This is a genomic window from Corynebacterium sp. NML130628 (assembly GCF_001875665.1).
Classification (GTDB): domain Bacteria; phylum Actinomycetota; class Actinomycetes; order Mycobacteriales; family Mycobacteriaceae; genus Corynebacterium.
In genome coordinates this window covers 1-54,626 of sequence record NZ_MLAL01000002.1, presented here as the reverse complement: position 1 = coordinate 54,626, position 54,626 = coordinate 1, and the positions used below count along the sequence as shown (strand labels likewise).

The following is a 54,626-nucleotide window of genomic DNA, read 5'->3' as shown; positions in this document are numbered from 1 at the left end:
AGACCTCAGGTGTGGTCATGCCTTCGAAGTATTTGTCGACTGCGGCCTCGCGGACGGTGTCGGGGAACTTTGCGGGCATCGGAATACCTTCCAGCCCTCAGCACTCCAACGAAATGTCCGCGCTCCCGGTAGCACTATTACAAAATAGAACGCTAAATATCGCACAACGTAGGGGATGAGACCGTCAGACGACACCTCGGACAACGGAACGCCTTCTACGCTTGGTGACGCAACTCCTCGCCAGCCCGTCAACTGGCTGGTGTAAAAACTGGCGATTACCAGAAGCGGGAGGACAACAAAAGAAAACCACCATGGGGGCATCCACGGTTTTCCATGCTTGTTAGTTCTATGAAGCGCTCCGCCGAAGCCCATTTCTTCGAACCTCCTTAGAATTGTTCACTCAGGGCGCACGACCCCGCGTAAAGGGCAAGCTTTGCTACCCAAACGACTCTGCGGTACTGGTCAAACTCAGCACGTAGCTTCTTCACCCCGCTAGGCCGGGGATCGAGTGCTAAGGCATCGATTGCGGTCAGGATACGCTTCTGGGTCTGCTTATCGAGTTTGCGTAGTTCCTTCGCCGCAGAAGATTTGAAGGTGATGCGATAAGTGGCGTTTGACATAACCGCGCTTTACACCAAGCCGAGTTCTTTTTTGAGGTCCTCAAACGAGATTTCCTCGCCCTCTTGCCGAGCAATTTCCGCGGCGCGGATGTCTTCCAGGTCCTCGAGAGCTTCGACAGCGCGGGCAAAGAATGTAGGAGAGACGACAACTGCGCGAGCGCGGCTGCCCCGACTGGTGATAACGACAGGCGTGCGCTGCGCTTCCTCTAGTAGCTCGCTCTGCGAATTGCGGAACTCGCTGGATGTCACTGATTTGGTTTCCATATCGTAAATGTACATTTTGTACATATCGGTTGGCAGCGGTATTTCACTGGTCGTTCCGATGCAGGCTTGTGGTGAAAAGGTGCTGTAGCGCGATTGATCTGCAACGCTTTGCTCGTGTCGAGGTGTTTAAGGAGTGCGATGCAGGTCGCGCGTTTTCGGCCAGCCCGGCTGATTTTCGACGACCAGCGTCGCACGCTTTAGACACCTCGACCGGAATGGGCAGCAGTTTGCTCGAGTTTCCCAGTCGCCGAGTCGAAAGAGAAGACACGCAAAAAGATATTGCCAGCCGCGCGTGGACTGCACCCAGCGCGTTCGTTGGGCGTAAGGGACATGTTGTGTGTAAACAGCCGCAGCCGAACCACCCATTTCTCACGCTTAAGCTGGGGCTTCACTGCCTGTTGATGTCGGTATCGAATTCTTTCGGCCACCGTGCTGAGGACGCGTATTCGGTAAGGCGCGTGTTAGCATCTGGTGACGCGCGGGCGCAGACCCTACAGAAGTTCTCACTTTGGATGTATAGAAATGGCAATAGCCCCAGAGGATCAATTTGATTTAAAGGCCGCTGCAAACTATTTGGCGGAAATCCTCAATAAGGATGCTTTGAGTGAAAGCAATTCTAGGGTTGAAGGTGCCGTATCCTCGCCGAAGTTTCATGGGGCTGCCGCTTGGATTGATACATTTTTATATCTCATTTTGGAAGTAGAAACGTCGACCGGGACCACCTTCGTGGGGTTTGAAACCCTCTTTCAACCCGAGGGAACGTTTCACAAAAACTCGGTTGAGTATGAGAATGTCCATGATTTGTGGGCGTACGAAATTGCTGGCGATTCGTTTCTTCAAACACTCAGTTTTGAGGATCCGGAACGTATCACTTGGATGAGAGTTGATACGAAACATTTCGTTCCTGCTACGTGGAGTGATTTGCTGGGTTTTGCGTACGGGTCGAATCGAATATGGGTGCGTGATTAAAGTGGTAGCAACACCGGCATGAAACCTACAGGAGCAGCTTCATGAGCACCGACGTACACTCCAGCCATTTCCTCGCTGATTCCTACGGACCGCGTCTGAAGAAGATTGACGAAGGGTCGCGCGCTTTGCTTGCCGAATACCAGACTTCGCAGCCGCCTCTCGTCTCACCGGATATGGATGTCACGAATCTCCGTGGGGCCGCTTTCCCGCGGAGCTCAGTGGAGAGGATCCGCGATTCGAGCCTCGGCGAAGAGGAGCGTCAGAAAGCATTGACCTACCTGCTGGGTTGTTGGTATATCGACCAGGTTGATGGTGTTTGGGATTTCGTTCCCATGATTGTGGACAAGCCAGCCCTCTACCTTTCGTTTGGCCTTGGGGTTCGGACGAAGAACGGCTCGATGCTCATTGTCGCCGAGTCTGCTCGAGAGGTTTTGGAAGGCGGGGACCTCGCTTTTACGGACGCCCTTTATATGTCCAACGTGAAAGTCGAACGACGACTTGCGGAAGAGAGGTCGCGTTCGGAGGAGGCTAGGGCCTAGATTCTCGCACCAAAACGTCCACGTCATCAAACGTGCAATAAGGGCTTTAGGGGCGATGAGACGACTCTCCGCTTTGGTCAAACGTCAACGCCTTGTGGGGCGGAAATCACTGCGTAAGGGTGCTATTCGTTACCAGAAGGTGCTGCGTTTTTGCCAGAAGAAAAAGCAAGGAGATTGTTAGAGCCACGACGTTACTAAAGCCGTGGCTCTAACAAAAAACTGGATTTAATGGTTCGCTCGGGCCAGGGGGTTGACTCGAGTTGAGGATTGCAAAGCGCAGAGTTGAAGTATTGAAGCACGTAACAGTAACGATAACGCCATCTGCAGTGCTTTTACTGGGGTAGCGCAGGGGGCACAGCTGCATGTGCGATAGCGAGTTCACCGCTTGTTAGGACACGCTCTCAAATATCGGAGCTACGAAAGTCCTGCGCGGGATAGGCAGATCCGCTACTCTAACGAGAAAGTTGATTTCCTCTCCCTAAGTAGGTTGCAAAATGAAATTCAGTAACCGTATTCTCCCTTCCGCCACTGCGTTTCTTGCCGCGTGCATTTTAGACATCAGTGCAGCTAGCGCCGATGTCTTTCATGGGCATTGGATCGGAGGCCGAATTGAAGAAACATATCAACGCCTCGGTGGATGGCCCACATTTGGGGATGCCTTGACTCCCGAAAGCGTGTCGGCGTGGAATGGTCGTTTTCAAGTCTTCGCTCGTGATTCCTCTATTTATTGGCATCCCAATGTTGATGGCGGAACCGCCCACCAAGTTGGAGGGGCAATCAGGGACAAATGGGCGGAATTGGGGTGGGAACGGGAGTATCTGGGTTATCCCGCCACAGATGAACTTCCCACTCGGAAGCCAGGAGGGCGATTCAACCATTTTCAAGGAGGTTCGATTTATTGGAGCCCGTCCACCGGCGCGCATAATGTTCAAGGCGAGATTAAAAAGCGATGGGGTTTGAGCGACTGGGAAATGGGCCCACTTGGCTTTCCTACGACCGACGAGATCGACACTCCTGGCGGAGAAGGAAAGTTCAATCACTTTCAAGGAGGTTCGGTCTATTGGAGCCCGTCCACCGGCGCGCATAAAGTGCTAGGCGAAATTAGAAACTACTGGGGTAAACACGGGTGGGAGAAGAGTAGGTTCGGTTTTCCTGTATCCGAGGAACGGCGTTTGAATGACGGCGCAGTTCAACAAGAATTTCAAGGCCATGCCCTTCAATGGGTTCCTTTTAGGCCCGCATCCCTACCAGCCTACGACTCTGCATATGGTAGCTACAACCAGATTTACGATATTTTCAATATCAGTGATCAATGGACCCCGCAGGCCCTCAATAGAGAGTTGACCACTCGGTTTAATCAATATTTCACTTTCACGGGCTGTCCTGACATCCTCCGCGTGGGAGATACTTGCGACCTTGACACAGCATTACCTGTGGTTGCCCCAGTACGAGTAGAGGCCATTTCTCCAGACGGTTTCACCCTTAAATCCCTGGAGGGACACCCCGAGGGTGCCGGCCGGTTGATCAACTTCAGATTCGTCCCGACGACCGTCACAGGGGTCACGACTATCAGACTGCAAGTACAAGCATGGGGGCCCGTTTCAGGTGCATCTCGCTTTGGGCCTTTGAACTCCGAAACTATCGCTCGGTATTCATGGTCCCGCCTGGCAGACAATTTGCGGAAGCGAACTTCGACTGCATCTGCTACATACATCACCGCAGATAAGAACACTACCTCTGTTAGAACGTTGAATGTTCCCAAGTTGGACTCCGCATTTGCCCTTCCAGATGCTGAAGTGGTTGACTCGGAAGACTACCAGTTGAGCGAAGGTATGGATCGCGTTCCGCTCTTCCCAGCAGGAACATCCTCGGAGGAAATTGAAGCGGCACTGCAAAGTGGTAGCATGCCCACTTCATTTCCAACAACCCTTGAAAATGCGACCCCTACCTCAAGCGACACCACGACCAATAGGCAGCCAGATCCCGTTCAGGTGACACAGGGAACCGAAGATCGGACACAATGAAAGTCGTAGCGTTACCCCCAAAAAGAATTAGGAGAGAAACATGATCTTTGCAGTTCTGAGTCTCGGTGCTTTGGCCGCGCTGTTCAGCGCTTTATGCATCGTGATAATTGGGTTCCTAATTCAATTCTTCCTAGACCCCTTTTCGGTGAAGCGAAAGGTGCTTTCTGCATACCGATTCTTAGTGGTGATGGTTGTAATAGCACTCGTTTATCTAATATACGACGCGCAAAACGATGGGATGTGTGACGGTATGGTTCACTATGTGGTCACCGGGTATTTTATTACCGCAGTCATCATCAGCGTCCTTTGGCGCATCATTGGGTACTACTTCAGCGAAGAGCGGGAATAGGGTGGCAAAAACAGTCTGGACAGACCAGTTTCAGTAGTAATTTTGATGAACGGAGGACGCTGCGGCCTCTACTGGCATGGCGCCGGTAGAGGCTTTTGTGGTTAGCCAAAGGTCAGCGAATAGAGCTTCACACCCGCTGAAGGTCGAATCTGCAGCACCCCTTCCATTGGTGTGTCGCCTTTCACGAGGTCCAGGGTGCCGTCGGAAACATTAAAGGTCCGGTGGGAGCCGTCCGGGTACTCCACTTCTACTTCGCCCTTGCCCGACACGACTAGCTGTACCCACGCGGCATAGACGTTGATGTCCATGTGCCCGCCGTCTGTCTCGACTGATTCTGGCCCCAACGTCCACTTTCCGGACAGCGTGTACATGTATCGTTCCGGCGCGGGCTGTTCGCCGAAGTCATGCGAGCCATCGGTGTAGCCCTGCTGCGTCGTGTACTTGGCACGCGTCGTGCCCAGGTAGGTCTCCGGGTTGCGGTCCTTCGTACCAGACTCATTGCTTTGCTTTTCGACGACCTCCGGCAGCACCACATCAGGATTCGCCTCTCGCAGCAATTCCCGGATAAGCTGTTCTGTCTCTGCGTAAGAACCTTCACCTTCCACGATCTGACGAACATTGCCGTGTTGATCAATAAGGTATCGCGCTGGCCAGTAGCGGTTGTTGAAATTCTTCCAGGTAGCAAACGAATTATCTTGGGCCACTGGGTAGTGGATGCCTTCCTTTTCTACGGCGGCTTTCACGTTGTCCAGATCATGTTCGAAGCCGTACTCGGGGGAGTGGATCCCGACGACGGTGAGGCCGACGTCGCGGTAGGCGTCGTAAAGCTTGGTGATGTGCTCACCAGCCCGCTGGCAATTGATGCAGGCGTAGGCCCAGAAGTCGACGAGCATCACTCCGCCATCATGTGGGCTTGGTGGCCGGTCGGTGTTGATCCAGTTTTCGAGCCCTGCAAATTCGGGGGCCGGGCCGCAGTCGAGGAGGGAAGTGGGGTCGGATCGTCGGCAAGTATTGAGCTCGCCTGTGCCCAACGCATTGGTAGCGAAGTCTGAGTTTTCGAAACGCTGCGACAAACCCGCCGTCCAATTCGGAAGTGAGCGCTGAATCGCTGCCGGTGCATTGAGCGCGAGAGCAAGCGTGAATACGAGTACCACCACGCCAATTGAGCGGCGGTGACGCTGCACCACATCGACTTTCTCCCCGATCTTGTTGCCAGCAAGCGCGAAGATGAACAAGGGTAGTGCGGAGCCCAGCGCGAACGCTACGGTGAGCAGCACCGTATTCCAACCAATTTCACCTGTACTGCCCGCCACCGTCACAGCGGCCAGCACCGGCCCAGCACATGGCACGTACACTGCTCCGAGCGCCAACCCGATTACAAAACTACCTTTATCCTTCGCGTTCTGCTGGAGTTGGTACGGGCGTGGGATGGCGTCGAAAGGCTTCTGTACGACCTCCCCGATTTTAGGGAAAATCATGCCCAACCCCACCAAGCACAGCAGTGTGATGCCCGTCCACCTCAGCACGGACGGCGGTAAATGTAGCGCACTGAGCAACAGGGACCCCAGCAACGCGATCACTGCAAAGCTTATGGTGAGACCCGCCACCACATGCGATGGCCTGCGCCCCACACTGACCCCGAGCACTACCGGTAACACCGGCAAAATGCACGGTGACAGCGCTGTGATCACCCCTCCGATAAATCCAACAAGAACAACACTGAACATCTCAAACGTCCTTACTTCATTACGTTTTCCTGACATCCAGAACTACGGAGCACCCCACAATTTCGGATTGCTCCAATCCGTCGCTATGGGCCGCTCCGTAGTACTTGATAACGGGCCAGAAAACTGCGCCCACGATACCGACACAACGAAGGAGACATCATGTCTATTAACCGCACCATCGCTACCGTCAGCGCTATTGTCATCGCCGCGACCGGGCTCGCTGCTTGCAACGACACCGACAACAAAATGGACAGCTCCATGACCCCGACATCCTCCGCGATGATGAGTGAGGACAAGATGATGGAAGAGTCCAAGTAACTCGTGCTGCAAGTGCTAGATTTGAAGCCTGTGGAACTAGACAGTCTGTTAGATGGCGTGCGCGCGGGTGATAAGTCCGCTTTCGCCGATCTTTACGACGCTCTGGCGCCCCAGGTTCTTGGTCTAGCCACACATATTTTGCGTGACCAAGCCCAGGCGGAAGAGGTCACGCAAGAGGTGTTTGTAGAGGTGTGGCAGAAAGCCCACACGTTCGACCCGGCTCGTGGCAACGCGAAGTCGTGGATTCTTCGAATGACAAAATCGCGGTCCATTGACCGGCTGAGGAGCTGGCGCAGCGCCCAGGCGCGCGACGTGGAAGAATTCAAGAGGCAACTCACCACTTGGGTTGCGTCAGCAGAAAATGAAGCGCAACTCAGGCTAGACTCGCAGGAGCTTCAACAACTCATTGATTCGATTGGGGAACCCCATCGCAGTGCGCTCATGTTGGCGTACTTTGGGGAGTACACCCACCAAGAAATTGCTGATGCGACAGGTGTTGCGCTCGGCACTGCTAAGACGCGCGTGCGCGATGGCCTGAAAAAGTTGCGTAAGGCTGTGACATTGAAAGGAGGCCTGTGATGGATAAGGATTTCGAGGATCTTTTCAATTCTGCAGCCTCGCCAGTTGCGCCGCCGCCGGAGCTCAAAAGCGCGATCATGGCGCGTATTGACGAAACGGAGCAGGTCACCGATCTCTCCGCTGCTCGAAGCAAGCAGCCGAGTCGTCGTCTCTTCGCGGTAGCAGCCGCAGTGCTCCTTGTTGCCGGTTCTGGGGTCGTGGTTACTCAGTTCAGCAACGACGATGTGTCAGAGTCCATAACCGCGCAGGGTATTGACGAGATGCATGCAGTGATGGGTGCTGAAGATGCCCGCCAGGGCCAGGTCGAGGCTATGGGGGCAACCCTCGACATTGTGCTCAGTTCTGACATGGGCAAGGGCGGCGCCATGGTCAATGGTCAACCTGCGTTGGCTCATGGCATGGGCGCTCAAGTCTGGGCCGTTATGGACGATGGTGCGATGAAATCCGCCGGAGTCATCGGTCAAGAACCTCATGATGACGTGTGGATGCCATTGCCCGGCGACACTACCTCTGTTCTTGTGACTGAAGAAGTCGCCGCCGGCGCCGCACAGCCTTCTGGTGCGGTGCTGGCGAAAGTGAAGCTTTAGCCGCAAAAGGGGAGTGTGGTGGGGGCGCGCACGGCCTGCAGGTTGGTCATGGGTATGAGGCATGCTTGCTTATCGACGATCGCCCGCTCGCATGTCGCGCGCCTCCGTTAAGCTACCTGTATGAGTTCTGTGACAACTGCTCCGCGTCTTGATCGTGCCACCATGCGCCGCAACCTCGACGGCTTCAAACACCGCTGGCACGAACGTCTCGATGGGTGGCGCTCACTCGACGAAGGCGCACTCGAACGCAAATACGCACAGTCGTATTGGGCGGAGCTCCTCGCATGCTTCGGCATCACAGCCTCACGCATGGACTTGTTTGAGCAAGACGCCAAACGCGCCTCGAGCGGACAACGCGGCTACATCGACCTCTTCTGGCCAGGCGTGGTTATCGGCGAAGCCAAAAAACCAGGCGTCGACCTACAGGTAGCAATCGATCAAGCCCGCGACTACCTGCTTGGTGGCACGGTCAACGACGCCGAACAACCCCGCTACATCGTCGCCACCGACTTCTACCGCATCCGTCTCATGCGCCTCGGCGACCCAGAAACCAGGTTCAACATCGAGTTCCTACTCGAAGAAATTACGGACCACGTCGACGAACTTAAGTTCCTCGCAGGCTATGAGGACAAGCTCACGCATGTTGAGCAGACCCGGGCTTCGATCGCAGCATCGAAGATCATGGCGAACCTGTTTACCGCCATGGTCGGCGACGAGGTGGACGAAGCGGTAGGCGACGCAGCCCCCACCTACATGCAGGACGAGGAGCTCGCGGTGCAGGAAACGTCCATGTTCCTCACACGCCTACTCTTCCTCCTGTTCGGCGACGATGCTGGACTCTGGGAGCAGGACCTGTTTTATCGTTTCATTCTTGAGCACACCAACAGCGAGAACCTTGGCACGCAGCTTGCCGGTTTGTTCGAGGTGCTCAACACACCGGAGGAGCGTCGCCGACGCGTCCCCGATTCGATGGCTGCGTTCCCATACGTGAACGGCACGCTGTTTGAAACCATCATGCCCACCCAGTTCTTCACCCCGGAGATGCGCGACGCGATCTTGGTTGCTTGTCGATTCCAGTGGACCAACATCTCTCCGGCAATCTTCGGCTCGCTCTTCCAACTGGTGAAATCGAAGGAAGCCCGGCGCGATGATGGCGAGCACTACACCTCCGAGAAAAACATTTTGAAAACCCTCGGCCCGCTATTTCTCGACGAGCTCCGCGAAGAAGCCGACCGCCTCATCAACTCGAAGTCGACCAGCGTGAAGAAGCTCCGTGAGTTCCGCGACAGCCTCGCCACGCACGTATTCATGGACCCAGCCTGTGGCTCAGGAAACTTCCTGATCGTCGCGTACCGCGAGCTGCGCAAGATTGAGACCGACGTGATCGTCGCGATCCGCGAACGCGAAGGCAACACCGCCATGTCGTTGGATATTACGTGGGAGCAGAAACTCTCCATCGGTCAGTTCTACGGTATCGAGCTGAACTGGTGGCCAGCCCGCATCGCCGAGACCGCGATGTTCCTGGTCGACCATCAGGCCAACCGCGAACTCGCCGACCGCGTAGGCCTTGCGCCTGAGCGCCTACCGATCTCGATTACCGCGCACATCACGCATGCCAACGCCTTGGCGGTGGATTGGCGCAACGTCCTACCAGAAACCACTGGGCAAACATACGTGTTTGGTAACCCACCGTTTATTGGGCACCAGACTAAGTCCAAACAGCAGCGTGACGAGCTGAAGACTGTGTGGGGCAAAGACTCGAATGGGTTGCTTGACTATGTAACTGGCTGGCACGCCCAAGTTAAGACATTGCTCGCAAAACGCCAAGGTGAATTTGCGTACGTCACAACCAACTCCATCACTCAAGGGCAGGCGGTACCAGCCTTGTTTAAGCCGTTGATTCGGGATGGGTGGCGGATCAAGTTCGCACACCGCACGTTTGCATGGGACTCCGAAGCGCCAGGCAAGGCAGCCGTGCACTGTGTCATTGTTGGTTTTACTCGCGACCGAAGCGTGAAACAGCGCCTGTGGGACTACCCTGACGTTAAAGGGGAGGCAGTAGAACAGCAGATTGAGCAGGGGATTAATGCTTACCTGATTGATGGACCTCATTTGCTCGTAGAGCGAATAAACAATCCAATTTCCGTAGAGCTTCCAACTGCGCACTTTGGCACGATGCCGTTAGGAAAATTTTTGCTCGTCGAGGTGGATGAGTACGACGAGGTCGCAGCTGATCCGATAGCGGCCAAGTATTTGCGTCCTTTCCGAGGTTCCCGAGAGCTGGTGCGTGGTCTCGACAGGTGGTGCCTGTGGATGGCGGACGAAGACTTTGATCCATCGGATATTGCTCAGTCGCCCGTATTAAAAGAACGAGTTACAGCTTGTAAAGAGTTTCGCGAGAATTCGTCAACTGGCGGTGACGCGTACAAGTACCGAGGCACACCTCATTTGATGAGGCCGAATAAGGACCGCCCCGTAGTGGATTACTTGCTGATCCCGTCTGTCGTGAGCGAAACGCGCCCGTATTTCACCGCGCAGCAGGTCCCTGGTGACGTAATCGCGAGCAACCTAGCATTTACCGTCGAAGATCCCACCGGATTTGCTTTCTCGCTCATTTCATCGTCAATGTTCATCACGTGGCAACGCACCGTCGGCGGACGAATGAAGTCTGATCTTCGCTTCGCGAACACACTGACGTGGAACACGTTCCCCGTCCCAGAACTCGATGATAAGACTCGCCAGCGGATCATTGATGCGGGCAAGAAAGTACTTGCCGCGCGTGAACTGCACCCAGAGCGTTCGCTGGCGGAACACTACAATCCGCTCGCGATGGACCCGGCGCTGCTCAAGGCACACGCCGCGCTGGATAAGGAAGTCGACAAAGCGTTTGGAGCGCCCAGAAAACGTACCAGCGAAAAACAGCGCCAGGAAATACTACTTGCGGCTTACGCTACATTGATAGCAGATCAAAAATGATTCGGAAGAATCCGAAATAGCAAAGAAGGAAAATGCCAAAAATTAGCAGTCGCCATATCAAAGGAGCTAACGCAGAGAGTTATTTGACTACTGCGTTGGGCACTCAAGGCTTTCCCGTTGCAAGTTCGCAAGGTCGCGATTATGGAATAGATTTGTATGCTCAAGTTCCCAAAACGATTTTGACAGCAGAGGAGGTGAAGGGACTAGACACTAACGCTGATAACTATGAATTTGAAGTTACCGCTGAGCTCGTCAACGTCCAAGTCAAAGCAACAGTGGATAACAGGATTAAAGCTGAGCACTTGAAGCAGTGGGCGGAAGCTGCCCAAGGCGGTAATACTATCGTACTGGCTTTCGTACGTAACGGCACTGTTGAGTTGTTTCCTCCTTGGTCGTTTGCAGAGGTGCTATTTGACATGGAAGACGGACAGAAGACGTATGACATGGCTCAATGGAAGACGTCAGTGGTGCTTCCTCTTACGCCGAAGTCTGACAATGAGTACAACCGCCTTGGAATAACCATGCACGGATTTAGATTATCGCCGGAAATCGAACTGGATATGAATACGTTGTTGGAATTGAAACCAAATGACTGGCCGAGGTTCGAGGCTTTTGTCAGTGACAATTTTCCGATGATCCACAATCTCATTCTCTACAAGTACCCTCTGGGAAGAGCTTACAATGATGCTCTGGACAACGGAGACGTCTCAGATTTGTGTTGCCAGTTGATAACCGAGATGTGGGCCGCTTATAACGGCCGGGTCTCCCGCGATTTAGATATTGAGATAAATCGATTGGTAGACGAAGTGTTCTCGTTTAGATTCTTTGACGTACGTCAGAGCGAGAATAGTATCAATGAAGCGCGGACTGCGGATTACTATGGTGATCGGGTGGCTCCGTCTATAAAAGTGAAGTTCAGAAGGCTTTTGAAAATACTCGAAGCACTAGCTTAAATGTCGGACTAATATCCAAGGGTGTAACTTTAGGTTATGCCTCAGGGCCCAGTCATGAGCACAAGCTTGTGACTGTAAAGTAAAGCCTAATTAACCCTTTTACACAGGGGAATCAACATCAAGGTCCTACAGTTGTGCTTTGGAGGTTTCTTAGGGGGCACAATCAAGCTGACGGGGTCAGCTGGTGGGATAATTTCGAGTATCCAACCTGGAACAAACCAACCTATGGCAGAAAGAACTGATAAATGGGTCAGGTGGCGCGGTGTTCAGAAGACTGAAACGATAGCGGTGTGGTGAGTATCCAGCAAGAGATTTCTCTTGCGATACTGGATGGCCTCTACCACTGTGTTACTAGATGCAGCACCCGCGCAACTGCTGCTCTTCGCCAATTACGCGAAGATGACCAGCGAGCAAGCAGGGGACAAGGCCTAGCTGTCCCAGTCCACCGCCCACGGATCTTCCTCTTCTTGCTGGTCTATGAGTGCGTTGATTGGCTCCGTGAGATGCTGGTCAATCACGGTCCAGGCGGCTTCGCGCTGGTCCTGTAACAAGATCTGTTTCATCGCCTTGCTGCTGCGCGGGATGTCGGCGACGTCCTTCGCCCAACCGGCGAGGCGCAGCACCTGCTTCGTCTGTGCGAACAGGTCCGCCTCCTCGTTGAGCTCCAACCACAACTGCTCGACGGCCTGCAGGCTGTGGTCCCTCCCGAGCGTTTTCAGTGCTTCCTCCACGGTGGTTTTCATGACGGCGTCGACAACCCAGGCGCATTCTATAGATGGGTGGTGGTAGCGCATCATCCCGACCACCTTGTACGGGTTTCCGTCGGTGGTCTCCAGGGCTTTGGCCACGAGCTGCCCGGCTTGGTACTGGCGGAACTGGAATATCACCCGGTAAAACGCCTGGTCCTTCTCCTCCAGGATGCCTGGTGTCTCGCAAAGTCGGTCAAATACTCCCTTTTCCATTGTGCGGTGTTCGTCGCTGAGCTCGCGAAGTAATTTGTAGGCCGTCGGCTCGTTCGCGTTCTCGGGGTCGGTGATTTTCAGGTACTCCACGAGGAAAAAGATAGAGTCGCTATCGCGGTCGGTCATGGGCACGTCCCAGTCGGAGCCGCCGAAAATATCGGGGACGGGGCGTTTCGGGTAGCCGTAGAACCGCGCTGTGGGCGTTGTCATGATTGGACTCCTTCGGTGTTGTTGGTGTTGCTGCAATGTACCGAACGAGTCCGACATTCCGGTGAGCAAGATCGCTCGCAGTCGCAGATATGTTCGGGTTCAGAATCGCCCTCGGATCTCACAGAGAGTGCATATCCTGGCACCTACTGAAATCATTGGCCCGAAACATAGGAGGTACGTCCGTGCTCGTAGACGTGCTCACGTGGGCAACCGTGATGGCGATACGGGGACCGGACATTGTGGCTATCGGCACTTAGACTTCACGCTACGGACAGCGGGCAGGGTTCTGGACGGCACTCGGGGCGATGCTTGGGGTGGCAACGTGGTCGGTACTCGCGCTGCTCGGGATTGAGGCGCTCCTGCACGTCGTGCCGGCGCTATCGGTGGTGCTGCCGCTGGCGGGGTCGGTGGCGCTGATGCTGCTCGGCGCGTTTGGCTTGTAGGGGAGCGTGAGGCGGGCGAAGGGGACGTCGAAAAGTAATGAAGAGCAAGAAGTATCGAGCGTGGCCGCGCGCACGCCGAGCGCCTCGGTGCGGCTGGGGTACGTCACCAACATTTCGAACCCGAAGGCGCTGGTGTTCTTCACCTCCTTCTTCACGCCGATGATGAGCCACTACGATGGGCTGGCGAGATAGTGCAGAAAATGTGACTTATGTCGCAAAAATTGGCGTTGTTTTCTGCTGCGCTGCTCGCGCAATAAGGGAAAACTAGCAGGGGTCCAGACAATAACGTGCTCGCCACGGAAGGGGCGCTACGAAGAAAGGATTCGCATGTCTATCGATCAACAGATCTCTGACTACTACGGCAAATTGCAGATGAGGAACGCGGGGGAGCCGGAGTTTCACCAGGCGCTCGCGGAAGTGCTTGACTCCCTCAAGATCGTCCTCAACAAGGATCCTCACTACGCTGACTACGGCCTCATCGAGCGGCTCTGCGAGCCAGAGCGCCAACTTGTGTTCCGCGTCCCGTGGGTCGATGACAATGGGCAAATCCAGGTCAACCGCGGCTTCCGCGTACAGTTCAACTCCGCGCTCGGCCCATACAAGGGCGGGCTGCGGTTTCACCCGAGCGTGAACCTGGGCATCATCAAGTTCCTGGGCTTCGAGCAGATCTTCAAGAACTCCCTGACCGGCCTGCCAATCGGCGGCGCGAAAGGTGGGTCCGACTTCGACCCGAAGGGCAAGTCCGACGCCGAGATCATGCGGTTCTGCCAGTCCTTCATGACGGAGCTGCACACCCACATCGGTGAGTACCGCGACGTGCCAGCCGGTGACATCGGCGTTGGCGCCCGCGAGATCGGCTACCTCTTTGGCCAGTACCGCCGCCTGGAAAACAGCCACGAGTCCGGCGTCATCACCGGCAAGGGTTTGAAGTGGGGCGGCTCGCTCGTGCGCACCGAGGCCACCGGCTATGGCCTGGTCTACCTCACCTCCGAAATGATGCAGACGCACGGCGAGTCCTTCGAGGGCTCCAAGGTCATCGTCTCCGGTTCCGGCAACGTGGCTATCTACGCGGCGGAGAAGGTGCAGCAGCTCGGCGGCGTGGTGGTTGCGATGTCGGACTCCTCCGGCTACGTCACCACCCCGAACGGCGTGGACATCGAGCTGCTCAAGGACGTCAAGGAAGTGCGCCGCGGGCGCATCTCCACCTACGCGGCCGAGGCCGGCGAGGGCGTCGAGTACCACCGGGACGGCAACGTGTGGGAAGTCCAGGCGGACGTCGCCCTGCCGTGCGCCACCCAGAACGAGCTTAACGGTGACGACGCCAAACTCCTCGTGGACAATGGTGTCCGCTACGTCGCCGAGGGCGCCAACATGCCGTGCACCCCAGCGGCTGCCCACTACTTCCAGCAGAAGGGAATCGCGTTCGCGCCGGGCAAGGCCGCCAACGCTGGTGGCGTGGCCACTTCCGCGCTGGAGATGCAGCAGAACGCCTCGCGCGACTCCTGGTCCTTCGAGTACACCGACCAGCGTTTGCACGAGATCATGTCGAACATCTTCAAGACGGTCAACGCGACCGCGGAGGAGTACGACATGAAGGGGGACTACGTCGCTGGTGCGAACATTGCGGGCTTCAAGAAGGTTGCTGACGCGATGCTGGCGCAGGGTGTCATCTAGGAATGTATGAATATGCGGTAATGGCATAAAATACGCACGGTTGCCCACTGTCGATGCTGGTTTGATACCGGTTCGGCGGTGGGTAATCGCGTTTTCGGGGGTGGTGGGTAAAAAATATTTCTGAATAACATACACCGGGCCGTATATCTGTTACGCTGCCGTGTATGTCAGAGCAAAAAGTGTTGAAAGTAGCAGTCGCGGGCGCTACCGGGTACGCCGGCGGTGAGATCCTCCGCCTGCTGCTCGGCCACCCGGCATACCTCGCGGGCAAGCTTGAAATCGGTGCGCTCACCGGGGCCTCCAACGCGGGAGCTTCGGTGGGGGAGCTCATGCCGCACCTGCCTGAGCTTGCCAGCCGTGTCATCGAACCCACCACCGTGGAGGTCCTCGCGGGCCAAGACGTTGTCTTCCTTGGCCTGCCGCACGGGCACTCCGCGAAGATCGGCGGAGCGCTGCCGCCAGAGGTCACCGTTATCGACTGCGCTGCGGACTTCCGCTTGCGCAGCGCCGACGCATGGCAGCAGTACTACGGCTCCGAGCACGCCGGGTCCTGGCCGTACGGCCTGCCGGAACTTCCCGGCCACCGCGAGCAGATCGCAGCTGCTACGCGGATCGCGGTGCCCGGCTGCTTCCCGACGGGCGCTACGCTCGCGGCGTGGCCAGCGGTCGCATCCGGCCTGGTCGAGCCGGACCTGACTATCGTCTCCGTCACCGGTGTATCCGGTGCCGGCAAGAAGGCCAGCGTTGCCATGTTGGGTGCGGAAACGATGGGCTCGCTGAAGGCCTACAGCGCGGGCGGCACGCACCGGCATACCCCGGAGATCCAGCAGAACTTGCAGGAAGTGGCGCAGACTCCGGTCGGGATCAGCTTCACGCCGGTGCTCGCGCCGCTGCCGCGTGGCATCCTCACCACCGTGGTGGCGCCGCTTGCCCAGGGCGTGGACGCTGCCGCTGCCCGCGCGGCCTACGAATCCGCCTACGCGGGCGAGCCGTTCGTAACGCTCCTGCCGGCGGGGCAGCAGCCGCAGACGCAGCACGTCGTCGGTTCGAACATGTGCCACGTGCAAGTAGAAGTCGACGAATCAGCCAAGAAACTGGTGGTCACCAGCGCCATCGACAACCTCACCAAAGGCACCGGCGGCGGTGCCATACAGTGCATGAACCTCGCACTCGGGTTTGAGGAGACCGCGGGGCTCTCCCGAGCCGGGGTGGCCCCGTAACCGCCAACCACACCCCATCTCAACACTTCTTTTCGAACAGGACCGTAAAGGACATTTCATCATGAGCACCACTGGTGTTACCGCCCCCAAAGGATTCAGCGCCGCCGCAACCTCGGCCGGCATCAAAGCATCCGGCAAGCCAGACATGGCCGTCGTAGTCAACGAAGGGCCCAAGCAAGCGGCCGCAGCCGTATTCACCCGCAACAAAGTCTTCGCGGCCCCGGTCAAGGTCAGCCGCGAGGCAATCAAAGGCGGCGCGCTCCAAGCCGTCGTGTTTAACTCCGGCAACGCCAACGCCTGCACCGGCACGCAGGGCTTCGAGGACGCCAAGGCGATGCAGCAGCTGACCGCCGCAGGCATCGGGGCGGACGCCTCGCAGGTCGCCGTGTGCTCTACCGGCATTATCGGTGACGTGCTGCCGATGGACAAGGTAGAAAGCGGTATCGGGGTCGTCGTGAAGCAACTCGGCGACCATGGCGCGGACGCCGCCGTCGCAATCAAAACCACGGATACGGTGGCGAAAGAGGTCGTCGTCAAGGGCGACGGTTGGACGCTCGGCGGAATGGGCAAAGGCGCCGGCATGATGGCGCCCTCGCTTGCCACGATGCTCGTGTGCATCACCACCGACGCCGACGTGACAAGCCAGGCGCTGCAGACCGCGCTCGAGAGCGCCGTCGCCACCACCTTCAACACCCTCGATATCGACGGCTCCACCTCCACCAACGACACCGTCATCGTCATGGCCAGTGGCGCAAGCGGTACCACGCCGACACAAGAGGAACTCGACGCCGCGATGCAGGATGCCTGCTCACAGCTTGCCGCCATGATGCAATCCGACGCCGAAGGCGTGACCAAGCGCGTGGCCATCACCGTCGAAGGCGCAACCGACGACGCTCAAGCACTCAACGCAGCACGGGTCATCGGGCGCGACAACCTGGTCAAGACCGCAATGTTCGGCTCCGACCCGAACTGGGGCCGCGTACTCGCCGCCGTCGGCATGGCAGACGCCGAAATGGACGCCGAGAACATCTCCGTCACCTTCAACGGGCAGACCGTCTGCGAACAGTCCGCGGGCGCGCCGGGCGCGCGCGACGTGGACCTAAGCGGTGCGGACATCGAAGTCGTCGTCAACCTCGGCACCAGCGGGCAGGGCAGCGCCACCGTGCGCACCACCGACCTGTCGCACGCCTACGTCGAAATCAACTCCGCATACAGCAGCTAGGAGGCAGTCGTGTTAGCGAATCTCAGCAGCGAGCAGCGGGCAACCGTCCTGGCAGAGGCACTGCCGTGGCTGCAGCACTACCGCGACAAAATCGTGGTGGTCAAATACGGCGGCAACGCCATGATCGACGAAGACCTCAAGGCCGCATTCGCCGCCGACATGGTCTTCCTGCGCATCGTCGGCGCAAAACCTGTGGTTGTGCACGGCGGAGGCCCACAGATCAGCGCGATGCTCAAACGGCTCGGCCTCGACGGCGGCGAGTTCGTCGGCGGGTTCCGCGTCACCACCCCCGAAATCCTCGACGTGGTGCGCATGGTGCTCTTCGGCCAAGTCGGGCGCGACCTGCTGGGCAAGATCAACTCCCACGGGCCGTACGCGGTGGGCACCTCCGGCGAGGACGCCGGCCTGTTCACCGCCACACGGCGCACCGTCGACGTCGACGGCGAAACCCGCGACATCGGGCTTGTCGGCACGATCACCGACGTGAACCCCGCCGCCGTCATGGACATCATCGAAGCAGGACGCATCCCAGTGGTCTCCGGCATCGCGCCGGGCAAAAACGGCGAGGTGTACAACATCAACGCCGACGAAGCCGCCGGTGCGCTTGCCGCTGCGATCGGCGCGGAGCGCCTCGTGGTGCTCACCAACGTGGAGGGCCTCTACACGGACTGGCCGAACAGGGACTCGCTGCTGTCCAAGATCGAGGCCGGCGACCTTGAGCAGATGCTGCCAGCACTGGACACGGGCATGATCCCCAAAATGGAGGCATGCCTGACCGCAGTGCAGGGCGGGGTGAAAGCCGCCCACGTCATCGACGGGCGCGTCGCGCACTCCGTGCTCCTCGAACTGCTCACGATGGGTGGGGTGGGCACCATGGTTCTGCCAGATGATTACGACCGTTCCCAGTACCCGGACGGCACCATTTTTAGAAAGGATGACGCATGAAGGACTTCACACAGCGCTGGGCGGGCGCGCTTCTCGATAACTACCCGGTTCCACCAGTCGAGCTGACGAAAGGCTCCGGCGCGATTGTGACGGACGCCGACGGTGCGCGTTACATCGACATGCTGGCCGGCATCGCGGTCAACTCGCTCGGACATGCACACCCGGCAATCATTGAGGCGGTCACCAACCAGCTATCGACGCTCGGCCACGTCTCCAACCTGTTCGGTTCCGCACCCGTGGTCGAGGTTGCCGAAGCACTCCGGGAGCGCGTCGGTGACGACACCGCCCGCGTCTACTTCTGCAACTCCGGTACCGAGGCCAACGAGGCCGCCTTCAAACTCGCGCGACTGACCGGCCGCCACCGCATCCTCGCAGCGCAGCACGGGTTCCACGGGCGCACCATGGGTGCGCTCGCGATGACCGGCCAGCCCGACAAGCAAAAGCCGTTCGAACCCATGCCCGCAGGCGTTGAGTTCTACCCCTACGGTGACATCGACGCGCTCACCGCACTGGTAGAGCAGGACCCGTCGGACACCGCGGCGATCATCCTGGAACCAATCCAGGGCGAGACCGGCGTCATTCCCGCCCCGGAAGGCTTCCTCACTCAGGTGCGCCAGCTGTGCGACACGTACGGCATCCTCTTCATCGTCGACGAGGTGCAAACCGGCGTCGGCCGCACCGGTGACTTCTTCGCCTTCCAACACGAGGGCGTGCTCGCGGACGTCATCACCATGGCGAAGGGTCTCGGCGCGGGCCTGCCGATTGGCGCGACGATTGCCCGCGGCGAGGCGGCGAAGCTCTTCACCCCGGGCAGCCACGGCACCACGTTCGGCGGCAACCCCGTCTCGTGCGCGGCGGCCAGGGCAGTGCTGGCCACCATCGACGAAGGGTTCCTCGCGGAGGTGCGTCGCAAAGGGAAAGTGCTTTACGACGCCACCTCGGCCATCCCGGGCGTCAAAGAGGTCCGCGGGCGTGGGCTCATGCTCGGCGTGGTGCTGGAGCAGCCGGTGGCGAAGCGCGTCGTCACGCTGGGCCTCGAGCACGGCGTGATCCTGAATGCGCCGGCAGACGACGTGATCCGCCTGACGCCGCCGCTGGTGATCAGTGACGAGGAGATTGCGCAGGCGGTTGAGGGCCTCGCGGCCGCGATTGCGGAGGCTTCACAGTAAGCCGACAGGCTTGACGGATCGTCTTCACATGTGTTGTAATTTGGTTGTTCAATTCATTAATTGAACGTTTGTGATTGGGGTGGGCGTTCCACCCTTGTGCCTTCTACATTCCTTGCTCGGAATAGGTACAACCAACCCAACGTGAAAGTCGAGAGCATGGCCTTCTCTGCCAAGAAAACCTTCCCAGCTGTCATTCTCAGCGCCGCGATGATGTGGTCGGTGACCGGATGTAGCTCACCAGCAAACGACGAGGCCGCCCCAGAGGCGAGCCAAACCGTCGCGGATGCTGCACACACCCTCACCATCACGGATATCACGGGAAACACGATTGAGCTGGAGAAACCACTCGAACACGCCGCCATCCAGCTGTCTGGGTCAGGCGGGCCGCTTTTGACGATGGCGGCCCTCGACCGGGACAACTACACGTCCAAGATTGCTGCGATGGACAAAGGCCTCGAGGCGAACCGACAAGATCTATGGGACCTTTTGCTTGAGGCGAACCCGGAGCTTGCTGATATCCCGAAGATTGGTGATGCGACGAAGGATCAGATCTCCGCCGAACAACTTCTGACGATGGGTGTCGACGGAGTTATTGCTCCGGTTCGCCAAAAGGCAAAAATGGATGTCATCGCTGAAAAAACGGGCATCCCGGTAATCTACATCGATTACCACAGTCAGAAACTGGAAAACCACCTCGCTTCCACAAAGATCATTGCGGAGGCTACCGGTTTGACCAAGAACGTCGACGAGATCACGAAGTTCTACGAAGACGTGGTCGGCGACATTGAGGAGCGCGCCGCGAAGCTCGACCGCTCTACCTCGGTGTACTTTGAAACCAGCTCGAGCGGTCCGACCGAGTTCGGCAACACCTACGGTGCTGACATCATGTGGGGCGCCATCTTGAACGCCGTAGGCGCTGACAACATTGCCACGCACTTCATGGCCCCCAACGACGCGGAAGCGCTGTCAGCAGAGCAGGTGTTAGTCAGCAACCCGGACAAGATTATTTTTGCGGGCTCCCTCTGGGCCAACCAGCCGGACTCCGTCAAGATGGGCTTTTCGGTGTCGAAGGACGAAGCGCTTGCTTCACTCAAGCCTTACCGTGAGCGCGAAGGTTGGGACAAGCTGACCGCTATCCAGAACAACGAGCTCTACGCCATCGGGCACCCGATGACCCGCGAAATGCTCGACTTCTACTCCTACGCCCAGCTTGCCAAGCTCTTCCACCCAGACGAGTTCGCAGACTTGGATCCGGAAGCCCTGATCAAGGAGTACTTCGACAATTACATGCCAATCCCATACGAGGGAACCTGGTTCATCAAGTATGAGTAAGGCAACAGAAAAAGGCCTCCCGAAAGGGCTACTGGTCGCATTTGCCATTTTGGCGGTCGTAGTCCTTTTCGTGGCGGATCTATGCGTCGGCCCCGCCAACATCAAGCTCTCAAACTTCTCCGCTGTGCTAGATCCTGACTCGGTCGAGCACGTTGCGTTCTTCCGTATGCGCATGCCCGCTGCCCTCATGGCAGTTGGAGTGGGGATGAGCCTGGGGTTGGCGGGTGCCGTCATGCAGACGATCCTCAACAACCCGCTTGCCAGCCCGTTCACGCTCGGAGTGTCGTCTGCGGCCAGCTTGGGTGCCGCGATCGTGTTCGTGATGGCAGTGCCGATGGTGTTCGTCACCGGAGGGGCGCTGCTCCTCGCGCTGCTTTCCGTCCTGATCATTTTCGCAGTGGGCAAGTACATCGAGATGAGTAACTCCTCGCTCGTGCTGGCCGGCATTGCGCTGAACTTCCTCTTCGACGCGTTCCTGTCACTCATCCAGTACCGGGCCTCCGAAGAAAGCCTGTCATACATTGTCTTTTGGACGATGGGCGGGCTCACCCGGGCGTCATACCCGCAGGCGTGGGTCTTGCTTTCAACCTTTGTCGTTGTTTTCGCGGTGCTGCTGCGCAACGCCTGGAACCTGACCGCCCTGAAATTCGGCGAAGCACGTGCGGAAGCACTCGGTGTCAACGTCGGGCGAGTGAAGATCCTTTCCCTGGTCCTCGCCTCAATCCTTACTGCGCTTGCGGTAAGCTTCTGCGGAAAGATCGGGTTCATCGGGCTGGCGGCGCCGCACTTGGCACGCCGCCTGGTTTCCGAAGACCAACGCTTCTACCTGACAAGCTCCGCGATCCTCGGCGCGATGATCCTGCTTGTCTCCTCAATCCTTTCCAAGCTGATCGTTCCGGGCGTGGTGGTGCCCATCGGCATCATCAGCTCGATCATCGGCATCCCATTCCTGGTCTACGCGCTGACCAGCCAGCGCCGTCAAAGGGCGGTGTAGCGCATGATCACGGTCAACAACTTCTCCTTTGATTATGGCGACCGCCAGATCATCGACAACATCAGCTTCCAGGCAAAGCCTGGTGAGGTCACCGTGTTGATGGGGCGCAACGGCGCAGGTAAAACCACGCTGATGACGTCGATAGCCCGCTCAGGCAAGCCTGGCCGCGGCAAGAAAGTCACTGGCGAGATTACGACCACCGGCAACATTTCGTACCTGAACCAGCACACGGAAGGCGACCTACCGTTTACAGTGTTTGAAACGGTGATGATCGGAAAAGTAGCCAAGCTCGGGATCCGCACCACGCAAGAGGACGTCGACGACGTCAACGAAGTACTCGACATGCTTGAGCTGCAGCCCCTGCGCGACGTCGCCATCCGCAATCTGTCCGGCGGCCAACGCCAAAAAGTCTTCATCGGGCAGGCCATGGTCAAGCGGCCAGACATTTTGCTTTTCGACGAGCCCACGTCCGCACTCGACATCGAAAACCAATACAGAATCCTGCACCAAATCAAGGCGCTCACGGTTGAGCGCAACATCACGACGGTAGTGAGCCTGCACCAGATCGACCTGATCGAGCGCTTCGCGGACCACATCATCGTGCTCCACGAAGGCAAGATCTACGCCGAAGGAACACCTGCCGAAGTGTTCACGAAGCAGACATTCCGTGACGTCTACTCCGTCGAGGCGATTCTGGCAGGCGTCAAGGACCGGATCCTCTTCGGGTTCGACCTCCTCGACCACCCGAAGATCCCGCCCGAGCACGCCCCAACGTCACTCGACTAGTCCCGGTGGCGGGTCAGGGAAAGCGCCCGCTGCTGGTCCAACACCTCAAAGTAGGGCAGCGGATCAATGTCCAACGCCTCGACGTAATCCGTCAGCATGGCGCGCACCACGCTGTGCAGGTTCTCAGCATCCCACGGTTTGGCAATGTAGTAGTCCAGGTCGGCCTCGTTGACCGCGTGCACGGTGTCTTCGAGCTGCGCCTGGCCGGTGACCAGCACTTTGCGTGTCGCTGCGGTGCGCGGGTCCTGTGCCATCTGCACTAAAAACTCCACCCCGGTGGTGCCGGGCATGCGGTGGTCACACAGGGCGAGTGCGAGGACATCGCCGTCGTCGCTGAGCTCGTCGATCACTTCCCAGGCCTCGTCGGCGCTGGAGGCAACCTCCAGGCGAACGACGTCTGCGAAGGGGAGTAGGTCGCGCTCAAGGGCGGCGCGCACTTCGGCTTCATCTTCAAGAATCAGAATGGTGAGGTTCATGGTGTCTCCTTGGTCCGTTGATACGTAGGCGAACGCTGGCTTGGGTGCCCCGCGGGGAGGACTCCAGCGTGATGGTTCCGTGGTGCTTATTGATGATGCTGCGGCACACGCTCAGGCCGATCCCCATCCCGAAGCGCACCTGGCCGTTTTTCGTGGTAAACCGTGGCTCGAAGAGCTGCTCGAGGCGCTCGCCGGGGATGCCGGGGCCGTCGTCAATAATGTCGACTTCGATCCAGCCCGGCTCAGGCGCACTCGTGCGGATCGTGACTGTGCTGCCAACGCCCGTGTCCTGTATCGCCTCGGCCGCGTTGGTCAGCAGGTTCGTCCACACCTGGGCCAGCTGGCCAGGCATACACGTGATGCGGGGCAGCTCCGCGTAATCGCGAATGACCTCGACGTGGTCGAGTCGGTGCGAGATGAGGCGGAGGGTGTCGTCGATACCCTCGTGGATGTTGACGTCGGTGACGGGGTCGCCGTCAGGCCGCGCGTAGGAGCGCAGCGAGGCGACAAGCTCCGTGATGCGGGTCGCCGCAGTAGAGAGGTTGCGCACCCCAGTGCCGATCGCCGCGGCGCGCTCAATAGTTTCGAAGTCAAGTTTGCGGGAGCGCGCAACCTGCTTGGCAAAGGTGGCGTCGTGAAGCCCGGCGAGCACCCAGCGCTGCGCAAGCGCGCGATCCCCGATGACCTCCGCCAGTTCGCGCCGCAGCCTGCGCGCCTCCTTCGTACTCACCGAGGGCGCCAGTTTCGCCTGCTCGAACGCCTTCAGCACGCCCTCGCGCCACCGCCGATTCGGGCTCGCCGCAAGCAGCTTGTCGACGTCCTCTCCGAGATGCGCCGCCGTACGCTCAATGGCAGCCATCGGGTTGTTGAGCTCGTGGGCAACTCCCGCCGCCAGCTCACCGAGCGAGGCGAACCTCGCCTGGCTCATCAACTCGCGGCGGGCCTCCTCCAGGTTCCGAAGCGCGGTGCTGAGACGGGCCCGCTCCTGTTCTAGCTCCACGGTCATCTCGTGCTGGTGGACCTGGCTGTCTTCGGAGCGGCGCAGACGCCGGTCGTAGGAACGCACCAGCAACACCGCGAGCAAGCGGTCCAGGCCGGGGGCGATGTCGAGCAGGTAGTTGAGCTGGTCCATCGGCAGCTGCACCGCGGTGACCTCTGTGGTAGTCCGCGCGGTGAAGAACCCGACGCGCGTGCCCGCGAGCGCCAACAACCCGATGACCAGGCCCGTCGAGCCACGGTGCATCGTGATGTCTCCCGCGTCCGTGGTGCGTTGCAGCACCACATCGCCCGACATGGTCAAGATGACCTCTTCGACCTCCTTGCCCTCCGTGGTCAGGTTCACCCCGGGAGGGAACACCAGGCGTGGTTGGCGCCCAAGGTGGCGGTCCGCGGCGTCAATGATGCGCCCGACAATCTCCTCATTGGTCAGTTCCACATCCAGCGCTGGCGCAGCCGGCTGGTCGTACTGGGCCGCGAGCTCCGGACTGTCACGGTAGCGCGACGCCCAATACCGCGTCAGCTGCTGCTGCAGGTTCCGCGCGAGCGCGTCCTCGTGGATCTCCGGCGTGTACACCAGCATGTCCAGCCTGCCCAGCTCACTGAGCCGGTCAAGGCCCGACACAGAAGGAGCGGTGGTCAATACGATGATGCGGGTGTGTTCGTAGTGGGCGTCGTGAAGAAACTCGACGAGCGGATGATCAGCGGTCAGCCCATGCTCGTGCACTGTGACGGTGATGAGCGCGAGGTCATCCGTCCGCGGCAGATCGGTGAGCGAAGGGAAGGTGAGTACCGTGTGCGTGCCCCCGAACGCGTCGCGGACAATGCTCTGCACGGTGCGCGAGGACTCCGAAGCGCCAATCACCGCGATTTTCGAGTGCGGAATCATCTACAGCAACCCCATCCACGTCCAAAGTGAAGGCATCACCAGGATCAGCAGGACCGTGGCCACGGTGCCCACCACCAAGCCAACCAGCGCCATCTGCGGAATCGAGATTTCCTTCGTCGCGTACGCGATCGCGTTCGGCGGGGTAGAAATCGGCAGCGACATACCCAGCGAGCACGCAATGGCCACAACCACCGCGATGAGCAACGGGCTTGGTTCCGAAAGGGTGACAGCGAGCGACACCGCCAACGGCACCAGCAGGTTCGCCGCCGCCGAGTGGGAAATGACATTCGCCATGCCAAAACCAATCAGGCCCAGCAGCACCAAAATCATCAGCGGGCCGAGCACCTTCCAATCCACGGAGCCAACCAGCCAATCGTCCAGGCCAGTCGCCCCAACACCCGTGCCCAGCGCAATACCACCGGAGACCAGCCACAACACCGGCCAGTCCAGCGCCTGGACGTCCTTGCCCTTCATCACCTTGAGGCTCAAAAGCGCAACGACGGGGAAGAACCCGACGACGTTCGAGGAGACACCGTGCAGCGGCTCACTCATCCACAGGGCGATTGTCAGCCCCGCCACCGCGTAAAACAGCTTCGCGTTTGTCGACGTATCCCAGGACGCGTCCATCTCGATCGAAATCCGTGTCTCCGCAGGGATGAAGACGAGGCAGAGGAACAACCAAGCCAGCGCCAGCACCACCAGCATGAACGGGACCGCGAGCAGCATCCACTGCACGAACGACACCCTGATGCCGTATTCCGCCAGCGCGCCAATCGCGATCGCGTTCGGCGGCGTTCCCACCGGCGTACCGATGCCACCAACGTTGGCAGCCAGCGGAATGGACAACGCCACACCCGCCCGTACCTTGCCCGCCGGCAGCGTACGAAGAATGGGAATGACGACGGCAAACATCGTCGCCGTCGTCGCCGTATTCGACATGAACATGCTGAGCACCGCGGTGATGAGCATGATCCCAAGCACCGTGAGCCGCGCCTTGTCGGGGAACGGCCGCAGCATGATCGCCGCCAAGTTCTTGTCCAGCCCGAACTTTTCAGCGCCATGCGCAATCATGAACCCGCCCAGGAACAGGATGATGACGGGGTTCGCCAGCGCCGCAAAGTAGTCAGACGCGGGCAGCACCGTCTCCTTCAACGCCTCGACGCCACCCGTCGGGTCGACGATAGCGCCCTTCGAGAGCAGGATGACCTCGAGGAAGATGACCAGCACGGCGGTCGCGGTCAGCGGAATCGGCTCGAGGATCCAAAAGACGATCGCCAGGAGGAAAATCGAGAGCATCCGCTGGCCTGGTGCCTCGAGCCCGGGAATGCTGAAAAGGAAGGGTAGCGCGAAGAGTACCACGCCAATAATCAGGCCCGCCCACTGTTTCTTCGAAAGTGACGGGGTGCGCTGCTGGAGCGCCGGTGGTGGAATCGTTCCATGCTGTACAGCCATACCTTTGTATCCTAATCGTATGACCAGCGAATTTGGGAGGTTAGGATAATCAGAATGAAACACTCAAAGATTTTCGCCGTAGCACTGGCCGCCACCTGCTTATCGACGGCCACTTCGTGCACCACCCAACCACTACCGTTCGAGCAAAACCCCACGCCACCGGCTTCGGAGGAAGCCTCGTCAGAGTCAGAGTCCGATCCGGGCGTGATGGACGAGCCCGCCTTCGAAGACGCCATCGTTGCCATCTGGACGAAGACTGATGAGATGCGCGGCATCGGTGTTCCCGAGTCCGAAATCGAAGACTTGCAGGCCCGCACCGACAAGCGCGACGAGTCGATGGGGCAGCGCGCAATGTTTTATGTCACTGAGGCAGACAAGCTCAGCGAGCAGTACGCGTCAGTGACTGAAGATGGGTCCTAAGCCCAGATCGGTCCGGTGCGAGTGTGGTAGCCAGCAGGCTCCACGTGCACGATTGTCTCCGATTCGCCGATAGCCTCGGTGATGCCGTCCTCGATGGCGTCGGCGTGATCGTGGGAGTACGCCACAGTCCAGTCGCCTGGGACTTGAACGACGATGCTGACAAGCCGGTCGCGGCCAAAGGCGGCGGTACGCACCGAGGTGAATTCGACGTCGTGCGCGGCAGCGTAGCTATCGAGGAAGCCGTGGAGCTTCTCCAGCTCATCCTTCGGCAGCGCTTCCGAGAGCAAGCCGAGGACGGCGCCCTTGAGCAGTCGGTAGCCGGTGAAGAGAACATTAAAGCCGACGCATAACGCGATGATGGGGTCGAGCAGCTGCCAGCCGGTCAGCCAGACTGCCGCGATGCCGACGATGACACCTACCGTGGTCCACACATCGGTGAGGAGATGGTGGCCGTCCGCGTCTAGCGTTGAAGAGCGGTACTTCTTTCCAGCCTTCACCAGCGCAACGCCGACTACGAGGTTCAACACGGTCGCAGCAACCGAGAACGCCAGGCCGATGCTGATCTGTTCAACCGGCTGCGGATGCAGGATGCGTTGCACCGACGTGTAGATAATGGCCACCGATGCAACCAAGATGAGTGAGCCTTCCACCTGTGCGGAAAAATACTCCGCTTTGGCGTGGCCGAAGTTGTGGTTCTCATCCGCGGGCTTCGCGGAAAGTTTGAGTGCCCACAGGCCCACGAGTGCAGCGATCAAGTTAATGACGGATTCGATGGCGTCGGACAAGAAGCCAACTGATCCGGTCACGCCAGCTGCGGCTGCCTTGAGCGCAATAGTGAGGACTGACGCGGCAATCGAGAGCCACATGAACCGTTCGAGGCGGCGCTGTTCCTGTTTGCGCTCGGTGTTTATTTCGGACAGTGGCATCGCTGTTCTTTCGCCTTTCCCAAATTGACCTGCAATATCGTAGCAGCCGGGGAGTGGGGAATGGGAGATCGATTGGCGGAGATCTGCGAGAAGCGATGTCATCCTGCCCCGGCAATGGCCTATCAAAACGGAGATATACCTTAAGGACAAACAACCGAATATTTGATAATTGATTTATAAATTAATGAAACAGAAAGTATAAAATGGTCAAACAAACAATTGAACAGCAGAAGGTCAAGCGGGGGGTTGAAATTTAATATTTCAGGGCTGTTCCTGTGGTATTTCTGGGAAAATTCCAGATGGCAGTACGTTTGTACTGGTAGGGACTACCCTAATTAAGGGGTAAACGAAATGTATAAAAATATGAATGTAACTTTTATAAAGTCGCTCGGAGAGGGGATATATATGCTATGGGACGTAAAGTATGCAAATAGGGCCTTAACGAATTCTGAATTCTTGCCAGGAATGTATGGTGTTTGGCATGTCAAATACTTCTAGCGCCTCTATGGCAGCGGACATCAAGGGTCCGCCGATTAAACCCGTCAGTCACGGCAAGGCGGTGCTGTTCCTCGCTCTCGGCACCGCGTTCCTTGCAGGCACCCCACTGTGGGTCAAGGCTACCAACATGGATCCGGCGACGCAGGCGTTCCTGCGTGTTGTGATCGGTTGCCTCGTATTGATCCCGTTCGGTGTTATGGAAATCCGCAAGAAAGCGTCGCTGAGCAAGAAGGGCATCATGCTCTCCATTGCCTCCGGCCTCTTCCTAGGTGTGGACTTCACGTGCTGGAACTACTCCATTTTCTACGTAGGCGCTGGTATTGCCGCGATTCTGCTGAACCTGCAGGTCATTATCGTGCCGATGCTTACGGCAGTCTTTGATAAGTACAAGATTCCGCCAGTCTTCCTGATCCTTGTCCCGATCATGGCTGTCGGCGTGATGCTGACCGGTGGCGTCTTCGAAGCAGCTGAAGCATCCGGTGGTCCAGAAACCATCTACGGCATCAAGACCGCGACGCTGGGCACCATCTTCGGCCTGACCTCCGGTGTGTGCTACTCGTTCTACCTCTACCTCTCCCGCAAGGCTGGTACCTCCGCACGCAAGGACCTTTACGTCCAGCCGATGATGTACACGATGGCTGCCCAGGCTATCCCGCCAACAATCGTGGCATTCTTCATCTCGCCGCGTAAGGGATTCGACTTTGTGAACGGCGTCCTGATTGACGGACAGCTCCCACTGGTTGACCCTGAGCACACCGTCGGCGACGCGCTGACGACTTGGAACTGGTTCAACCTCATCTGCTTGGCTATCCTCGGCCAGGCGCTGGCATGGACCTTCGTCCAGTACGGCACGGTCTGGCTCGACCCGACCCTGTCTGCAGGTATCCTGCTGCTCTCGCCGGTGACCTCCGTCATCATTGCAGCTCCGCTGTTCGGCGAGATCCCATCGGTACTCCAGATCGTCGGTATCTTCCTGATTTTGGGTACAGTGGCATACCAGAACGGACTGTTCACAATGTTTACAAAATCGAAGATGAAACCGGACCACGAAAATCCCGATCATTCACTCGATGAACAACTCATCAGAGAGGGACTAGCGCCCGGACATTCACCGGAAGAAGCCTCGGATAACCCGAAGAAGCATCACCATCACCACTAATTCGGAGTAGGTTCGGGGCGAACCTCAAGATTTCACAACTACAGTGAAAACCCGAACCCCGTCTGTTCTGAAAGGACAGGCGGGGCATCGGCAAATAATCGAATAATCATCGTCAACGAGCAAGGAGAAGAAATGAAGCTGACCCAGCGCGAACAGGAAAAGCTGCTCATCGTGGTTGCTGCCGATGTGGCACGTCGCCGCAAGGAGCGTGGCGTGAAGTTGAACTACCCAGAGTCGGTAGCGCTCATCACGGACTACCTCATGGAGGGCGCCCGCGACGGCAAGACCGTAGCGCAGCTGATGTCTGAAGGCATCCAGGTACTTACCCGTGACGACGTCATGGAAGGCGTTCCAGAGATGATCTCTGACGTCCAGGTTGAGGCAACCTTCCCTGACGGCACCAAGCTTGTCACTGTCCACAACCCAATCCGATAAAAGGAGACTATCCATGATTCCAGGCGAGTACTTCATCACTGAAGGCAAGGTCATCCTGAACGAAGGCAGCGAATCGATCACGCTCGAGGTGAAGAACACCGGCGACCGCCCGATCCAGGTCGGTTCCCACTTCCACTTCGCAGAAGCCAACAGCGCTCTCGAGTTCGACCGCGAAGCTGCGATGGGCAAGCGCCTCGATATCCCATCGGGCACCGCAGCCCGTCTCGAGCCAGGCGATTCCCGCACCGTTGAGCTCATCGACTTCGGCGGCAAGCGCGAAGTTCACGGCTTCAACGGCAAGGTCAACGGCCCAGTCAAGTAAACGGAATACGAAAGCTTTAAGGAAGGGAACAAAATGGCATATGAGATGGATAGGCGTCAGTACGCCGAGCTTTACGGCCCACACACCGGCGACGGTGTCCGCCTCGCGGACACTTCGCTGATCGCACGCGTTGAGAAGAACCTGCTGAAGCCAGGCGAAGAGGTCAACTTCGGTGGTGGCAAGGTTATCCGTGACGGTATGGGACAGAACTCCCGCGTCACCGGCGAGGAACTGATTCCGGACCTCGTTATCACCGGCCCGATCATTATTGACTACACCGGCATCTATGTCGCCGACATCGGCATCAAGGACGGCAAGATCCTCAAGATCGGCCGCGCCGGCAACCCGGATATCCAGGACGACATCGACATCGTCGTTGGCGTTGCAACCGAGGTTATTGCTGGTGAAGGTAAGATCGTCACCGCTGGTGCAGTGGATACCCACATTCACTTCATCTCTCCAGAGCAGGTGTTGGCTGCGCTGGACAACGGCACCACCACCCTTATCGGTGGCGGCGTCGGCCCAACCGACTCCACCAACGCAACGACCGTCTCCGCCGGTGCGACCAACATCAAGCACATGATTGAGGCTTCCGTCGACTTCCCGGTCAACGTCGGCTTCATGGGCAAGGGCCACGCTTCCGCGCTGAACCCGCTGCGTGAGCAGATCAAGGCTGGCGCAATTGGCCTGAAGATCCACGAGGACTGGGGTGCCACCGCAAACTCCATCGACAACGCGCTCAAGGTCGCGGACGAGATGGACGTCCAGATCGCAATCCACACCGATACCCTGAACGAGGGTGGCTTCGTGGACAACACCGTCAAGGCAATCGACGGCCGCGTCATCCACACCTTCCACACCGAGGGTGCTGGTGGTGGCCACGCACCGGACATCATCGAGCTGGCTGGACACGCAAATGTCCTTCCGGCATCGACGAACCCGACGCTGCCGTACACCCACAACACGCTGGAAGAGCACCTTGACATGATCATGGTCTGCCACCACCTGAACCCGGACCTTCCGGAGGACGTGGCGTTCGCAGACTCCCGTATCCGCAAGGAGACCATCGCGGCGGAGGACGTCCTGCACGACATGGGTATTCTCTCCATCACCTCCTCCGACTCCCAGGCAATGGGCCGCGTCGGCGAGGTTGTGCTGCGCACCTGGCAGGTCGCTGACCGCATGAAGCAGCAGCGTGGTCCGCTCGAGGGCGACTCCGAGGGCAATGACAATGAGCGCATCAAGCGCTACGTCTCCAAGTACACCATCAACCCGGCAATCGCTCACGGTATCGCGCACGCAGTCGGTTCCGTTGAAGAGGGCAAGCTCGCTGACCTGGTGGTCTGGGAGCCAGCACACTTCGGTGTCAAGCCACTGCTCGTCCTGAAGTCCGGCTACATCGCACGCGCAGAGATGGGCGACTCCAACGCATCCATCCCGACGCCGCAGCCACGCACCATGCGCTACTCCTACGCAGCGTACGGTGACGCTGTGCGCCGCACCAGCGTTACGTTCCTGCCGACGGCCGCATTCGAGGCCGGCGTGCCGGACCAGCTGAACACGAACCGCCGGTTCGTCGAGGCGAAGGGTATCCGCAATCTCTCCAAGGCAGACATGAAGTACAACTCCGAAACGCCTGATATCAAGGTTGATCCGGAGACCTACGTGCTGACCGTCAACGGTGAGGAAATCCACTCCGAGCCAGCTGAAGAATTGGCTATGGCACAGCGCTACTTCTTGTTCTAAGGTGGACGAGTAGCAGAGGCGAGCGGGGGCAGCACATGCTGCCTCAGCTCGCTTTTTAATTTCTGCGACCAAAAAATTAACGAAAGGTACTTATCGTAAAATGATCGTTACTGAGATTCTCGGCAACGTGAATACCACCGAGGGTATTGATACGTCGAACTGCGATTACGTCGTGTTCGACAACGAATCCCGCGTCAAGCGCATCCAGCGCGTGACCACCGAACAGGGCACCGAACTCGGCATCCGTCTCAACAGTGACTTCCGTGAGTTCGTCGATGGCGACATTCTTGCCCGCGAGGGGGAGACACTCATCGTCGCAAAGATCGAGGCTTCCGACGTCCTGGTGATCGAACCGGCGACTATTCGCGAGGCCCTCGAGGTTGCTCACGCGCTCGGTAACCGTCACCTCCAGGCGCAGTTCTTCGCCGCGGGCGAGAACGCGTTCGATAAGGATGTTATGGTCGTGCGCTATGACCACACCGTCGAGCACCATATCCAGCACACCGGTGTGTCCTACCACCGCGGTGAATACGTGATGCCGAAGGCGTTCCGTCATGCAGAGCACACCCACTAACCGCAGCCAGCTCGTCGTCTGGCACCTTACCGACTCCGCACTGCCGACTGGTGGCTTCGCGCACTCCGCGGGCATGGAAACGTACCTGCAGCGCGATACCATCCACGACGCCGACACGTTCGCGACATGGCTGCGTGGCTACCTATACCAGGCCACATTTAACGACGCCCTCGCGGCTCGCTTCGCGATCGAGCTGCAGCAGTCTGGCCTGTCGGAGGCGGAGCGCGTCGAAAAGCTCGCTGAGCTTGATGCCCTGGTGCACGCGACGCAGACGCCGAAGGAGCTGCGTGCCGCGATGCAGTCGATGGGTCGGCGCATGTCGAAAGTCGCCAAGATTGTCGACGCCAGCGATGCACTCGTCACCGAGTACGACCGTGGGCTTGCTGCCCGTGAGTACAAGGGCAACCCCGGCATCGCGTTCGGGCTGGTGCTCGGCGCAGCTGGTGTGGAGGAGTACACCGCTGTCGAGGCGTACCTCATGCAGCTGGCGACGTCGATGGTGCAGAACGCTATCCGTGCGATTCCGCTCGGCCAGGACGCTGGGCAACGACTTCTCGTCGGAGTGTATGCCTGGGTATCGCGCTACGCCGCGGTGACCATGGATCACACGATCCACGACCTGGGTGTAGCGGCGCCAGATATGGAAATCGCGCAGATGGAGCACGAATTCCTGCATTCGCGAATGTTTATGTCTTAAACCTTGGAAGGAATGTTGAATTATGTCAGTTATTAAGATCGGTGTCGGTGGCCCTGTTGGCTCCGGCAAGACGCAGCTTATTGAGCGTATTACGCGCGCCCTTGAGGGAGAGATCTCCATGGCCGCGATTACCAACGATATTTACACCACCGAGGACGCACGCATCCTCGCTCGCGACGGCGTGCTGCCCGAGGACCGCATCATCGGCGTTGAGACCGGTGGCTGCCCGCACACCGCTATTCGTGAAGACACCTCGATGAACGAGGCCGCCTACGAAGAGCTGCTGAACCGCCACCCGGATCTGGAGCTGGTGTTCATGGAGTCCGGTGGCGACAACCTGTCCGCAACGTTCTCTCCGGAGCTCGTGGATTTCTCGATTTACATTATCGACGTTGCCCAGGGCGAAAAGATCCCGCGTAAGGCAGGCCAGGGCATGATCAAGTCCGACCTGTTCGTGATTAACAAGACGGACCTTGCCCCGTACGTCGGTGCTGACCTCCAGGTCATGGCGGACGATTCCAAGAAGTTCCGTGGCGAGAAGCCGTTCGTGCTGACCAACCTCAAGACCGACGAAGGCCTTGACGAGGTCATCGAGTGGATTCGTCGAGATGTGCTCATGCAAGATCTCGACAACAAGGCGTAGCTTGATGTGGGGCGAGTCAAGCGCGGTCTTCACCCACGAACCGCCGCATGAGGAAACTGGTGTACTGGAGCTCGGTATCGGTATTGGCGGTACCAAGTCCGTAGCGAAGCGGCAGTACCACAAGGGCGCTTTCAAGATCATCCGCCCGCACTACCTGGATGACTCTGGTCAGGTTTACTACACCATCGCCAACCCCGGCGGGGGATACGTTGGTGGCGACGTGTACCGGATGGAAGTCGAAGTGGAGCCGAACTCCTCCGTGCTCCTGACGGACCAGTCCGCGGCGAAGGTCTACCGTACTCCGGACGACTACGTCGTGCAGAACGTGGAGTTCACCCTGCACGGCAACGCAGTGATGGAGTACATCCCGGACCAGCTGATTCTGTACCGGGAGGCGGACTTCCGCCAGCAGATCACCGTCAACATGGACGCGGAATCGCAGCTGTTCATGTCGGACATCGTCACACCGGGTTGGTCCCCAGACGGTGGCCAGTTCCTGTACAAGCAGGCGCATCTGCGTAACGTTGTGCGCGTCGACGGCAAGCTTGCTGTGGTGGACAACGTGCGCATCGAGCCGACGAAGGAACTCTTCAACGAGGTGAAGGAATCCTTCTTGGGCCAGCACACCCACTTTGCAACAGCGATCTGCATCGACCCGAACATGACTCCAGAGCTCCTGGAGAAGGTCAGGGACGCTGTGCGTAACTCCCTGGAAGGCAAGGGCACCGCGAGCGCCTCGGTCACAGAGACCGAAGTGCCAGGCTTCGTGCTTCGCGGTGTTGCTGACTGGACAGAGGACCTGATGCGCATCATCAAGGCGGCAGCGAACGTGGTTCGCATCGAGACGCGCGGCCAGGGGCCGATCGACCTGCGCCAGTATTAGTTACTTGCTACTGGCCGTATCCGGGCCATGCCCATGATCGTGGGCATGGCCCGCACCTATCCAGTGCAAAAGCTCGTGGATGTCATCGTTTGCGATGGCGTAGTAAATGCTGCGGCCGTCGCGCTTCGATGACACCGTGCCATTATTTTCCATCGCGCGCAACGCGGCGGAAGCAGTTGCAATGCGCAGATCTGCGACCTCTGCAAGCTCGGTCACAGTGAGCTTGTGCTGGCCAGCATGGTGGATCGCAGCAAGCAGTGTCAACCGGGTCTGGTCCCCGAGGATCTTGAAAATCCCGGTCCAACGGGGGAAATCTACTGACTGAGCCACTACTGAAACCTTTCTGGAATCGTTTTCACTACACCGGATGGGAAATGTGCAGCACCGGGATGTCCTGGCCATCTCGGTCTAGGTTACCGCTCACACCGAAAACATTCTCGAGGATTGCTGGTGTAAGCACATCGTCTGGCGCGCCGTTGCCCTTGAGCTGCTTGTCGTGCAGCAACAACAGGCGATCGCAATAGCGAGCGGCGAGCGCCAAATCATGAATCGCCAACACGATCACTGTGTTGTGCTCACGAGACAAGTGGCGGAGCATGTTCATCAGCTTGTACTGGTGATGCAGGTCGAGGTGGTTCGTGGGCTCGTCCAACAGCATCACCTTAGAGCGCTGCGCCATCGCGCGAGCCACCATGGCACGTTGGATCTGACCGCCGGAGAGCTCCGACATCTTCTGGTCCACAATGCCTTCGAGGTCCGCGTGCCGCAGGGCGTGGAGGATAATCTCCTCATCCTCTGGCTCGGCCTGTGCAAACGGTCCGCGGCCGGCGCTGCGTCCAAGCTGGATCACCTCACGCACGGTGAGCGGGATCTTGTCGCCGGAGTGTTGCGCCACGTAGGACAGCACGTGCACACGCTCGGCGCGGGGGTAGTCGCGGAGAGGCTTGCCGTCGAAAAGTATGTCACCCGTGAACGGGTGCACTCCGGCAATTGATTTGAGCAGCGTGGACTTGCCGCAGCCATTCGGCCCGACGAGCCCGATGACGGACGGGGCGTCCAGCTCGAACGAGATATCGCTCAAGATGGTCGTGCCAGGGAAGCCCGTTTCGAGGTTCTTGACTTCTAACATCAGTGCTTCCTCCGCAGGATCAAGAAGAACGCAGGGACGCCGATGAGCGCGGTGATCACGCCGACAGGCAGTTCCTGCGGGGCGAACAAGGCGCGGGCGATGGCGTCGGCCACCACAAGCGTGATAGCGCCGACTACCGCGGAAATCGGGATCAGGCTCGCGTGCCGCGGACCAGAAATCATGCGTACCGCGTGCGGAACAATCAGGCCCACAAATCCAATTGCGCCGACGGACGCAACCGTAGCCGCCGTCATCAGCGATACCGCGACCAGTACCGCGTAGCGCAGCGCCACAACCGGGATGCCCATCGTGGACGCCGTCGCATCACCGAGGGAAAGCGCATCCAGGTAGCGCGACATCATCCATAACGCCACTATGCCGATGGTGCCGACGATGAAGACGGCAATCACGGTGTACCAGCGGGCGGCGCTAAGCACGCCGAGCAGCCAGAACATGATGCCACGGGTCGACTCGGCGTTTCCGGACGCGGTGACGATCAGCGAGGTCAGTGACTGGAACAGGAACCCAATCAGCACGCCGGTCAGCACCACACGCGCGGCGTCGGCGGCGCTATTGCGCAGCAGCAGCATCAACATGCCAAAGGACACGAGCGCACCCACCGCAGCACCGGCGATGATGCCGTACTGCCAGGTGGAGAACAGGATCGCTACGACAGCGCCCGTCGAAGCGCCCGAGGAAATACCCAGCAGGTAGGGCTCGGCGAGGTCGTTGTGGGTGATGGCCTGCATCGCCACACCGGACACCGCGAGGATCGCCCCGACCATCGCAGCCATCAGGATGCGAGGGATGCGAAGCTCCGTCAGAATAGACATACGCAGCGGGGAAGGGGCGGGCAACGCAGGATCAAAAATCCCGCGAAGCTCAGCAAAGCTGAGCGAGCTTGATCCAATCGGAATAGAACAAACCATCGCGAGCACCAGCAGTACTAACGCGATGGCTGAAACAGTGACAGTCTTCTTCACAGTTACTTGGTTGCTTCGTCGAAGAGGCCGTCGTCAATCGCCTTCGAGATGTTCTGCACAACCTCGTAGGAACGAGCCGAAGCCGAGGTAGCGACGCCAGGAACCACAATGTACATGTTGTTCTTGACTGCCTTCATCTCCTTGGTGCCCGGGGTGGACTCGAGGTCAGCGACCTTCTCCTCCCACTTATCGCCCGGCTCGCCGCGGCCAGGCAGGTCCGCCAGGATGATCACGTCCGGGTCAGCCTCAGCGACGGCCTCCCACGAGACCTGTGGCCACTCCTCATTCAGGTCGGCGAATACGTTCGTCATACCGGTGCGCTCGCCCATGTTGGTCACGATCGACGGGCCACCAGCGACATATGGGGAGCCGCCAACAGAGGAGTAGAGCAGCATGAACGTGGTGCCCTCAGGCGCCTGCTTCGCGTTCTCAAGCTCGGAGGTCTGCTTCTCGATAAGCTTCTTCGCTTCCTCCTCGCGGCCGAAGAGCTTGCCCAGGTCCTCGAGGTCCTTCGCAATCAGCTGGAAGGAGTCCTTGCCCTTGTTGTCGCCGTAGGACGGGCACTCACTGTTCGGATTGAAGGTGGCGACGCCCACCTTTGCCCACTCCTCACGGGTGCCTGCGGCGTCAGCGCGCCAGTTCAGCTCGAACGGGGAGAAAATGAAGTCCGTGTCAGCGTCACGCAGCTGCTCAGAGTTCGGGACCGACGGGCTGATTTCCTTCAGGCCGTCGAGGGAGAAGCCTGCTGGTGGCAGGTCCTTCTGGTGACCGTAGCCAGCGATCTGGTCCTTAGCGCCAAGCAGAAGCAGGGTGTCCGTTGCGCCCTGCTCGAGCGTGGTCGCACGCTGCACTGGGCCGTCCACAGTGACCTCGGTACCACAGTTGTCGATGGTGATGGCCGAGTCAGACTGTGCTTGCGGAGCCTGCTCATCCGTAGAGCTGCAGCCGGTAAGGGCTAGCCCTGCAACGAGAACAGAGCCAAGAGCCGCGGAAATTGCGCGCATTACGCATCCTTTCAAATAATCAATTATGTGACAGAATGAGACTAGCGCGAAACCTTAGGAAAAGCTAGAAAATATTTATGAACGGCGAAGACGCATCACACGGTGCGGAACGCCAGTGTCAAGGAACTCCTCGCCCTCCGCGACAAGGCCAAACTGCTCGTAGTAGGAGACCAGGCCAGATTGTGCCTCGACGATCAGGTCGCCCGGCCAACGCTCCGTGAGTTGGATACCTGTTTGCGCGATCCGCTGCCCAAGACCCGTGCCGCGGGCGCTCGGGGCAACAACAAACCTGCCGAACCGAGAACCCTCCTCGGTGGGAAAAACGCGAGCGCAGCCCTCCAGATCAGTACCGTTTCACGCGAGCAGGTGCAGCGTGTCCGGGTGCGCGTCACGCTCGTCGAGCTCCCGGTAGGGACAGTGCTGCTCGGCAACGAAGACGTCGACGCGGAGTTTGAACAGCTCAAACGCCTCGAGTGAAGTGAGCTCAGAAAGCGGTGCTACCTGGATTCGGTGCGTGCTCATGAGGGGCAGCCTTTCGGTGTGCGGGGTCTTGGTACGGTTCGATGCGGCCGGTTCGGCCGTACGAGAGGTGGCGATGGAGCGCCTCGAATGGGCCTTGCTTGTCGAAGTGCTCAAGCGTGGCGGCGAGCGCCACAGACAACAGCCACACAGCGGCCCCAAGCAGCATTGGGCGGAATTCGCCGAGGCTAGGCAACCACGCGGAGCTGGCCCACACAGCGGTTGGGAGCAACACGAACGTTTGCAAGAGGTAGCCGGACATGGAGCGCTTTCCCAGCGCGATAATCGGCATGGTCCAGCGGGGTGGCTGCTGGTTCCAGTGCTGCGTCGCCAGCGCAAATGCGGCTAGGATGCCGGGACCGGTGAGGAGCCCGAAACTTTGGTTCAGAATTGACCAAAATGTAGCCGTTGACGCTGGAAGGATGCCCAGCTGTGCAAGACCAAGTGGGATACCAATCGCAACCACAACTGCAACGGTCACCCCGACCCACACCCACAGCGTCCGCGCGTGCTTCTTCACGTCAGTGAGCACACCGTCACGCGCCCACACAAAACCAATCAGGGAAAGAGCGCCCAGCTGGATTACCACGAGGGGCTGCGAGAGCGTCATATAGAACGCGAATTCTTGGTTGTCGGCAAAGTATGCAGCAAAGGAGCTGGTGTCCGGCGCTGGCGCCATGAGATCCAGTGGTGAGCCAAAGAAGAGAATGGCGATCAGCGTGTATATGAGGCACGACAGTCCCAAAATGGTTCCAGAGATGATGTAGAGCGCGCCCGAGCGAACGTTCACAAGCAGCGCCATCAGCACACCGATAAGCCCGTAGGTCAACATGATGTCGCCACTGAACAACAGCCACATGTGCGCCACACCGAAGAGCGCGAGGAACCCGTAGCGTCGCGCGAGTACGCGCCGGGCGGCTGCCTTCGGGTAGCCCTTACGCGCCAAGCTCGCCGTGACCAACCCGAAGCCGAAACCCAAGAGTGTCGAGAACATCGGCAGCCCGCGAACATGCACGAACATCGCCGCGAAAACAGTCGCGGCCTGGTCGGCTACCGTCCCGGGGTGGTTGCCAGTGACTGTTGTACTCAGGGGGACAAGCCAGTAGGAGATCGCGTTGGCGACGGCAATACCAAGCAACGCGAGGCCTCGCGCGATATCCGGGACGACGAGCCGTTGCTGTCGATGATCGTTGCGCATGTAGTCAAAGCGTACGGCAGGGACCGGTACGCATCAAGCGTCGCCCGGAACCCCTGATGGTCAGTCGCAACACCCGAATGTGCACTGCTTTCCGTGCCGATGGGGCAAAACAGTGCGAAAGGTGGCATTGTGTTACACAAGAAACGTCTGTGGTTGGAGTGGAAGGGTGCCTATGTTGCTGCGCCGAGTCTGTGCGCTCGTTGCTGGGGTTGGAATCGCGGTCGCTGGGTTGGCAGCGGCGTTGCCCGCGAATGCGCAAGTGCGCTCGGTGTATGAGGGTAACGTCGACCCAAACTACGTCTGGCGTAGCGACGCCGCTTCGAAGCTCCTCGCCGGAAAACCTTGGACTGACTATGTGCTGCACCGCGTACCCGGCTCCTTCCACGATGCACCAAGGATCCCGGAAGCATCGAACCAGGCACTCACGCGCGGAAATTCCCTCTACGGGCCGAGCACCCCGATTTACGTCAAGCGCACGGACGGCACTGAATCAATGTGTACCGTCGCCGTGGCTGGCTACGACGATAAAGGGCACAAGTACGCCCTGACCGCGGGGCACTGCGGCGAAGTTGGCGACGCCGTCACCTCCGCCGACTCCTGGCAGGTCGGGCCCTCCGGCACCATCGTGGACGTCAACCGTGACCTCGACTACGCGCTGATCGAGCTGGGGTCGAACGCGGAGGTCACGCGCTCCTACAACGGTGTTCGCATCAACCACCTCGGCAGCAAGCCAGTAAAGCCCGGCAATATCGTGTGCAAGCAAGGCGTAGCCTCCGGCTGGACGTGCGGTGCGACACTGCACGACTGGGAATCCATGAACATCTCCCACACCTGCGCCATGCAGGGCGACTCGGGCGCACCCGTGGTGGTGGGCGACCGCCTGGTCGGCATCCTGAACGGTGGGGTGCTCCCATCACCGTTTGATGTCTCGTGCCACAGCCCGCTGCAGGGTGTGATTCACGCGCCGACGGGCGCCGTCCGGCTCGACGCGGTGCTATCCACCCTGAACAACGGCTTCCGGCTGCCTTAGACGCCGATCACCTTCCGCGCTGCGTCGTGCAGCAGCCCGTTCGTGGCGATCGCGTCGCCGCCGTGCGGCCCAGGCTCACCGGCGAGTGAGCTGAACGTGCCGCCCGCCTCGGTGACCAGGACTGACAGGGCAGCGAGGTCCCAGACGGACACCTCCGGCTCCGCAGCAATATCGACGGCGCCCTCCGCCACCAGGCAGTAACCGAAGAAATCCCCGTAGCCACGCAGGCGCCAGGTGCGCTCGCTGAGCGCAATGAAGTTCTCCTGCAGGCCGCGGGCCTTCCACCCCTCAAGCGAAGACATCGCCAGGGACGCGTCCGCAAGTTCACCGACGTGAGAAACCTCGAGGCGCTTCAGGCTGCCCTTGTTGAACGTCCGCCACGCACCGGAGCCCTGGGCCGCGTACCAGCGGCGCACGAGCGCCGGGGCGGAAACGACTCCTAAGACTGGTTGGCCGTCGACAAGCAGTGAAATCAACGTTGCCCATACGGGGACACCGCGGACGAAGTTCTTCGTGCCGTCGATCGGGTCGATGACCCACTGGCGGCCCTCGAAGATCGTCTCACCGCCGAACTCCTCGCCGACGATCGAGTCGCCCGGGCGTGCCTCGGCGAGGCGCTCACGCAGCACCTCCTCGACAGCAACATCGGCGTCGGAGACCGGGGTCATATCCGGCTTCGACTTCACCTTCAGGTCGGAGGCCTCGAAGCGGTCGAGCGTGATCGCGTCGGCAGCATCCGCAAGTTCGAGGGCAAGGGCAAGGTCATCGTCATAAAGATTCGTCATGCTCAGTAAGCCTAGCTTCAATGTCCGACACAATTTGCGAGTTTCCGGCAATGCACCAGGTCACCCCGCCTGCGGGCACCTTCTTTGCCACGCCACCGACAGCCTCGATGAGCGCCTTGCCCGGCAACCAGTCCCAATCAGCAACCGAATGCTGCAGCCAGCCCCCCAGCTGGCCGCTGGCGATATTGGACAAATCCACGGAGCCCGCGCCCCACATGCGGATCGTTGCCGCGTCACGCACCGCGCGCAACCAGGCGTTACGGATGGCGTCATCCCGCATGAACGTCGGGTGCAGGTAGGTCACCAGTCCCTGCGAAGGCAGCGACGCCGACTCGAGATTCGGCAGGCGCTTGCCGTTGCGCGTCGCAATGCCGTCGTGGGCAAGCCACGTCGTCTTCATTGCCGGGCGATGCACCGCGCCAATTAAGACCCGTGCCGGGTCTGAGGGGGCACCCTCCACCAGCGCCAGCGCCGAGCAGAAGTAGTCAGAGCCCTGCGTGAAGTTGAACGTGCCATCGACGGGGTCAATCACCCACGTCCGCGAAGAGGCGCCCTGCTTGGAAGCACCTTCCTCGCCGAGGACACCGTCGTCCGGGCGCAGCGCCGCGAGCGTCTCCGCGACAAAGCGTTCGGCGGCACGGTCGGCTTCCGTCACTACGTCAGAAATGGAGGTTTTGTAATCCGTCGCAAGGCCTTCCTCCCGCATCCGCAGCGCAAGCGCGCCCGCATGCTCCACCAATGCGGCGGCCAGCGTTGCGTCATCAGAGTGTTGATGTTGCTCAATGAAAGAAGTCATGTACCCATTATGGGGCTGTGCGCGCAATTTTTGGGGCGTCGTCTAGACTTCGACGGTATGCAACCGGAGACGCTCGCTCGAATGAAACGTATTGACGCCACGTTGACCACCATCGAAAAGGTCATGGACCTCGACGAAATGGCCCTGCGCATCAAAGAACTCGAGCAGCAGGCCGGTGACCCGAGCCTCTGGGACGACCCCGCCCACGCGCAGCAGGTCACCTCGGAGCTCTCCAGCGTCCAGGCTCGTCTGAAGAAGGTCACGAGCCTGCGCTCGCGTATCGACGACCTCCCCGTCATGTACGAACTCGCCGAAGAGGAAGGCGATCCTTCGCTCGCAGACGACGAACTCGATTCGCTCGAAGCGGACGTCGACTCCTTGGAAGTGCAGACGATGCTGTCGGGTGAGTACGACGAGCGCGAAGCCGTCGTCAATATCCGTTCCGGTGCCGGCGGCGTCGATGCTGCTGACTGGGCGGAGATGCTCATGCGCATGTACATCCGCTGGGCGGAAAAGCACGGCCACAAGGTAGACGTGTACGACATTTCCTACGCCGAGGAAGCCGGGATCAAGTCGGCGACCTTCGTGGTGCACGGTGAATATATGTACGGCCAGCTTTCCGTCGAGCAGGGCGCGCACCGGCTGGTGCGCATCTCGCCGTTCGACAACCAGGCGCGACGCCAGACCTCGTTTGCTGAGGTGGAGGTGCTGCCAGTCGTCGAGCACACCGACTCGATTGAGATCCCCGACAGCGAGATTCGCGTGGACGTCTACCGCTCCTCGGGTCCCGGCGGGCAGTCGGTGAACACCACGGACTCGGCGGTACGCATCACGCACATCCCGACCGGCATCGTGGTGACCTGCCAGAACGAGAAATCGCAGATCCAGAACAAGGCGTCCGCGCTCAACGTGCTGCAGTCCAAGCTCCTGGAGAAGAAGCGCATGGAGGAAAAGGCCGAGATGGACGCTCTTGGCGCGGGCGGCAACGCCAGCTGGGGCAACCAGATGCGCTCCTACGTGCTGCACCCGTACCAGATGGTGAAAGACCTGCGCACGAATTACGAGGTAGGCGACCCGCAGAAGGTACTCGACGGCGATATCGATGGCTTCCTGGAGTCCGGCATCCGCTGGCGGATGGAGCAACTTCAGCCACAGGAGTAACAGAAGAAGTAGTAGTGTGTAGCGGGTGATCACTTTTTCCAACGTGACGAAGGTCTACCCGACGTCCACACGACCAGCACTCGACGATGTCTCATTCGAAATTGCCGACGGCGACTTCGTCTTTCTCATCGGCCCGTCCGGTTCCGGAAAGTCGACGCTGCTGCAGCTGATGATCCGTGAGGAAAACCTGACCTCGGGGGACATCCACTTCGACGACTTCCACGTCAACGCCCTCAAGGGCAGCAAGGTGAACCTGCTGCGCCAGTCCATCGGCTATGTTTTTCAAGACTTCCGACTGCTTCCCAAGCTGAACGTCTACGACAACGTGGCGTTCGCGCTCGAGGTGATCGGGAAGAAGAAGCAGCGCATAGCAAAGCTGGTGCCGGAGGCCCTCGAGTTGGTCGGACTGGATGCGAAAGCGAACCGTATGCCACACGAACTGTCAGGTGGCGAGCAGCAACGCGTCGCAATCGCGCGAGCGTTCGTCGATAAGCCCCCACTCGTCCTCGCCGACGAGCCCACCGGCAACCTCGACCCCGCTACCGCCGACGAAATCATGGCGTTGCTCGCGCGCATCAACCGCCTGGGTACCACCGTCGTGATGTCCACCCATAACGCGCGCGCCGTCAACGAGATGCGCCAGCGCGTCATGGAACTGCACCTGGGCAAACTTGTTCGCGACGACGCCAACGGCGTCTACGGAACCGTGAGGGGATAAGCATGAACTGGAACTTCATTTTCCGCGAAGGCCTCCGCGGCCTCGGGCGCAACTTCACGATGACCATCGCGCTCATCATCACCACCGCGCTCTCACTCGTGCTCGTCGGCGCCGGCATCCTGATTTCGCAGGCAACGACCGCAACAAAGGACCTCTACCTCGACCGCGTCGAAGTCATGGTGGAACTCGATGAAACCATCTCCGCCGAGGATAACGACTGCTCCTCGGAAGCCTGCCGCGAGGTCCGCGACACCCTGCAAGCCGACGACCGCGTCGAACAGGTGACCTTCCGTTCCCGCGAGCAGTCCTACGAACGCTTCGTGGAGCTCTTCCAGGACTCCGAGCCGGACCTCGTGCGCGAAACCTCCCCGGACGCGCTGCCCGCCGCACTGCACGTGCGACTCAAGGACCCGTCCGACATCACACCTATCGACGCCATCCGCGACATGCCGCAAGTCGCCATGATCAGCGACCAAGCCGACACCGTCCGCGAAGCCGCCGGCACCATGGACACCTTCCGCAACGTGACCTTCGTCGTCGCGGCCGCGCAGGCGCTGGCCGCGCTGTTCCTGATTGTGAACATGGTCCAGCTCGCCGCGTACAACCGCCGCGAGCAGATCGCGATTATGCGCATGGTTGGCGCATCCCGCTGGTTCACCCAGGCCCCGTTCGTGCTGGAAGCCGTGCTCTCCGTGCTGATCGGCGCGGTGCTTGCCACCGTGCTGGCGTGGGTGGGGAAGCGCTCGCTGGTGGACCCGATGCTCGGCGACCTCTACGCCTCCCAACTCGTTGCCCGCGTCCCCGACTCCGCCGTCATGACAGTGATGCCGCTCGTCGGCCTCGGAGCCGTCGTCATCGGTGCACTCGCAGCTCAGGTGGCACTGCGCAGCTACGTGCGGAAGTAGTAGGGTGGAACGCCTATGGGCAAGAAGAAGAAACAGAAGCTGAGCAACACCGGGGTCCTCGCGACGAACCGGAAAGCGCGGCACGATTACAACATCCTGGACACCTGGGAGGCCGGCATCGTGCTTGTCGGCACCGAGATTAAGTCGCTGCGCGAAGGCAGGGTGTCGCTGGTCGAGGCGTTCGCCACCATCGATAACGGCGAGGTCTGGCTGCGCAACATGCACATCCCGGAGTACTCAAAAGGGCACTGGACGAACCACCCCCCACGCCGGACCCGTAAGCTGCTCATGCACCGCCGCGAAATCGACTCCCTGCAGGGCAAACTTCACGACGGCAACCGCACCCTCATCCCGCTCTCGCTCTACCTCAAAGACGGTCGCGCGAAAGTCGAGCTTGGCCTGGGGCAAGGTAAGCAGGACTACGACAAGCGACAAGCCATCAAACGTCGCACCGAGGACCGTGAAATCGCCCGCGACCTCGGCCGGAAGTTCAAGGGCATCAAAGCCTAAGGAGGAACCGTCATGAAGCAAGCACTGGTCACAGGTGCCTCCCGCGGTATCGGTCGCGCGATCGCAGAGGAACTCGGCCGCGACCACCACGTCTACGTCGGCGCCTCCCGCGACGCCTCCGAGGTCGTCAGCGCACTGCCCAGCGCGGAGCCCTTCGAGGTCGACCTGACGGACAGCGCCGCACTGGTGGAGGCTGCGTCGAACATTCAAGAGCTCGACGTGCTCGTGCTCGCCGCAGGCGTCATGACGCCCGCCCGCCTCACCGACCTTTCCGAAGCCGACCTGCGTCGCACGATGGAAGTCAACGTGATCGCGCCGATGCTGCTGACGAAGGCGCTCTTGCCCGCGCTGCGTCGCCGCAACGGCCTCATCCTGACCATCAACTCCGGTGCCGGTTTCTTTGGTATCGACGGCAACTCCGCCTACTGCGCCTCCAAATTCGGCCTGCGCGGCTTCACCGATTCCCTTCGCCTGGAGGAAGCCGGTTCCGTGCGCGTGACCTCCCTGCACCCAGGACGCACTGACACCGACATGCTCCACGGCGACACGAACGGCCCAAAGATGCCGCCACAGTTCGTGGCGAAGGCCGCACGCCTCGCCGTCGACGCCGGCCCCGATGCCGTGGTCGAATTCCTGCGCATCACCCCAAGCGCGTAGGTCGGGGCCCTTGCGCGGGAGCGCGATTGTCGGCTACAGTGGTGCTTCTACGGTTCCCGTAGTACGAGGGGTCGATTCTGGTTTCGACTTCATCGACTAAGCCAGGGGAAGCGTGCCGGTGCAGGCTAGAGACCACCGTAAGCGTCGTAGCAACCAATAAACGCAGAGAAGAACTCTCAGCGTGACTACGCCCTCGCTGCCTAATTAGAAAGGTTCAGCGACCTGCGTGTCCGTCAGGCCGGGGATGCCCCCGACCCGGTACCTGGCGTCGACTTAGGGGGGCTTGCCTTCCGGCCCTGTCAGTGGGGCCTCGGAAGGGACATTTTTCACTGACTGGGCCCGTCATCCGGACATGTTTGCCTGATCCGGAGGGCCGAGCAGAGGCAGTGCGCGAACTGCGCACGGAGAAGCCCTGGCGCGGTGGTGAAGGACCCGGGTTCAATTCCCGGCGGCTCCACTGAACACAAACCCCCAGACCCTCACGGGCCTGGGGGTTTGTTCTTATTTGTGGCCAGAATGGGGGCGGCTTGACGGCTTGACCGAGAAATCGGTGTCGCGGTTGTCGACATGTCAAAGGCGGATAACTGGTCAGTCTCTTGCATGAAATTTTTGGCTGCCTTTCGCAAGCAAGCTATTGCGTTCTTCGTTTAGCAGCGCGTTTTCCTGGTAAAGCTGGCGCATTTTTCTGCATTGGGCAGTGAGTTGCATGGGGCACGCCCAGCATGTGCAAACGTTGGAATTTTGGTTTTTGCGCCAGTGCAGTACCCGTCGGCACACGTGTGAAGTGTGGTGCGGTTGATGTCTCAGGTCTCGACTGCGACTTTGAGTGAAACGCGTGGATCGTTGTTGTACATCGCGTTCTCGTCGCGCTTGAACTGATCTGAACAGATCTTGCTGGATATAAAAGTGGATCATTTTCCCGACCGAACACGGCCGGGATCAGAGGTGTCTGCCAGCTAGGGCGTCAGAGCCCAACGCCATCAGACGCTTTCTGTTACACAGCTCGTAACTGTGGCGCATAACGTAGAAAAGACAACCGGTACAGTCGTCTTCTCGATTGAGTGAATCCTTTCTTTCATCTATGCTGTTTTGAACAGTACGAAAGGGCTTTAAGCGCTTTTCCATAACAAAAACTAACGGTCCCAGCAAAGGCGCCTGCAGCTCCAATTATACAAGGAGGCACACCTGCACCTGCTGTAGGAGGTGCAAGAAGCCCACATGCGATTGAGATGGCAGTAACAACAGCCATAGGGACACCGGCATTATTTAGACAGCTGTCAAACGCATTCCAAGCATCGCGTACACCACGTGTTTGGTAGTTAGCCTCCGATTCTCGGATCACATTGTCATACTCTGATTTTCCGTTCACCCAAACTTGTAGGCGTGCATCGTTTGGGCTGAGTTGCTCAATGTGAACTTCAGCTCCTCGCTTGATGGTGTTGTTTAAAGTGTGGACCAGGATGTAATCAGTATTGGCGTATTCTCCAGAGAGTGGAACCCTATAGACGGTTTCGTTATTTTTTCCTACCGTTAACGTCTTGTTAACGTTAACCTTGCCTAAGTCGGCAATGTGTGGGATAGTTCCATCTAGCAGACCTTTTTTGATTATTTCCTTTTCGCCTGCTGTAGCTTTACGCCCGGAGTCTTCTGGATAATTCTCCGCTGTTGAATGAGAGGCGCACTTGTCACTTTCTTGCGATGGAAGATTCTCTTAAGCATTGGCCATTGGATGGCTAAATGATATAACGCAAGCAATGGTCAAGAGGGACGACGATAGCCGTTTCATTTTGGGATCAGTCCTTTCCTTTTTCTTGATATTTTTTGATGAAATAGAGAGTTGGTAACCAGAAAATCGTTGAGATAATGAAGGTGCCAAGGATTGCCAACACCGTTACGCTAGTTGGATTGGGTCCCTGGAAAAACCCAGATAGGAAGAGTCCTAGAAAGCTTAGTGATACTATGGCAAAAAAAGATCCCCAGAACTCTTTCCCGCTCATGAGTGCTCCTCTCCTTGATTTTGGTTTCCAGTTAGAACATACGGTTTTAAATTGTTCATTGTGTAAGGTTCGCGAAAATTATACTAAGGGTTAATCATTTGGCTATCCCCTTGCGTCTTGAGGTTACCCTCGATTAATGGACATAGTCGCGCAGGCGCGGCTTGTTCATGCCCCGGACGTGCTTATGGTCGGCCGGTTCGTTGTCGTCATGGACTTTCTTGGCGTTTGCCCCTGGGTATTGAGGTTTTGTGATCGGTGTCCTTTCTTGGGGAGTTGCGAAAATTCGACTCTTTGACGCCCGCCCGAGCGGTGTGCGTCGAGAGCCTGCACCTGTAGTGAGGGCAGTCAATGGATTGGAGGCGTCGATTGAACGGACACCGCAAGTCGATGAGCCGTTGGAAGCCATGTGTAAGGGGTGATAACGGAAGCTTGTTGGCGGCGCTATTGGAGAAGAGCTCGACCTGAGTGTGGATAAGCTTGGCGAAGGCAGGAATTTACAGCGGGGGGGGGGTATTTGCCTACGTATACGTACGGGTAGGACGAGTTCGTCTATATTGAACTGCGACTTACACTACCGAAATGAACCAAGGGCGTGAACTTGGGCTGGGACGAGTAGGTAGGGAAGAACACAAGGCCGTCCGACTATCCCGATGAGGAAGAATTCCTGGCCGGGAGACAGGCTCGGTATGGAGGTAACAAAGTAGGTGTTCAGGATGCGCTAAGGACTATTGAAGTGTAGGTGCTTGGTCAGGATGTCTAGCAATGATGGTGAAGGTCGTTACCGGTACATGGGGCTCGGAGATGATTTGACGCCATGTTACGAAGCGAAAACCGATGAGCCTTGCCCAGGGACGGGGTGGATGTGGCGGGTTGAAAAGAGTGTTAAAGCACTGAAGTCCAACAACGACAAAGTGCTTACCTGCACTGAATCTGGGTTTGAAGACTACGTGGACTGGGACCGAGGACATGAATTACAATCTGTCATTTTACGTTCTGCCGCCGACGGGTTGGGCATTCCCGAAGCCCTCGAGCGCGTCCGCAAGGTATTCGGTCCCCACCGTCGTTGTTGCGTTGAAAGAGATCAACGAGTCTGCTGACGAGCTTGGCCCAACTGCACAAGAGCTCATGAATTTGCGCTGACATTGCGACGTTGCCACCGACTGAGGGGTCTGAGCGTGATTCACATCTCGGCCAGCCGTCGGCGAAAGCCGATGACGCGTACAGTGGCGCCCATGACTGAAACGACGACTGCACCTAAGAAAGTTCTGTACATCGGTGGACACGGCAAGGTGGGGTTGTTGGCGGCGCCAAAACTCGTTGCCGCTGGCCACACTATTCATTCCCTCATCCGCGACCCCGACCAGGCGGCCGATATTGAAGCGCTCGGAGCGACCCCTGCCCTGCGAGATCTGACCGAGATCTCCGTTGATGCCTGGGCCGAGCTCCTTGCTCAGTACGACGTCGCGGTGTGGGGAGCCGGCAACGGTGGACGCGCTGGCGCCGAAGTGACGTGGGAGGTCGACCGTGACGCTGCCCTGGCTTCCATTGCTGGACTGGAAAAGCTAGCTGCGGAAGGCAAACAGGCACCGGCTTACGTGATGATTTCGTACGTCGGCGCTACTGAGAACACGACTGATCCTTCGGATGAGTCGTGGTATGCGTATGTCGAGTCGAAGAAGGCCGTCGACAATAAACTGAATTCGACGGACCTCAACTACCTCATCCTTGGCCCAGCGACGCTCACCGAAGAGCCTGCCCGAGGCATTACCGTGCTGGACGACGATACTGAGCGCACCAGCAGCATGAGGACTTCCCGGGAGCTAGTCGCGGATGTGGTTACCGAGGTGGTCGGTCGCGAGAACCTCCCGGCGTCGCCGCTGGAGTTCATCGACGGCGAGGGGAGCGTCAAAGACATCTAGGGGTCGGCGCATGCCTACCCTTGTGATCGATCTAACGAGCCTGTCATCATACCGGGTAGGCGCATTCTGGCCAGGGGTGATACAAGACACGGGGGTAGGGGGAGGGGGGACGTCGATAATTACTTTCTTCTCTAAGCCTTGCCTAACTCTCATGGATGATTTAGGGTGAGTGAGGTAACCCTACCCTTGGATATAAGTAGCAAGGATACTTTTCAACATGATTCGTTTTTCACGTAAGACCATCGTGGCTGTTGCAGCCGCCGCAGCGATGACGCTGACCGCCTGCTCTGAAGCAGAGTCGAACAACGCGTCCACTTCGGAGACCCAGGCTAGCGCCTCCGCCACGACGGCTGCCGCGGAAAACGGCACCGTGACCGTGACCGACAACTATGGCGAAAAGACTGTGCCGACTCCGCCGAAGCGCGTTGTCGCGCTCGACAACCGTACCTTCGAGCTTCTGGACTCCTGGGGTGTAAAGCCAGTTGCGGCGCCAAAGAAGTTGGTTTCGAAGGATGTTCCGGGCCTGCGAGACAATGACGATATTGCGGACATCGGCAATCACAAGGAACCGAACCTGGAGATCATCGTCGCGTCTGATCCGGACGTCATCATCTCGGGCCAGCGCTTTGAAAAGTACGACGACGAGATCCAGAAGCTTGTTCCGAACGCAGTGCTCGTTGACTTTGAGCCACGCGACGACGAGCCGTTCGACCGTGAGCTAATCCGCCAGACCCTCGAGCTCGGCGAAATCTTCGGTAAGCAGGCCGAAGCGGAGAAAACCGTCGAAGACTTCACCAAGGCAGTACAGCGTGTTCGCGACGCATACGACCCAGCGCAGACCGTGATGGCTGTCAACGTCTCTGGCGGTGAAATCGGATATGTTGCCCCGGGCATCGGCCGCACCTTTGGCCCCCTCTTTGACCTCGTCGGCTTCACTCCGGCGTTGAAGGTGGAAAACGCGTCGAGCGACCACAAGGGTGACGACATTTCCGTGGAGGCGATCGCGGATTCCAACCCAGACTGGATCTTCGCCCTCGACCGCGACGCGGCGATCAAGAAGGAAGGGGAGTCTCCGGCTGCGCTGAGCGTGCTGAGCGACTCCGCCGCACTGCAGAATGTCACCGCGATCAAGGAGAATCACGTCTATGTGGCTCCGCAGGACACCTACATCAACGAGTCAATCTTGACCTACACCGAAATCCTGAACGAGATCGCTGACAAGCTGGAGGCCGCCAAGTAATGGCGCACCCGGGTACGCGCACCCACCCCAAACTTCTCAACTGGAAGTTAGGGGTGGGTCTCGTCATTATTGTCGTACTGCTAGTCCTGTCCCTATTAGTGGGCCAGTACGATGTTTTCCGCTCAAACGACGGCTGGGACATGTTCAAAACCACCCGCGTTCCGCGCACTATCGCGTTGGTGCTTGCTGGCGCCGCGATGGCGATGAGCGGTCTGATCATGCAGATGCTCACACAGAACCGTTTCGTTGAACCCACCACGACGGGCACCACCGAGTGGGCTGGCCTGGGCTTGCTGGCGTCGTACGTGTACTTACCCGACGGCACGATCCTGCAACGCATGATCATTTCCGTCACGTTCGCTTTTATCGGGACGATGGTCTTCTTTGCATTTCTCCGTAGGGTGACGCTGCGTTCGAGCCTGATCGTCCCGATCGTCGGCATCATGCTGGGGGCAGTTGTCAGCGCATTCTCCACATTTTGGGCGCTTCAAACTGACTTGCTTCAGTCGTTGGGGATCTGGTTCGCTGGCTCATTTACCTCGGTGATTTCCGGGCAGTACGAGGTGTTGTGGATCGTCGTCGCCGTGGTGGTCGCCGTGTTCTTCTACGCCGACCGCCTCACGGCCGCGGGCCTCGGAGAGGACGTCGCAACGAACATTGGTCTCAACTACGGGCGCATCATCTTGGTCGGCACGAGCCTCGTTGCGGTCGCAGCGGGCGTCGTGACGGTGGTCGTCGGCAATCTTCCTTTCCTTGGGCTGATTGTCCCCAACATTGTTTCCATGATGCGTGGCGACGACCTGCGCTCCAACCTTCCGTGGGTCTGCCTCCTCGGCATCGGCATCGTCACGGTGTGTGACTTGCTAGCCCGCACGATCATCGCCCCGTTCGAGATCCCGGTGTCCGTCATCTTGGGCATCATCGGTGCGGTGGTCTTCGTCTTTTTGATCGTGAGGCAAAGTCGCCGTGCCTAAACCACTTATCGACGCCCGCTTCGTCGGAGCCTTCCAATCCAGCAAGAGCAAAACCCGCTACTGGGTCATTCTTGCGTGCCTTATCGTGGCCGCTGTCTGCTTTACCGCCGGTTTGCTGGCCTACGGCAACCCCATGGACTTCGGCACACCTGGCTACTGGCTGATTGCGAGGCGCCGTTTGAACTCAGTCATTGCGATGGCGATCGTGGCGCTGTGCCAGGCGGTTGCGACCGTGTCGTTCCAAACGGTGACGAACAACCGCATCATCACACCGTCCATCATGGGTTTTGAAGCCCTCTACGTGTCGATCCATACCTCCACCGTGTTCTTCCTTGGTGCAGCAGGTTTGAACAATGCCCACACGCTGCAAATGTTTGTGCTGCAATTGGTGCTGATGGTTGGCCTGAGCCTTGTGCTCTACGCCTGGCTTTTGTCCGGGAAGCACGCAAATATGCACGCGATGCTGCTGGTTGGCATCGTGATCGGCGGCGGGCTGGGCAGCGTGTCAACATTCATGCAGCGCCTCTTGACGCCGAGCGAGTTCGACGTCCTGACGGCGCGACTGTTCGGCTCTGTCAACAACGCCGATCCTGACTACTATCCGGTCGCTATCCCACTCGCGCTCGGCGCCACCGCGCTGTTGGTCCTCAATTCACGCCGCCTCAACGTCCTCGCACTCGGCAGGGACGTGACCGTGAACCTCGGCGTGAGCCACCGATTCCACTCGATCTTCACATTGGTGCTGGTCTCAATCCTGATGGCAGTCTCGACCGCACTCGTCGGGCCGATGACGTTCCTGGGGTTCCTCGTAGCGACGCTCGCATACCAATTCTGCGATACCTACGACCACCGCTACATCTTCCCGATGGCTGTGCTGTTGGGATTCTGTGTGCTCAGTGGCGCGTACTTCATCATGAACCACGTGTTTTACGCGCAAGGTGTGGTGTCGATCATCATTGAGCTTGTCGGTGGCATCACCTTTTTGGCAGTCATCTTGAAGAAGGGACGCTTATGATCACGCTGAAAGAAGTTCGTAAAGAGTACGGCGACGACGTCAAAATCGGACCCGTCAACATCGAGATTCCCGCAGGCGGCATCACCGCGCTCGTTGGGCCGAACGGCGCAGGGAAGTCGACGCTCCTCACGATGATTGGGCGTCTCCTAGCTATCGACTCCGGCACCGTCGAAATCGGCCGCATGGACGTCACCAGCGCCAAATCAAAAGACCTCGCAAAGATCATCTCGATCTTGCGCCAGGAGAACCACTTTGTGACGCGCCTGACGGTCCGCCAACTCGTCGGCTTCGGGCGCTTCCCGTACAGCCATGGACGTCTCACTCCCGAGGACGAGCAGATCATCTCGAAGTACATCGACTTCCTTGGTCTCCACGAACTCGAGAATCGTTACCTGGACCAACTCTCAGGAGGGCAGCGCCAACGCGCTTATGTTGCGATGGTGCTCTGCCAGGAAACTGACTATGTTCTTCTCGACGAACCACTAAACAATCTTGACATTGCACACTCGGTGGAAATGATGAAGCACTTGTACTCCGCCGCGAGGGACTTCGGGCGGACCATTATCATCGTGCTGCACGACATCAACTTCGCAGCGAAGTACGCCGACTACATCTGCGCTACCAAGGATGGTCAGATCGCCGCGTTTGGGACTCCGCGCGAGATCATGAACGACGAACTACTGACGCAAATCTTCAACACGCCGGTGCACGTGATTGAAGGGCCGGATGGGCCACTAGCTACATATCACTAAAACGCGTGTTACGCAGGCGATTTGTGTTGTTTGTTTGTTCGTGGTTAAGTTATCCCTCGTTGCCGACGAGCGGTTGAGTCGCTTGGAGGGAATGATCAAAGTGAATAAAGTTGCTGCTTGTGGGCGGTTTCGAGTCTGGCTGGTTTGGTTGGATTTGACTTTGTGTTCATGGGTGTGTAACTTTGTTTCAGCTGCTTGACGCTGGCTCTTGTTTGTGGGGTTGGTTGTTGGGTGTGCGGTTGTTGTTTGAGAACTCGATAGTGTGCCAATGTACTTTTTATTTTTTTGATTGCATTGACGTTGGTTGCGTGCTGTGTGCCACGATAGTGGTGTGTGCCGGTGGTGATGCTTGAACC

The 54,626-nt window shown here is 58.8% G+C and carries 57 protein-coding genes, 1 other RNA gene and 1 pseudogene; 41 read left to right on the top strand and 18 right to left on the bottom strand.

The genetic code is table 11. The features are described 5' to 3' along the window. Positions 1-386 precede the first annotated feature (386 nt). Complete coding sequence (locus BJP07_RS00395; RefSeq protein WP_071565540.1) at positions 387-620, bottom strand: type II toxin-antitoxin system RelE/ParE family toxin; 234 nt, start codon at positions 618-620, stop codon at positions 387-389. A gap of 9 nt (positions 621-629) precedes the next feature. Further along, positions 630-884, bottom strand: a complete 255-nt coding sequence (locus BJP07_RS00390; RefSeq protein WP_071565547.1) for a type II toxin-antitoxin system Phd/YefM family antitoxin — start codon at positions 882-884, stop codon at positions 630-632. Positions 885-1,406: 522 nt separating this feature from the next. Between BJP07_RS00390 and BJP07_RS00385 the strand changes: the two genes are divergently transcribed. From BJP07_RS00385 to BJP07_RS00370, 4 genes are all read left to right on the top strand, one after another. After that, complete coding sequence (locus BJP07_RS00385) at positions 1,407-1,853, top strand: hypothetical protein (RefSeq protein WP_255365865.1); 447 nt, start codon at positions 1,407-1,409, stop codon at positions 1,851-1,853. A gap of 41 nt (positions 1,854-1,894) precedes the next feature. Beyond that, the gene (locus BJP07_RS00380; protein ID WP_071565539.1) at positions 1,895-2,392 is read left to right on the top strand and encodes a hypothetical protein; all 498 of its coding nucleotides are present in this window, start codon (positions 1,895-1,897) and stop codon (positions 2,390-2,392) included. A 494-nt stretch (positions 2,393-2,886) separates the two neighbouring features. Further along, positions 2,887-4,416 (top strand): LGFP repeat-containing protein, encoded by a 1,530-nt coding sequence (locus tag BJP07_RS00375; RefSeq protein WP_071565538.1) that lies wholly within the window; start codon positions 2,887-2,889, stop codon positions 4,414-4,416. A gap of 40 nt (positions 4,417-4,456) precedes the next feature. Continuing rightward, on the top strand, positions 4,457-4,765 hold the full coding sequence (locus BJP07_RS00370) for a hypothetical protein (protein WP_071565537.1): 309 nt from the start codon (positions 4,457-4,459) through the stop codon (positions 4,763-4,765). 101 nt (positions 4,766-4,866) lie between these two features. Here the strand turns inward: BJP07_RS00370 and BJP07_RS00365 are convergent, their stop codons facing one another. Next, positions 4,867-6,492 carry a cytochrome c biogenesis protein CcdA gene (locus BJP07_RS00365; RefSeq protein WP_071565536.1) on the bottom strand — a complete coding sequence of 542 codons (1,626 nt, stop codon included), beginning with the start codon at positions 6,490-6,492 and terminating at the stop codon, positions 4,867-4,869. A gap of 159 nt (positions 6,493-6,651) precedes the next feature. Here BJP07_RS00365 and BJP07_RS11120 point away from each other — a divergent pair, with 159 nt between their 5' ends. The 5 genes from BJP07_RS11120 to BJP07_RS00345 all read left to right on the top strand — a co-directional run bounded on the left by BJP07_RS11120 (position 6,652) and on the right by BJP07_RS00345 (position 11,905). After that, complete coding sequence (locus BJP07_RS11120; RefSeq protein WP_177222482.1) at positions 6,652-6,810, top strand: hypothetical protein; 159 nt, start codon at positions 6,652-6,654, stop codon at positions 6,808-6,810. Between the two features lie 30 nt (positions 6,811-6,840). Next, positions 6,841-7,389 (top strand): sigma-70 family RNA polymerase sigma factor, encoded by a 549-nt coding sequence (locus BJP07_RS00360; protein ID WP_071565545.1) that lies wholly within the window; start codon positions 6,841-6,843, stop codon positions 7,387-7,389. Then, positions 7,389-7,976: an anti-sigma factor gene (locus BJP07_RS00355; RefSeq protein ID WP_071565535.1), complete on the top strand. Its 588-nt coding sequence runs from the start codon at positions 7,389-7,391 to the stop codon at positions 7,974-7,976. The genes BJP07_RS00360 and BJP07_RS00355 overlap by 1 nt, the downstream gene beginning before the upstream one ends. Positions 7,977-8,096: 120 nt before the next feature. Next, a complete protein-coding gene (locus tag BJP07_RS00350; protein WP_071565534.1) occupies positions 8,097-10,952 on the top strand; it encodes a DNA methyltransferase in 2,856 nt (951 codons plus the stop codon). Positions 10,953-10,984: 32 nt separating this feature from the next. Then, a complete protein-coding gene (locus tag BJP07_RS00345; RefSeq protein ID WP_071565533.1) occupies positions 10,985-11,905 on the top strand; it encodes a DUF4365 domain-containing protein in 921 nt (306 codons plus the stop codon). 428 nt (positions 11,906-12,333) lie between these two features. Here BJP07_RS00345 and BJP07_RS00340 read toward each other — a convergent pair whose 3' ends face one another. Further along, positions 12,334-13,077 (bottom strand): hypothetical protein, encoded by a 744-nt coding sequence (locus tag BJP07_RS00340; protein ID WP_071565532.1) that lies wholly within the window; start codon positions 13,075-13,077, stop codon positions 12,334-12,336. Between the two features lie 278 nt (positions 13,078-13,355). On the opposite strand from BJP07_RS00340, the pseudogene BJP07_RS11115 reads away from it, so the two are divergent. From BJP07_RS11115 to BJP07_RS00300, 10 genes and pseudogenes are all read left to right on the top strand, one after another. Continuing rightward, positions 13,356-13,520, top strand: a pseudogene (locus BJP07_RS11115) (hypothetical protein); the annotation flags it as partial. A gap of 6 nt (positions 13,521-13,526) precedes the next feature. Beyond that, positions 13,527-13,712: a hypothetical protein gene (locus BJP07_RS10910; protein ID WP_143109611.1), complete on the top strand. Its 186-nt coding sequence runs from the start codon at positions 13,527-13,529 to the stop codon at positions 13,710-13,712. 135 nt (positions 13,713-13,847) lie between these two features. Next, positions 13,848-15,194 carry an NADP-specific glutamate dehydrogenase gene (gene gdhA, locus BJP07_RS00335; RefSeq protein WP_071565531.1) on the top strand — a complete coding sequence of 449 codons (1,347 nt, stop codon included), beginning with the start codon at positions 13,848-13,850 and terminating at the stop codon, positions 15,192-15,194. Between the two features lie 164 nt (positions 15,195-15,358). Then, a complete protein-coding gene (gene argC, locus BJP07_RS00330) occupies positions 15,359-16,414 on the top strand; it encodes an N-acetyl-gamma-glutamyl-phosphate reductase (RefSeq protein ID WP_071565530.1) in 1,056 nt (351 codons plus the stop codon). A gap of 61 nt (positions 16,415-16,475) precedes the next feature. Beyond that, on the top strand, positions 16,476-17,636 hold the full coding sequence (gene argJ / locus BJP07_RS00325) for a bifunctional glutamate N-acetyltransferase/amino-acid acetyltransferase ArgJ (RefSeq protein ID WP_071565529.1): 1,161 nt from the start codon (positions 16,476-16,478) through the stop codon (positions 17,634-17,636). Positions 17,637-17,645: 9 nt separating this feature from the next. Continuing rightward, positions 17,646-18,581 carry an acetylglutamate kinase gene (gene argB, locus BJP07_RS00320; protein WP_071565528.1) on the top strand — a complete coding sequence of 312 codons (936 nt, stop codon included), beginning with the start codon at positions 17,646-17,648 and terminating at the stop codon, positions 18,579-18,581. Beyond that, positions 18,578-19,750 (top strand): acetylornithine transaminase, encoded by a 1,173-nt coding sequence (locus tag BJP07_RS00315; protein ID WP_071565527.1) that lies wholly within the window; start codon positions 18,578-18,580, stop codon positions 19,748-19,750. The genes argB and BJP07_RS00315 overlap by 4 nt, the downstream gene beginning before the upstream one ends. Before the next feature lie 156 nt (positions 19,751-19,906). Then, the gene (locus BJP07_RS00310; protein WP_071565526.1) at positions 19,907-21,082 is read left to right on the top strand and encodes an ABC transporter substrate-binding protein; all 1,176 of its coding nucleotides are present in this window, start codon (positions 19,907-19,909) and stop codon (positions 21,080-21,082) included. Then, positions 21,075-22,076 (top strand): iron ABC transporter permease, encoded by a 1,002-nt coding sequence (locus tag BJP07_RS00305; RefSeq protein ID WP_071565525.1) that lies wholly within the window; start codon positions 21,075-21,077, stop codon positions 22,074-22,076. The genes BJP07_RS00310 and BJP07_RS00305 overlap by 8 nt, the downstream gene beginning before the upstream one ends. Positions 22,077-22,079: 3 nt before the next feature. Continuing rightward, positions 22,080-22,862: an ABC transporter ATP-binding protein gene (locus BJP07_RS00300; RefSeq protein WP_071565524.1), complete on the top strand. Its 783-nt coding sequence runs from the start codon at positions 22,080-22,082 to the stop codon at positions 22,860-22,862. On the opposite strand, the gene BJP07_RS00295 is transcribed toward BJP07_RS00300, so the two are convergent. From BJP07_RS00295 to BJP07_RS00285, 3 genes are read right to left on the bottom strand one after another with little or no spacing between them, the layout of a single operon-like run. Continuing rightward, entirely contained in the window at positions 22,859-23,338 is a 480-nt protein-coding gene (locus tag BJP07_RS00295; RefSeq protein ID WP_071565523.1) for a response regulator, read from the bottom strand. The genes BJP07_RS00300 and BJP07_RS00295 overlap by 4 nt on opposite strands. Continuing rightward, positions 23,313-25,223 carry a sensor histidine kinase gene (locus BJP07_RS00290; RefSeq protein ID WP_083583955.1) on the bottom strand — a complete coding sequence of 637 codons (1,911 nt, stop codon included), beginning with the start codon at positions 25,221-25,223 and terminating at the stop codon, positions 23,313-23,315. Before BJP07_RS00290 ends, BJP07_RS00295 begins: the two co-directional genes overlap by 26 nt. Next, the gene (locus BJP07_RS00285; protein WP_071565522.1) at positions 25,224-26,675 is read right to left on the bottom strand and encodes a DASS family sodium-coupled anion symporter; all 1,452 of its coding nucleotides are present in this window, start codon (positions 26,673-26,675) and stop codon (positions 25,224-25,226) included. 54 nt (positions 26,676-26,729) lie between these two features. Here BJP07_RS00285 and BJP07_RS10905 point away from each other — a divergent pair, with 54 nt between their 5' ends. Next, positions 26,730-27,095, top strand: coding sequence for a hypothetical protein (locus BJP07_RS10905; RefSeq protein ID WP_143109610.1), 366 nt, complete (start codon positions 26,730-26,732; stop codon positions 27,093-27,095). Here BJP07_RS10905 and BJP07_RS00270 read toward each other — a convergent pair. Further along, positions 27,092-28,021, bottom strand: a complete 930-nt coding sequence (locus tag BJP07_RS00270; protein ID WP_071565519.1) for a cation diffusion facilitator family transporter — start codon at positions 28,019-28,021, stop codon at positions 27,092-27,094. The genes BJP07_RS10905 and BJP07_RS00270 overlap by 4 nt on opposite strands. Before the next feature lie 481 nt (positions 28,022-28,502). On the opposite strand from BJP07_RS00270, the gene BJP07_RS00265 reads away from it, so the two are divergent. From BJP07_RS00265 to BJP07_RS00230, 8 genes are all read left to right on the top strand, one after another. After that, positions 28,503-29,678: a DMT family transporter gene (locus BJP07_RS00265; RefSeq protein WP_071565543.1), complete on the top strand. Its 1,176-nt coding sequence runs from the start codon at positions 28,503-28,505 to the stop codon at positions 29,676-29,678. A gap of 132 nt (positions 29,679-29,810) precedes the next feature. Further along, positions 29,811-30,113, top strand: coding sequence for an urease subunit gamma (locus tag BJP07_RS00260; protein WP_070362895.1), 303 nt, complete (start codon positions 29,811-29,813; stop codon positions 30,111-30,113). Between the two features lie 13 nt (positions 30,114-30,126). Further along, positions 30,127-30,435: an urease subunit beta gene (locus BJP07_RS00255; protein WP_071565518.1), complete on the top strand. Its 309-nt coding sequence runs from the start codon at positions 30,127-30,129 to the stop codon at positions 30,433-30,435. 33 nt (positions 30,436-30,468) lie between these two features. Continuing rightward, positions 30,469-32,181: an urease subunit alpha gene (gene ureC, locus BJP07_RS00250; protein WP_071565517.1), complete on the top strand. Its 1,713-nt coding sequence runs from the start codon at positions 30,469-30,471 to the stop codon at positions 32,179-32,181. A gap of 100 nt (positions 32,182-32,281) precedes the next feature. After that, the gene (locus BJP07_RS00245) at positions 32,282-32,755 is read left to right on the top strand and encodes an urease accessory protein UreE (protein ID WP_071565516.1); all 474 of its coding nucleotides are present in this window, start codon (positions 32,282-32,284) and stop codon (positions 32,753-32,755) included. Next, a complete protein-coding gene (locus BJP07_RS00240; RefSeq protein ID WP_071565515.1) occupies positions 32,736-33,452 on the top strand; it encodes an urease accessory protein UreF in 717 nt (238 codons plus the stop codon). Before BJP07_RS00245 ends, BJP07_RS00240 begins: the two co-directional genes overlap by 20 nt. A gap of 22 nt (positions 33,453-33,474) precedes the next feature. After that, complete coding sequence (gene ureG, locus BJP07_RS00235; protein ID WP_071565514.1) at positions 33,475-34,095, top strand: urease accessory protein UreG; 621 nt, start codon at positions 33,475-33,477, stop codon at positions 34,093-34,095. A gap of 4 nt (positions 34,096-34,099) precedes the next feature. Next, the gene (locus tag BJP07_RS00230) at positions 34,100-34,978 is read left to right on the top strand and encodes an urease accessory protein UreD (RefSeq protein ID WP_071565513.1); all 879 of its coding nucleotides are present in this window, start codon (positions 34,100-34,102) and stop codon (positions 34,976-34,978) included. Here the strand turns inward: BJP07_RS00230 and BJP07_RS00225 are convergent, their stop codons facing one another. The 6 genes from BJP07_RS00225 to BJP07_RS00200 all read right to left on the bottom strand — a co-directional run bounded on the left by BJP07_RS00225 (position 34,979) and on the right by BJP07_RS00200 (position 39,811). Next, the gene (locus BJP07_RS00225) at positions 34,979-35,308 is read right to left on the bottom strand and encodes a helix-turn-helix transcriptional regulator (protein ID WP_071565512.1); all 330 of its coding nucleotides are present in this window, start codon (positions 35,306-35,308) and stop codon (positions 34,979-34,981) included. It abuts the gene before it with no gap. A 28-nt stretch (positions 35,309-35,336) separates the two neighbouring features. Further along, the gene (locus BJP07_RS00220; protein WP_071565511.1) at positions 35,337-36,107 is read right to left on the bottom strand and encodes an ABC transporter ATP-binding protein; all 771 of its coding nucleotides are present in this window, start codon (positions 36,105-36,107) and stop codon (positions 35,337-35,339) included. Continuing rightward, positions 36,107-37,090, bottom strand: coding sequence for an iron ABC transporter permease (locus BJP07_RS00215; RefSeq protein ID WP_071565510.1), 984 nt, complete (start codon positions 37,088-37,090; stop codon positions 36,107-36,109). The genes BJP07_RS00220 and BJP07_RS00215 overlap by 1 nt, the downstream gene beginning before the upstream one ends. 2 nt (positions 37,091-37,092) lie before the next feature. Beyond that, on the bottom strand, positions 37,093-38,094 hold the full coding sequence (locus tag BJP07_RS00210) for an ABC transporter substrate-binding protein (RefSeq protein ID WP_071565509.1): 1,002 nt from the start codon (positions 38,092-38,094) through the stop codon (positions 37,093-37,095). 75 nt (positions 38,095-38,169) lie between these two features. Next, positions 38,170-38,436, bottom strand: a complete 267-nt coding sequence (locus BJP07_RS11340; protein WP_255365866.1) for a GNAT family N-acetyltransferase — start codon at positions 38,434-38,436, stop codon at positions 38,170-38,172. Between the two features lie 142 nt (positions 38,437-38,578). Continuing rightward, a complete protein-coding gene (locus tag BJP07_RS00200; protein WP_071565508.1) occupies positions 38,579-39,811 on the bottom strand; it encodes a DUF418 domain-containing protein in 1,233 nt (410 codons plus the stop codon). 172 nt (positions 39,812-39,983) lie between these two features. Here BJP07_RS00200 and BJP07_RS00195 point away from each other — a divergent pair, with 172 nt between their 5' ends. After that, positions 39,984-40,841 carry a S1 family peptidase gene (locus tag BJP07_RS00195; protein WP_255365864.1) on the top strand — a complete coding sequence of 286 codons (858 nt, stop codon included), beginning with the start codon at positions 39,984-39,986 and terminating at the stop codon, positions 40,839-40,841. Here the strand turns inward: BJP07_RS00195 and hisN are convergent. After that, a complete protein-coding gene (gene hisN / locus BJP07_RS00190; RefSeq protein ID WP_071565507.1) occupies positions 40,838-41,626 on the bottom strand; it encodes a histidinol-phosphatase in 789 nt (262 codons plus the stop codon). The genes BJP07_RS00195 and hisN overlap by 4 nt on opposite strands. Continuing rightward, complete coding sequence (locus BJP07_RS00185; RefSeq protein ID WP_071565506.1) at positions 41,610-42,422, bottom strand: inositol monophosphatase family protein; 813 nt, start codon at positions 42,420-42,422, stop codon at positions 41,610-41,612. The genes hisN and BJP07_RS00185 overlap by 17 nt, the downstream gene beginning before the upstream one ends. Positions 42,423-42,479: 57 nt before the next feature. Between BJP07_RS00185 and prfB the strand changes: the two genes are divergently transcribed. The 6 genes from prfB to ssrA all read left to right on the top strand — a co-directional run bounded on the left by prfB (position 42,480) and on the right by ssrA (position 46,833). After that, entirely contained in the window at positions 42,480-43,583 is a 1,104-nt protein-coding gene (gene prfB, locus BJP07_RS00180) for a peptide chain release factor 2 (protein ID WP_071565541.1), read from the top strand. Between the two features lie 25 nt (positions 43,584-43,608). Next, a complete protein-coding gene (gene ftsE / locus BJP07_RS00175; protein ID WP_071565505.1) occupies positions 43,609-44,301 on the top strand; it encodes a cell division ATP-binding protein FtsE in 693 nt (230 codons plus the stop codon). Positions 44,302-44,303: 2 nt separating this feature from the next. Beyond that, positions 44,304-45,206 carry a permease-like cell division protein FtsX gene (gene ftsX, locus BJP07_RS00170; protein ID WP_071565504.1) on the top strand — a complete coding sequence of 301 codons (903 nt, stop codon included), beginning with the start codon at positions 44,304-44,306 and terminating at the stop codon, positions 45,204-45,206. Between the two features lie 15 nt (positions 45,207-45,221). Next, positions 45,222-45,716: an SsrA-binding protein SmpB gene (smpB, locus tag BJP07_RS00165; protein WP_071565503.1), complete on the top strand. Its 495-nt coding sequence runs from the start codon at positions 45,222-45,224 to the stop codon at positions 45,714-45,716. 12 nt (positions 45,717-45,728) lie between these two features. Then, positions 45,729-46,373 (top strand): SDR family oxidoreductase, encoded by a 645-nt coding sequence (locus tag BJP07_RS00160; RefSeq protein WP_071565502.1) that lies wholly within the window; start codon positions 45,729-45,731, stop codon positions 46,371-46,373. A 67-nt stretch (positions 46,374-46,440) separates the two neighbouring features. Continuing rightward, positions 46,441-46,833, top strand: a transfer-messenger RNA (tmRNA) gene (gene ssrA, locus BJP07_RS00155). Positions 46,834-48,166: 1,333 nt separating this feature from the next. On the opposite strand, the gene BJP07_RS10900 is transcribed toward ssrA, so the two are convergent. Beyond that, positions 48,167-48,370 (bottom strand): hypothetical protein, encoded by a 204-nt coding sequence (locus tag BJP07_RS10900; RefSeq protein ID WP_143109608.1) that lies wholly within the window; start codon positions 48,368-48,370, stop codon positions 48,167-48,169. Positions 48,371-49,336: 966 nt separating this feature from the next. Between BJP07_RS10900 and BJP07_RS11110 the strand changes: the two genes are divergently transcribed. The 6 genes from BJP07_RS11110 to BJP07_RS00130 all read left to right on the top strand — a co-directional run bounded on the left by BJP07_RS11110 (position 49,337) and on the right by BJP07_RS00130 (position 54,270). Continuing rightward, complete coding sequence (locus tag BJP07_RS11110; RefSeq protein ID WP_177222480.1) at positions 49,337-49,510, top strand: hypothetical protein; 174 nt, start codon at positions 49,337-49,339, stop codon at positions 49,508-49,510. Between the two features lie 92 nt (positions 49,511-49,602). Next, positions 49,603-50,289 (top strand): NAD(P)H-binding protein, encoded by a 687-nt coding sequence (locus BJP07_RS00150; protein WP_071565501.1) that lies wholly within the window; start codon positions 49,603-49,605, stop codon positions 50,287-50,289. 217 nt (positions 50,290-50,506) lie between these two features. Then, positions 50,507-51,529: a siderophore ABC transporter substrate-binding protein gene (locus tag BJP07_RS00145; protein ID WP_071565500.1), complete on the top strand. Its 1,023-nt coding sequence runs from the start codon at positions 50,507-50,509 to the stop codon at positions 51,527-51,529. After that, on the top strand, positions 51,529-52,503 hold the full coding sequence (locus tag BJP07_RS00140) for an ABC transporter permease (protein WP_071565499.1): 975 nt from the start codon (positions 51,529-51,531) through the stop codon (positions 52,501-52,503). The genes BJP07_RS00145 and BJP07_RS00140 overlap by 1 nt, the downstream gene beginning before the upstream one ends. Further along, on the top strand, positions 52,496-53,518 hold the full coding sequence (locus BJP07_RS00135) for an iron chelate uptake ABC transporter family permease subunit (RefSeq protein WP_071565498.1): 1,023 nt from the start codon (positions 52,496-52,498) through the stop codon (positions 53,516-53,518). Before BJP07_RS00140 ends, BJP07_RS00135 begins: the two co-directional genes overlap by 8 nt. Continuing rightward, positions 53,515-54,270: an ABC transporter ATP-binding protein gene (locus BJP07_RS00130; RefSeq protein ID WP_071565497.1), complete on the top strand. Its 756-nt coding sequence runs from the start codon at positions 53,515-53,517 to the stop codon at positions 54,268-54,270. Before BJP07_RS00135 ends, BJP07_RS00130 begins: the two co-directional genes overlap by 4 nt. A 95-nt stretch (positions 54,271-54,365) precedes the next feature. Here the strand turns inward: BJP07_RS00130 and BJP07_RS11270 are convergent. Beyond that, the coding region (locus BJP07_RS11270; protein WP_218160236.1) for a hypothetical protein at positions 54,366-54,626 on the bottom strand (261 nt) is incomplete at its 5' end.

What these genes read in the sequence shown, in the direction of transcription:
- argJ (WP_071565529.1), top strand. Translation starts at nt 16,476, where the DNA reads ATGAGCACCACTGGTGTTACCGCCCCCAAAGGATTCAGCGCCGCCGCA.
- BJP07_RS10900 (WP_143109608.1), bottom strand. Translation starts at nt 48,370, where the DNA reads ATGAGCGGGAAAGAGTTCTGGGGATCTTTTTTTGCCATAGTATCACTA.
- BJP07_RS00365 (WP_071565536.1), bottom strand. Translation starts at nt 6,492, where the DNA reads ATGTTCAGTGTTGTTCTTGTTGGATTTATCGGAGGGGTGATCACAGCG.
- smpB (WP_071565503.1), top strand. Translation starts at nt 45,222, where the DNA reads ATGGGCAAGAAGAAGAAACAGAAGCTGAGCAACACCGGGGTCCTCGCG.
- BJP07_RS00355 (WP_071565535.1), top strand. Translation starts at nt 7,389, where the DNA reads ATGGATAAGGATTTCGAGGATCTTTTCAATTCTGCAGCCTCGCCAGTT.
- BJP07_RS00300 (WP_071565524.1), top strand. Translation starts at nt 22,080, where the DNA reads ATGATCACGGTCAACAACTTCTCCTTTGATTATGGCGACCGCCAGATC.
- BJP07_RS00260 (WP_070362895.1), top strand. Translation starts at nt 29,811, where the DNA reads ATGAAGCTGACCCAGCGCGAACAGGAAAAGCTGCTCATCGTGGTTGCT.
- BJP07_RS00305 (WP_071565525.1), top strand. Translation starts at nt 21,075, where the DNA reads ATGAGTAAGGCAACAGAAAAAGGCCTCCCGAAAGGGCTACTGGTCGCA.
- BJP07_RS10905 (WP_143109610.1), top strand. Translation starts at nt 26,730, where the DNA reads ATGAAACACTCAAAGATTTTCGCCGTAGCACTGGCCGCCACCTGCTTA.
- BJP07_RS00385 (WP_255365865.1), top strand. Translation starts at nt 1,407, where the DNA reads ATGGCAATAGCCCCAGAGGATCAATTTGATTTAAAGGCCGCTGCAAAC.
- BJP07_RS00160 (WP_071565502.1), top strand. Translation starts at nt 45,729, where the DNA reads ATGAAGCAAGCACTGGTCACAGGTGCCTCCCGCGGTATCGGTCGCGCG.
- BJP07_RS00210 (WP_071565509.1), bottom strand. Translation starts at nt 38,094, where the DNA reads ATGCGCGCAATTTCCGCGGCTCTTGGCTCTGTTCTCGTTGCAGGGCTA.
- BJP07_RS00185 (WP_071565506.1), bottom strand. Translation starts at nt 42,422, where the DNA reads ATGACTTCTTTCATTGAGCAACATCAACACTCTGATGACGCAACGCTG.
- BJP07_RS00345 (WP_071565533.1), top strand. Translation starts at nt 10,985, where the DNA reads ATGCCAAAAATTAGCAGTCGCCATATCAAAGGAGCTAACGCAGAGAGT.
- BJP07_RS00390 (WP_071565547.1), bottom strand. Translation starts at nt 884, where the DNA reads ATGGAAACCAAATCAGTGACATCCAGCGAGTTCCGCAATTCGCAGAGC.
- ftsX (WP_071565504.1), top strand. Translation starts at nt 44,304, where the DNA reads ATGAACTGGAACTTCATTTTCCGCGAAGGCCTCCGCGGCCTCGGGCGC.
- BJP07_RS00230 (WP_071565513.1), top strand. Translation starts at nt 34,100, where the DNA reads ATGTGGGGCGAGTCAAGCGCGGTCTTCACCCACGAACCGCCGCATGAG.
- hisN (WP_071565507.1), bottom strand. Translation starts at nt 41,626, where the DNA reads ATGACGAATCTTTATGACGATGACCTTGCCCTTGCCCTCGAACTTGCG.
- prfB (WP_071565541.1), top strand. Translation starts at nt 42,480, where the DNA reads ATGCAACCGGAGACGCTCGCTCGAATGAAACGTATTGACGCCACGTTG.
- BJP07_RS00240 (WP_071565515.1), top strand. Translation starts at nt 32,736, where the DNA reads ATGCAGAGCACACCCACTAACCGCAGCCAGCTCGTCGTCTGGCACCTT.
- BJP07_RS00265 (WP_071565543.1), top strand. Translation starts at nt 28,503, where the DNA reads ATGTCAAATACTTCTAGCGCCTCTATGGCAGCGGACATCAAGGGTCCG.
- BJP07_RS11120 (WP_177222482.1), top strand. Translation starts at nt 6,652, where the DNA reads ATGTCTATTAACCGCACCATCGCTACCGTCAGCGCTATTGTCATCGCC.
- BJP07_RS00285 (WP_071565522.1), bottom strand. Translation starts at nt 26,675, where the DNA reads ATGGCTGTACAGCATGGAACGATTCCACCACCGGCGCTCCAGCAGCGC.
- BJP07_RS00290 (WP_083583955.1), bottom strand. Translation starts at nt 25,223, where the DNA reads ATGATTCCGCACTCGAAAATCGCGGTGATTGGCGCTTCGGAGTCCTCG.
- BJP07_RS00255 (WP_071565518.1), top strand. Translation starts at nt 30,127, where the DNA reads ATGATTCCAGGCGAGTACTTCATCACTGAAGGCAAGGTCATCCTGAAC.
- BJP07_RS00295 (WP_071565523.1), bottom strand. Translation starts at nt 23,338, where the DNA reads ATGAACCTCACCATTCTGATTCTTGAAGATGAAGCCGAAGTGCGCGCC.
- BJP07_RS00340 (WP_071565532.1), bottom strand. Translation starts at nt 13,077, where the DNA reads ATGACAACGCCCACAGCGCGGTTCTACGGCTACCCGAAACGCCCCGTC.
- BJP07_RS00200 (WP_071565508.1), bottom strand. Translation starts at nt 39,811, where the DNA reads ATGCGCAACGATCATCGACAGCAACGGCTCGTCGTCCCGGATATCGCG.
- BJP07_RS00310 (WP_071565526.1), top strand. Translation starts at nt 19,907, where the DNA reads ATGGCCTTCTCTGCCAAGAAAACCTTCCCAGCTGTCATTCTCAGCGCC.
- BJP07_RS00380 (WP_071565539.1), top strand. Translation starts at nt 1,895, where the DNA reads ATGAGCACCGACGTACACTCCAGCCATTTCCTCGCTGATTCCTACGGA.
- BJP07_RS00375 (WP_071565538.1), top strand. Translation starts at nt 2,887, where the DNA reads ATGAAATTCAGTAACCGTATTCTCCCTTCCGCCACTGCGTTTCTTGCC.
- BJP07_RS00245 (WP_071565516.1), top strand. Translation starts at nt 32,282, where the DNA reads ATGATCGTTACTGAGATTCTCGGCAACGTGAATACCACCGAGGGTATT.
- BJP07_RS00150 (WP_071565501.1), top strand. Translation starts at nt 49,603, where the DNA reads ATGACTGAAACGACGACTGCACCTAAGAAAGTTCTGTACATCGGTGGA.
- BJP07_RS00140 (WP_071565499.1), top strand. Translation starts at nt 51,529, where the DNA reads ATGGCGCACCCGGGTACGCGCACCCACCCCAAACTTCTCAACTGGAAG.
- BJP07_RS00270 (WP_071565519.1), bottom strand. Translation starts at nt 28,021, where the DNA reads ATGCCACTGTCCGAAATAAACACCGAGCGCAAACAGGAACAGCGCCGC.
- BJP07_RS00315 (WP_071565527.1), top strand. Translation starts at nt 18,578, where the DNA reads ATGAAGGACTTCACACAGCGCTGGGCGGGCGCGCTTCTCGATAACTAC.
- ureC (WP_071565517.1), top strand. Translation starts at nt 30,469, where the DNA reads ATGGCATATGAGATGGATAGGCGTCAGTACGCCGAGCTTTACGGCCCA.
- BJP07_RS00130 (WP_071565497.1), top strand. Translation starts at nt 53,515, where the DNA reads ATGATCACGCTGAAAGAAGTTCGTAAAGAGTACGGCGACGACGTCAAA.
- ureG (WP_071565514.1), top strand. Translation starts at nt 33,475, where the DNA reads ATGTCAGTTATTAAGATCGGTGTCGGTGGCCCTGTTGGCTCCGGCAAG.
- BJP07_RS00350 (WP_071565534.1), top strand. Translation starts at nt 8,097, where the DNA reads ATGAGTTCTGTGACAACTGCTCCGCGTCTTGATCGTGCCACCATGCGC.
- gdhA (WP_071565531.1), top strand. Translation starts at nt 13,848, where the DNA reads ATGTCTATCGATCAACAGATCTCTGACTACTACGGCAAATTGCAGATG.
- BJP07_RS00220 (WP_071565511.1), bottom strand. Translation starts at nt 36,107, where the DNA reads ATGTTAGAAGTCAAGAACCTCGAAACGGGCTTCCCTGGCACGACCATC.
- BJP07_RS00195 (WP_255365864.1), top strand. Translation starts at nt 39,984, where the DNA reads ATGTTGCTGCGCCGAGTCTGTGCGCTCGTTGCTGGGGTTGGAATCGCG.
- argC (WP_071565530.1), top strand. Translation starts at nt 15,359, where the DNA reads ATGTCAGAGCAAAAAGTGTTGAAAGTAGCAGTCGCGGGCGCTACCGGG.
- BJP07_RS00370 (WP_071565537.1), top strand. Translation starts at nt 4,457, where the DNA reads ATGATCTTTGCAGTTCTGAGTCTCGGTGCTTTGGCCGCGCTGTTCAGC.
- BJP07_RS11110 (WP_177222480.1), top strand. Translation starts at nt 49,337, where the DNA reads ATGAATTACAATCTGTCATTTTACGTTCTGCCGCCGACGGGTTGGGCA.
- BJP07_RS00395 (WP_071565540.1), bottom strand. Translation starts at nt 620, where the DNA reads ATGTCAAACGCCACTTATCGCATCACCTTCAAATCTTCTGCGGCGAAG.
- BJP07_RS00145 (WP_071565500.1), top strand. Translation starts at nt 50,507, where the DNA reads ATGATTCGTTTTTCACGTAAGACCATCGTGGCTGTTGCAGCCGCCGCA.